General features: G+C 71.3%; 48 protein-coding genes and 6 pseudogenes (2 of these 54 running past the window's edge). 25 read left to right on the forward strand and 29 right to left on the reverse strand.

Annotated features, from left to right (window positions below):
• From WJ438_RS19790 to WJ438_RS19800, 3 genes are all read right to left on the reverse strand, one after another.
• Positions 1–701 carry the 5' portion of an AI-2E family transporter gene (locus WJ438_RS19790; protein WP_406726435.1) on the reverse strand. 379 nt of this gene lie to the left of the window's left edge, so the window shows 701 of its 1,080 coding nt (coding positions 1–701); it begins with the start codon at positions 699–701; its stop codon lies off the left edge, out of view.
• A 168-nt stretch (positions 702–869) separates the two neighbouring features.
• Positions 870–1,850, reverse strand: a complete 981-nt coding sequence (locus tag WJ438_RS19795) for a pirin family protein (RefSeq protein ID WP_406726436.1) — start codon at positions 1,848–1,850, stop codon at positions 870–872.
• A gap of 167 nt (positions 1,851–2,017) precedes the next feature.
• Complete coding sequence (locus WJ438_RS19800; RefSeq protein ID WP_406726437.1) at positions 2,018–2,482, reverse strand: SseB family protein; 465 nt, start codon at positions 2,480–2,482, stop codon at positions 2,018–2,020.
• A gap of 265 nt (positions 2,483–2,747) precedes the next feature.
• Here WJ438_RS19800 and WJ438_RS19805 point away from each other — a divergent pair, with 265 nt between their 5' ends.
• The 5 genes from WJ438_RS19805 (at position 2,748) to WJ438_RS19825 (ending at position 7,663) form a co-directional block, all read left to right on the forward strand.
• Positions 2,748–4,574: an acyl-CoA dehydrogenase gene (locus tag WJ438_RS19805; RefSeq protein WP_406726438.1), complete on the forward strand. Its 1,827-nt coding sequence runs from the start codon at positions 2,748–2,750 to the stop codon at positions 4,572–4,574.
• 440 nt (positions 4,575–5,014) lie between these two features.
• A complete protein-coding gene (locus tag WJ438_RS19810) occupies positions 5,015–6,313 on the forward strand; it encodes a M18 family aminopeptidase (protein WP_406729744.1) in 1,299 nt (432 codons plus the stop codon).
• A gap of 125 nt (positions 6,314–6,438) precedes the next feature.
• Positions 6,439–6,687 carry a DUF6458 family protein gene (locus WJ438_RS19815; protein WP_406726439.1) on the forward strand — a complete coding sequence of 83 codons (249 nt, stop codon included), beginning with the start codon at positions 6,439–6,441 and terminating at the stop codon, positions 6,685–6,687.
• Between the two features lie 77 nt (positions 6,688–6,764).
• Positions 6,765–7,256 carry an LURP-one-related/scramblase family protein gene (locus WJ438_RS19820; RefSeq protein ID WP_406726440.1) on the forward strand — a complete coding sequence of 164 codons (492 nt, stop codon included), beginning with the start codon at positions 6,765–6,767 and terminating at the stop codon, positions 7,254–7,256.
• Between the two features lie 26 nt (positions 7,257–7,282).
• On the forward strand, positions 7,283–7,663 hold the full coding sequence (locus WJ438_RS19825) for a VOC family protein (protein WP_406726441.1): 381 nt from the start codon (positions 7,283–7,285) through the stop codon (positions 7,661–7,663).
• Positions 7,664–7,713: 50 nt separating this feature from the next.
• Here the strand turns inward: WJ438_RS19825 and WJ438_RS19830 are convergent, their stop codons facing one another.
• The gene (locus WJ438_RS19830) at positions 7,714–8,532 is read right to left on the reverse strand and encodes a carbon-nitrogen family hydrolase (protein ID WP_406726442.1); all 819 of its coding nucleotides are present in this window, start codon (positions 8,530–8,532) and stop codon (positions 7,714–7,716) included.
• Between the two features lie 218 nt (positions 8,533–8,750).
• Here WJ438_RS19830 and WJ438_RS19835 point away from each other — a divergent pair, with 218 nt between their 5' ends.
• A complete protein-coding gene (locus WJ438_RS19835; protein WP_406726443.1) occupies positions 8,751–9,575 on the forward strand; it encodes a maleylpyruvate isomerase family mycothiol-dependent enzyme in 825 nt (274 codons plus the stop codon).
• A gap of 83 nt (positions 9,576–9,658) precedes the next feature.
• Here WJ438_RS19835 and WJ438_RS19840 read toward each other — a convergent pair whose 3' ends face one another.
• Both WJ438_RS19840 and WJ438_RS19845 read right to left on the reverse strand, forming a co-directional pair.
• Complete coding sequence (locus tag WJ438_RS19840) at positions 9,659–10,975, reverse strand: nitrate/nitrite transporter (protein WP_406726444.1); 1,317 nt, start codon at positions 10,973–10,975, stop codon at positions 9,659–9,661.
• Positions 10,972–11,625 carry a GntR family transcriptional regulator gene (locus tag WJ438_RS19845; RefSeq protein WP_406726445.1) on the reverse strand — a complete coding sequence of 218 codons (654 nt, stop codon included), beginning with the start codon at positions 11,623–11,625 and terminating at the stop codon, positions 10,972–10,974. The genes WJ438_RS19840 and WJ438_RS19845 overlap by 4 nt, the downstream gene beginning before the upstream one ends.
• Before the next feature lie 183 nt (positions 11,626–11,808).
• Here WJ438_RS19845 and WJ438_RS19850 point away from each other — a divergent pair, with 183 nt between their 5' ends.
• Positions 11,809–12,708 (forward strand): D-alanyl-D-alanine carboxypeptidase family protein, encoded by a 900-nt coding sequence (locus WJ438_RS19850; protein ID WP_406726446.1) that lies wholly within the window; start codon positions 11,809–11,811, stop codon positions 12,706–12,708.
• A 193-nt stretch (positions 12,709–12,901) separates the two neighbouring features.
• Positions 12,902–13,898: pseudogene (locus WJ438_RS19855) on the forward strand (Bro-N domain-containing protein).
• 79 nt (positions 13,899–13,977) lie between these two features.
• Here WJ438_RS19855 and WJ438_RS19860 read toward each other — a convergent pair.
• The 4 genes from WJ438_RS19860 to WJ438_RS19875 form a co-directional block, all read right to left on the reverse strand.
• On the reverse strand, positions 13,978–15,435 hold the full coding sequence (locus WJ438_RS19860; RefSeq protein ID WP_406726447.1) for a dihydrolipoamide acetyltransferase family protein: 1,458 nt from the start codon (positions 15,433–15,435) through the stop codon (positions 13,978–13,980).
• 16 nt (positions 15,436–15,451) lie between these two features.
• The gene (locus WJ438_RS19865; RefSeq protein WP_406726448.1) at positions 15,452–16,444 is read right to left on the reverse strand and encodes an alpha-ketoacid dehydrogenase subunit beta; all 993 of its coding nucleotides are present in this window, start codon (positions 16,442–16,444) and stop codon (positions 15,452–15,454) included.
• Between the two features lies 1 nt (position 16,445).
• On the reverse strand, positions 16,446–17,720 hold the full coding sequence (gene pdhA, locus WJ438_RS19870; protein ID WP_406726449.1) for a pyruvate dehydrogenase (acetyl-transferring) E1 component subunit alpha: 1,275 nt from the start codon (positions 17,718–17,720) through the stop codon (positions 16,446–16,448).
• A 691-nt stretch (positions 17,721–18,411) separates the two neighbouring features.
• Complete coding sequence (locus WJ438_RS19875) at positions 18,412–20,016, reverse strand: protein kinase domain-containing protein (RefSeq protein WP_406726450.1); 1,605 nt, start codon at positions 20,014–20,016, stop codon at positions 18,412–18,414.
• A gap of 358 nt (positions 20,017–20,374) precedes the next feature.
• Between WJ438_RS19875 and WJ438_RS19880 the strand changes: the two are divergent.
• Positions 20,375–22,048 (forward strand): annotated as a pseudogene (locus tag WJ438_RS19880) (protein kinase domain-containing protein).
• Between the two features lie 87 nt (positions 22,049–22,135).
• On the opposite strand, the gene WJ438_RS19885 reads toward WJ438_RS19880, so the two are convergent.
• A complete protein-coding gene (locus WJ438_RS19885) occupies positions 22,136–22,678 on the reverse strand; it encodes a bacterial proteasome activator family protein (RefSeq protein ID WP_406726451.1) in 543 nt (180 codons plus the stop codon).
• Positions 22,679–23,272: 594 nt separating this feature from the next.
• Here WJ438_RS19885 and WJ438_RS19890 point away from each other — a divergent pair.
• Positions 23,273–23,740, forward strand: a complete 468-nt coding sequence (locus tag WJ438_RS19890) for a hypothetical protein (protein WP_406726452.1) — start codon at positions 23,273–23,275, stop codon at positions 23,738–23,740.
• Positions 23,741–23,776: 36 nt separating this feature from the next.
• Here WJ438_RS19890 and WJ438_RS19895 read toward each other — a convergent pair.
• Positions 23,777–24,756, reverse strand: a pseudogene (locus WJ438_RS19895) (NAD(P)H-quinone oxidoreductase).
• Between the two features lie 183 nt (positions 24,757–24,939).
• On the opposite strand from WJ438_RS19895, the gene WJ438_RS19900 reads away from it, so the two are divergent.
• Positions 24,940–26,028: an ATP-binding cassette domain-containing protein gene (locus tag WJ438_RS19900; RefSeq protein ID WP_406726453.1), complete on the forward strand. Its 1,089-nt coding sequence runs from the start codon at positions 24,940–24,942 to the stop codon at positions 26,026–26,028.
• Positions 26,025–26,873, forward strand: coding sequence for an ABC transporter permease (locus WJ438_RS19905; protein WP_406726454.1), 849 nt, complete (start codon positions 26,025–26,027; stop codon positions 26,871–26,873). The genes WJ438_RS19900 and WJ438_RS19905 overlap by 4 nt, the downstream gene beginning before the upstream one ends.
• Before the next feature lie 70 nt (positions 26,874–26,943).
• Here WJ438_RS19905 and WJ438_RS19910 read toward each other — a convergent pair whose 3' ends face one another.
• From WJ438_RS19910 to pdhA (WJ438_RS19935), 6 genes are all read right to left on the reverse strand, one after another.
• Positions 26,944–28,041, reverse strand: coding sequence for a potassium channel family protein (locus WJ438_RS19910; RefSeq protein WP_406726455.1), 1,098 nt, complete (start codon positions 28,039–28,041; stop codon positions 26,944–26,946).
• Positions 28,038–29,501, reverse strand: coding sequence for a molybdopterin molybdotransferase MoeA (locus tag WJ438_RS19915; protein WP_406726456.1), 1,464 nt, complete (start codon positions 29,499–29,501; stop codon positions 28,038–28,040). Before WJ438_RS19915 ends, WJ438_RS19910 begins: the two co-directional genes overlap by 4 nt.
• On the reverse strand, positions 29,498–30,475 hold the full coding sequence (locus WJ438_RS19920) for an NTP transferase domain-containing protein (protein ID WP_406726457.1): 978 nt from the start codon (positions 30,473–30,475) through the stop codon (positions 29,498–29,500). The genes WJ438_RS19915 and WJ438_RS19920 overlap by 4 nt, the downstream gene beginning before the upstream one ends.
• Positions 30,476–30,558: 83 nt before the next feature.
• Positions 30,559–32,049 carry a dihydrolipoamide acetyltransferase family protein gene (locus WJ438_RS19925; protein ID WP_406726458.1) on the reverse strand — a complete coding sequence of 497 codons (1,491 nt, stop codon included), beginning with the start codon at positions 32,047–32,049 and terminating at the stop codon, positions 30,559–30,561.
• A complete protein-coding gene (locus WJ438_RS19930; protein WP_406726459.1) occupies positions 32,049–33,053 on the reverse strand; it encodes an alpha-ketoacid dehydrogenase subunit beta in 1,005 nt (334 codons plus the stop codon). The genes WJ438_RS19925 and WJ438_RS19930 overlap by 1 nt, the downstream gene beginning before the upstream one ends.
• Positions 33,050–34,198 carry a pyruvate dehydrogenase (acetyl-transferring) E1 component subunit alpha gene (gene pdhA / locus WJ438_RS19935; RefSeq protein WP_406726460.1) on the reverse strand — a complete coding sequence of 383 codons (1,149 nt, stop codon included), beginning with the start codon at positions 34,196–34,198 and terminating at the stop codon, positions 33,050–33,052. Before pdhA (WJ438_RS19935) ends, WJ438_RS19930 begins: the two co-directional genes overlap by 4 nt.
• 233 nt (positions 34,199–34,431) lie before the next feature.
• Between pdhA (WJ438_RS19935) and WJ438_RS19940 the strand changes: the two are divergent.
• A pseudogene (locus WJ438_RS19940) lies at positions 34,432–34,916 on the forward strand (Lrp/AsnC family transcriptional regulator).
• Between the two features lie 28 nt (positions 34,917–34,944).
• Here the strand turns inward: WJ438_RS19940 and WJ438_RS19945 are convergent.
• Both WJ438_RS19945 and WJ438_RS19950 read right to left on the reverse strand, forming a co-directional pair.
• Complete coding sequence (locus WJ438_RS19945; RefSeq protein WP_406726461.1) at positions 34,945–35,535, reverse strand: TetR/AcrR family transcriptional regulator; 591 nt, start codon at positions 35,533–35,535, stop codon at positions 34,945–34,947.
• Positions 35,532–37,046 (reverse strand): 3-hydroxyacyl-CoA dehydrogenase, encoded by a 1,515-nt coding sequence (locus WJ438_RS19950; RefSeq protein ID WP_406726462.1) that lies wholly within the window; start codon positions 37,044–37,046, stop codon positions 35,532–35,534. Before WJ438_RS19950 ends, WJ438_RS19945 begins: the two co-directional genes overlap by 4 nt.
• A gap of 155 nt (positions 37,047–37,201) precedes the next feature.
• Between WJ438_RS19950 and paaN the strand changes: the two genes are divergently transcribed.
• Positions 37,202–38,932: a phenylacetic acid degradation protein PaaN gene (paaN, locus tag WJ438_RS19955; RefSeq protein WP_406726463.1), complete on the forward strand. Its 1,731-nt coding sequence runs from the start codon at positions 37,202–37,204 to the stop codon at positions 38,930–38,932.
• Positions 38,933–38,968: 36 nt separating this feature from the next.
• Here the strand turns inward: paaN and WJ438_RS19960 are convergent, their stop codons facing one another.
• From WJ438_RS19960 to WJ438_RS19970, 3 genes and pseudogenes are all read right to left on the reverse strand, one after another.
• Positions 38,969–39,769 (reverse strand): TrmH family RNA methyltransferase, encoded by an 801-nt coding sequence (locus tag WJ438_RS19960; RefSeq protein WP_406729745.1) that lies wholly within the window; start codon positions 39,767–39,769, stop codon positions 38,969–38,971.
• Positions 39,770–39,886: 117 nt separating this feature from the next.
• A pseudogene (locus WJ438_RS19965) lies at positions 39,887–41,044 on the reverse strand (HTTM domain-containing protein); the annotation flags it as partial.
• Positions 41,041–41,817: a DUF5819 family protein gene (locus WJ438_RS19970; protein WP_406726464.1), complete on the reverse strand. Its 777-nt coding sequence runs from the start codon at positions 41,815–41,817 to the stop codon at positions 41,041–41,043. The pseudogene WJ438_RS19965 and the gene WJ438_RS19970, both read right to left, overlap by 4 nt.
• A gap of 355 nt (positions 41,818–42,172) precedes the next feature.
• Here WJ438_RS19970 and paaA point away from each other — a divergent pair, with 355 nt between their 5' ends.
• From paaA to WJ438_RS19995, 5 genes and pseudogenes are all read left to right on the forward strand, one after another.
• The gene (paaA, locus tag WJ438_RS19975) at positions 42,173–43,210 is read left to right on the forward strand and encodes a 1,2-phenylacetyl-CoA epoxidase subunit PaaA (protein WP_406726465.1); all 1,038 of its coding nucleotides are present in this window, start codon (positions 42,173–42,175) and stop codon (positions 43,208–43,210) included.
• On the forward strand, positions 43,207–43,494 hold the full coding sequence (gene paaB, locus WJ438_RS19980; protein ID WP_406726466.1) for a 1,2-phenylacetyl-CoA epoxidase subunit PaaB: 288 nt from the start codon (positions 43,207–43,209) through the stop codon (positions 43,492–43,494). The genes paaA and paaB overlap by 4 nt, the downstream gene beginning before the upstream one ends.
• 50 nt (positions 43,495–43,544) lie before the next feature.
• Positions 43,545–44,246 carry a 1,2-phenylacetyl-CoA epoxidase subunit PaaC gene (gene paaC, locus WJ438_RS19985; RefSeq protein ID WP_406729746.1) on the forward strand — a complete coding sequence of 234 codons (702 nt, stop codon included), beginning with the start codon at positions 43,545–43,547 and terminating at the stop codon, positions 44,244–44,246.
• A complete protein-coding gene (gene paaD, locus WJ438_RS19990; RefSeq protein WP_406726467.1) occupies positions 44,240–44,815 on the forward strand; it encodes a 1,2-phenylacetyl-CoA epoxidase subunit PaaD in 576 nt (191 codons plus the stop codon). The genes paaC and paaD overlap by 7 nt, the downstream gene beginning before the upstream one ends.
• Positions 44,815–45,872: pseudogene (locus WJ438_RS19995) on the forward strand (2Fe-2S iron-sulfur cluster-binding protein). The gene paaD and the pseudogene WJ438_RS19995 overlap by 1 nt, the downstream one beginning before the upstream one ends.
• A 39-nt stretch (positions 45,873–45,911) precedes the next feature.
• Here the strand turns inward: WJ438_RS19995 and WJ438_RS20000 are convergent.
• The 4 genes from WJ438_RS20000 to WJ438_RS20015 all read right to left on the reverse strand — a co-directional run bounded on the left by WJ438_RS20000 (position 45,912) and on the right by WJ438_RS20015 (position 49,757).
• The gene (locus WJ438_RS20000) at positions 45,912–46,241 is read right to left on the reverse strand and encodes a rhodanese-like domain-containing protein (RefSeq protein ID WP_406729747.1); all 330 of its coding nucleotides are present in this window, start codon (positions 46,239–46,241) and stop codon (positions 45,912–45,914) included.
• Positions 46,242–46,335: 94 nt separating this feature from the next.
• A complete protein-coding gene (locus tag WJ438_RS20005; protein WP_406726468.1) occupies positions 46,336–47,181 on the reverse strand; it encodes a hypothetical protein in 846 nt (281 codons plus the stop codon).
• A gap of 189 nt (positions 47,182–47,370) precedes the next feature.
• Complete coding sequence (locus WJ438_RS20010; RefSeq protein ID WP_406726469.1) at positions 47,371–48,897, reverse strand: DUF2252 domain-containing protein; 1,527 nt, start codon at positions 48,895–48,897, stop codon at positions 47,371–47,373.
• Positions 48,898–49,073: 176 nt separating this feature from the next.
• The gene (locus WJ438_RS20015) at positions 49,074–49,757 is read right to left on the reverse strand and encodes a ScbR family autoregulator-binding transcription factor (RefSeq protein ID WP_406726470.1); all 684 of its coding nucleotides are present in this window, start codon (positions 49,755–49,757) and stop codon (positions 49,074–49,076) included.
• A 189-nt stretch (positions 49,758–49,946) separates the two neighbouring features.
• Between WJ438_RS20015 and WJ438_RS20020 the strand changes: the two genes are divergently transcribed.
• From WJ438_RS20020 to WJ438_RS20040, 5 genes are all read left to right on the forward strand, one after another.
• On the forward strand, positions 49,947–50,972 hold the full coding sequence (locus tag WJ438_RS20020) for a ScbA/BarX family gamma-butyrolactone biosynthesis protein (protein ID WP_406726471.1): 1,026 nt from the start codon (positions 49,947–49,949) through the stop codon (positions 50,970–50,972).
• A gap of 11 nt (positions 50,973–50,983) precedes the next feature.
• Positions 50,984–51,901, forward strand: coding sequence for an NAD-dependent epimerase/dehydratase family protein (locus tag WJ438_RS20025; RefSeq protein ID WP_406726472.1), 918 nt, complete (start codon positions 50,984–50,986; stop codon positions 51,899–51,901).
• A gap of 111 nt (positions 51,902–52,012) precedes the next feature.
• Positions 52,013–52,162: a hypothetical protein gene (locus tag WJ438_RS20030; protein WP_406726473.1), complete on the forward strand. Its 150-nt coding sequence runs from the start codon at positions 52,013–52,015 to the stop codon at positions 52,160–52,162.
• 1,231 nt (positions 52,163–53,393) lie between these two features.
• The gene (locus WJ438_RS20035) at positions 53,394–54,155 is read left to right on the forward strand and encodes an FAD-dependent oxidoreductase (protein WP_406726474.1); all 762 of its coding nucleotides are present in this window, start codon (positions 53,394–53,396) and stop codon (positions 54,153–54,155) included.
• Complete coding sequence (locus tag WJ438_RS20040; protein WP_406726475.1) at positions 54,071–54,922, forward strand: FAD-dependent monooxygenase; 852 nt, start codon at positions 54,071–54,073, stop codon at positions 54,920–54,922. Before WJ438_RS20035 ends, WJ438_RS20040 begins: the two co-directional genes overlap by 85 nt.
• 150 nt (positions 54,923–55,072) lie before the next feature.
• Here the strand turns inward: WJ438_RS20040 and WJ438_RS20045 are convergent, their stop codons facing one another.
• Positions 55,073–55,639 (reverse strand): rhodanese-like domain-containing protein, encoded by a 567-nt coding sequence (locus tag WJ438_RS20045; protein WP_406726476.1) that lies wholly within the window; start codon positions 55,637–55,639, stop codon positions 55,073–55,075.
• A gap of 86 nt (positions 55,640–55,725) precedes the next feature.
• Between WJ438_RS20045 and WJ438_RS20050 the strand changes: the two genes are divergently transcribed.
• Positions 55,726–56,004, forward strand: coding sequence for a metal-sensitive transcriptional regulator (locus WJ438_RS20050; RefSeq protein WP_406726477.1), 279 nt, complete (start codon positions 55,726–55,728; stop codon positions 56,002–56,004).
• Between the two features lie 8 nt (positions 56,005–56,012).
• On the opposite strand, the gene WJ438_RS20055 is transcribed toward WJ438_RS20050, so the two are convergent.
• A protein-coding gene (locus WJ438_RS20055) for a sulfite exporter TauE/SafE family protein (protein WP_406726478.1) crosses the window boundary here: on the reverse strand, positions 56,013–56,460 show its 3' portion. Its footprint extends 302 nt past the window's final position; the window shows 448 of its 750 coding nt (coding positions 303–750); its start codon lies off the right edge, out of view — the gene reads right to left on this strand; it ends in the stop codon at positions 56,013–56,015.

The following is a 56,460-nucleotide window of genomic DNA, read 5'->3' on the forward strand; positions in this document are numbered from 1 at the left end:
ACCTTGAGGACGAGCAGCCCGACGGTGATGCAGAGGGCGTCGATGAGCGCGATGAAGGTGGTCCCGCGCATGAACCCCTCGACCGCTTGGAAGGCCCGGCGGGCCACGGCCACCACCACGTCCCCGGAGCCGCGCGACACCAGTCCGCGCAGGGTGTCGGCGGCGCGTTCGGAATCACGCAGGAAGAAGAACACGAGCAGCAGCGCGAGCACCGCCATGGCGAGCGCCTGGCTCACCACGCCGACCCCGCTGAGGACACCCGACGCGGCCGTACCGCCGAACTTGGACAGCAGTTCGCGTGCGTTCGCCACGATGTCGTCCAGCGAGGTGCCGGCCGCCCCGAAGTGCCGGGTGAGATCCCGCGCCACGCTCCTGAGCGAGGCGATGATCTGGTCTCCGGAGTCGATCAGCGCGGCCACGACGATGTACACCGCGCCGCCGACCACGGCGACGACCGCGACACACGTGAGCCCCGCCGACAGGGACCGCTGCACCCCGGCCCGCACCAGCCGCCGGTGCAGGGGCAGCAACAGCGCCGTACCGAGGAGGGCGAGCAGTACGGGGATCACGGCCGCCCGGAACTGCACGCACAGCAGGATCCCGACGTAGCCGACCCCGGAGACGAGCAGGACGACGGCGCACCAGGCAGCGAGACGCCGGACGGATTCGGGCAGCAACGGAGACGGAGAGGAGTCCTGCATATCCCCAGACGATCACGCCCGGCACCCCCTGTCCAACTCCGCCGCCCCGCCCATGCCGCTCCGCGACCGGCGAGTGGCCCCGCCCGGGAACGGTGAACGGCCCACCCGGGAAACGGCGAGTGGCCCCGCCCGGGATCGGACGGGGCCACCACACGCGCGCTCGGCCGGTCAGGACTCCCGCGGTCCCGATCCCGCCATGCCGTGCACCGCCGGGATCGTGCCCAGACGGCCCTTCTGGAAGTCGTCGAAGGCCTGCTGGAGCTCCTCGCGGGTGTTCATGACGAACGGCCCGTAGTGCGCCATCGGCTCCCGGATCGGCTGTCCGCCGAGCAGGACGACCTCCAGGTCCGGCGTGTTCGAGTCCTGCTTCTCGTCCGCGCGGACGGTCAGCGTGCCACCGGCGCCGAAGACGGCCGTCTGCCCCACGTGCACCGGACGGCGCTCGGTGCCGACCGCGCCGCGCCCGGCCATGACGTAGGCCAGTCCGTTGAAGTCCTCGCGCCACGGCAGGGTCAGCTCCGCGCCCGGCGCCAGGGTGGCGTGGATCATCGTGATCGGCGTGTGCGTGATGCCGGGGCCCTCGTGGCCGTCCAGCTCACCGGCGATGACCCGCAGCAGCGCGCCGCCGTCGGGGGAGGTGAGCAGCTGGACGCTGCCGCCGCGGATGTCCTGGTAGCGCGGGGCCATCATCTTGTCCTTGGCCGGGAGGTTCACCCACAGCTGCAGACCGTGGAACAGCCCGCCGGACATGACCAGGGACTCCGGCGGCGCCTCGATGTGCAGCAGGCCGCCACCGGCCGTCATCCACTGGGTGTCACCGTTGGTGATGGAGCCGCCGCCACCGTTGGAGTCCTGGTGGTCGAAGGTGCCGTCGATGATGTAGGTGACGGTCTCGAAGCCGCGGTGGGGGTGCCACGGGGTGCCCTTGGGCTCACCCGGCGCGTAGTCCACCTCACCCATCTGGTCCATCATGATGAACGGGTCGAGATGGCGGTAGTTGATCCCGGCGAACGCCCGGCGCACCGGGAAGCCCTCACCCTCGAAACCGCTCGGCGCGGTCGTCACGGTGAGCACGGGCCGGGCCACGGCGTCGGCGGGCGCGGCCACACGGGGCAGCGTCAGCGGGTTCTCGACGGTCACTGCAGGCATGTCGGTACCTCCTCTTGTACGACCATCTTAGTTGAACGTTGAACTTCCTGCCACCCCCAACGAGGAAAGCCCGGGGGGCATTCCCTCCGGGCTGCAGAGATCCCGGGATGAGCGGGGATCAACCGCCCGGCATGCGACGCCGGCGGCGACGGCCACGACCGCGGCGGTCAGCCGTACATGCGCCGCATCGCGAACTCGACCATCTGTTCCACGGCCTTCGCGTCGAACACCATCCGGTGCTCACCCTCCATGTCGAGCACGAAGCCGTAGCCGGTCGGCAGCAGGTCGATCACCTCGGCGCCGGTGATCACGAAGTACTTGGACTCCTTGCCCGCGTACCGCCGCAGCTCCTTCAGCGAGGTGAACATCGGGATCACCGGCTGCTGGGTGTTGTGCAGGGCGAGGAAGCCGGGGTTGTCACCGCGCGGGCAGTACACCTTGGACGTCGCGAAGACCTGCTGGAAGTCCTCGGCGGTCACCTGGCCCGTGGTGAACGCGCGCACCGCGTCCGCGAGCGAGGGCGGGGACGGCTCCGGGTACAGCGGCGGCTGCTGCCCGTAGCCGCCCGGCATCTGCTGCTGCGGCGGGACGTACCCCTGCTGTGCCCCTACGTTCTGGTCGTAGCCGTACATGCGCGCAAGCGTACCGAGCGCGCCGGGGCCCCGGGCCGGTACGGGCAGGCACGGGCCACCCCGAGGGCGCCCCGGTGTCCCGCGGTGCCGGTGCGGGCCGCCCGCCGTCGACCGCCGCGGAGGGCGTAACGCGTCACAGATGGCCGGATCGGGCTTGCTTCTTATTACCGGCGGGTAGCATAGTCGTAGCTACTTGCTGGTATGCAAACCCGTGCGAGGAACGAAGTGCCTCGCCGATCTCTCTACGGAGCCGGGAGCCGTCACCATGGGGCACTACAAGTCCAATCTCCGCGACATCGAGTTCAACCTCTTCGAAGTGCTCGGACGCGACAAGCTGTACGGCACCGGACCGTTCGAGGAGATGGACGTCGAGACCGCCAAGAGCGTCCTCGAGGAGCTGACCCGCCTCTCGGAGACCGAACTGGCCGAGTCCTTCGCCGACGCCGACCGCAACCCGCCGGTCTTCGACCCGGAGACCAACACCGCGCCGGTCCCCGCGTCGTTCAAGAAGAGCTACCAGGCCTTCATGGACTCCGAGTACTGGCGCCTGGGCCTGCCCGAGGCCATCGGCGGCACGACGGCTCCCCCCTCGCTGATCTGGTCGTACGCCGAGCTGATCCTCGGCGCCAACCCGGCCGTGTGGATGTACTCGTCCGGCCCCGCCTTCGCCGGGATCCTGTACGACGAGGGCAACGACACGCAGAAGAAGATCGCCCGGATCGCCGTCGAGAAGCAGTGGGGCTCCACCATGGTCCTCACCGAGCCGGACGCCGGCTCGGACGTGGGCGCCGGCCGCACCAAGGCCGTGCAGCAGGAGGACGGCTCCTGGCACATCGAGGGCGTGAAGCGCTTCATCACCTCCGGTGAGCACGACATGTCGGAGAACATCCTCCACTACGTGCTCGCGCGTCCCGAGGGCGCGGGACCCGGCACCAAGGGCCTGTCACTCTTCCTCGTCCCGAAGTACCTCTTCGACGCCGAGACCGGCGAGCTGGGCGAGCGCAACGGCGTCTACGCCACGAACGTCGAGCACAAGATGGGTCTGAAGGCGTCCAACACCTGCGAGATGACGTTCGGCGACCGGCACCCCGCCAAGGGCTGGCTGATCGGCGACCGGCACGACGGCATCCGCCAGATGTTCCGCATCATCGAGTTCGCCCGCATGATGGTCGGCACGAAGGCGATCTCCACCCTCTCCACCGGCTACCTCAACGCGCTGGAGTACGCCAAGGAGCGCGTCCAGGGCCCGGACCTCGCCCACTTCATGGACAAGACCGCGCCCAAGGTCACCATCACCCACCACCCCGACGTGCGCCGCTCGCTGATCACGCAGAAGGCGTACGCGGAGGGCATGCGCGCACTCGTCCTCTACACCGCCTCGGTGCAGGACACCATCGCGGTCAAGGAGGCGGCGGGCGAGGACGTGTCGGCGGAGCACGCGCTCAACGACCTCCTCCTGCCCATCGTCAAGGGCTACGGCTCCGAGAAGGGCTACGAGCAGCTCGCCCAGTCGCTGCAGACCTTCGGCGGCTCCGGCTTCCTGCAGGAGTACCCGATCGAGCAGTACATCCGCGACTCCAAGATCGACACCCTGTACGAGGGCACCACGGCGATCCAGGGCCAGGACTTCTTCTTCCGGAAGATCGTCCGCAACCAGGGCGCGGCCCTGAACTCGCTCGCCGAGGACATCAAGCAGTTCCTCGCCCTCGGCACCGGAGGCGAGCAGCTGGCGGGCGCCCGCGAGCACCTGGCCAAGGCCGCCGTCGAGCTGGAGGCCATCGTCGGCCTGATGCTCACGGACCTCGCGGCCACCGAGAAGGACGTCAAGAACATCTACAAGGTGGGCCTGAACACCACCCGCCTGCTGATGGCCTCCGGTGACGTGATCGTCGGCTACCTGCTGCTCAAGGGTGCCGCGGTCGCCGCCGACAAGCTCCAGACGGCCTCCGCCAAGGACGTCGCCTTCTACACCGGCAAGATCGCCGCGGCGAAGTTCTTCGCGGCCGAGGTCCTGCCCGGTGTCACGCTGGCCCGCAAGGTTGCCGAGGGCGTCGAGCTGGACCTGATGGAACTGGACGAGGCCGCCTTCTAGGATCTTCCGGCACAAACAGCGCGGGATCCATCCGATCCACTTCAAGCCCGCACGAGGGCCCGCTTCCGCACAGGGGAAGCGGGCCCTCGCCTCGTTAAGGTGAACCCTTGGCTTCCTCCCCCTCGTGAACGAGGGGGTTCCTACGGCTCGCGCCGTGGGATTTCCTGCTTCACCGCCGACCGCCCGCCCGGAGAACTCCGTTGAGGCCTTACACCAGCTCCACAGACAGACACCGCCGGCCCGGCGGCCGGAAGCGGCACTTAAACGCCCGCTTCACATACCTCGCGGTAACTTCCATCAGCTAGCGTAACCACCCAAAGTCAACAAACCTGCGGGTCAGAGCACCGGGATCCGCCACGGTGACAAATCCCCCCTGCCCTGCTCCGCAGGAGTCCGCTTCCCCTCCGCCCCGAAGGGCGGAGTATCCACGGAGGAACATGATGAGCGCCCCCTCCCCCTTCGACCGCGGCCACACCGACGACCTCATGTCCTTCCTCGCCGCCTCCCCCACGCCGTACCACGCGGTGGCGAACGCCGCCGAAAGGCTGGAGAAGGCAGGCTTCCGGCAGGTCGCGGAGACGGACGCCTGGGACGCGACGAGCGGCGGCAAGTACGTGCTGCGCGGCGGCGCCATCGTCGCCTGGTACGTCCCCGAGGGCGCGGCCCCGCACACACCGTTCCGGATCGTCGGCGCCCACACCGACTCACCCAACCTGCGGGTGAAGCCGCGGCCCGACACCGGGGCGCAAGGCTGGCGCCAGGTGGCCGTGGAGATCTACGGCGGTCCGCTGCTCAACTCCTGGCTCGACCGCGACCTCGGCCTGGCCGGCCGGCTGTCCCTGCGGGACGGCTCCACCCGGCTGGTGAACGTCGACCGGCCGCTGCTGCGCGTCCCGCAGCTCGCCATCCACCTGGACCGCTCGGTCAACACCGACGGCCTCAAGCTCGACAAGCAGCGCCACATGCAACCCGTCTGGGGCCTGGGCGACGACGTGCGCGACGGCGACCTCATCGCCTTCCTGGAGGACACCGCCGGCGTCCCGTCCGGCGAGGTCACCGGCTGGGACCTGATGGTGCACTCCGTGGAGCCGCCCGCCTACCTGGGCCGCGACCGGGAGCTGGTGGCCGGCCCGCGCATGGACAACCTGCTGTCGGTGCACGCCGGTACGGCCGCGCTGGCGGCGGTGGCCGGGCACGGCGCGAACCTGCCGTACCTCCCCGTCCTCGCCGCCTTCGACCACGAGGAGAACGGCTCCCAGTCCGACACCGGCGCGGACGGGCCGCTGCTCGGCAGCGTGCTGGAGCGCTCGGTGTTCACCCGCGGCGGCTCGTACGAGGACCGGGCGCGCGCCTTCGCCGGCACCGTCTGCCTCTCCTCGGACACCGGTCACGCCGTCCACCCCAACTACGCGGAGCGGCACGACCCGACGCACCACCCGCGCGTCGACGGCGGCCCTCTCCTCAAGGTGAACGTCAACAACCGCTACGCCACGGACGGTTCGGGGCGCTCGGTGTTCGCCGCCGCCTGCGAGAAGGCGGGTGTGCCCTTCCAGTCGTTCGTCTCCCACAACGCCATGCCGTGCGGCACCACCATCGGTCCGATCACCGCGGCCCGGCACGGCATCCGGACCGTCGACATCGGGGTGGCCATCCTGTCGATGCACAGCGCACGCGAACTGTGCGGCGCCCAGGACCCGTTCCTGCTGGCGAACGCGCTGACGGCGTTCCTGGAGGGGTAGGGCCGTTTCCGTCGCCGCGACCCGGGGACGCCGCTGAGGGTTGGTCAGTCCGCCGGTGCTGCATGAGTGAGGGCCTGCCGGGTACCCGGATGCAACCGGAAGGACCGGGCAGGAAGGCGGCACTCATGGGCCTCGGAGGCTGCATCATCCTCATCGCGGTGGGAGCGATTCTCACGTTCGCGACCGACTGGGACATGCGGGGGGTCAACCTGAACCTGGTCGGCGTCATCTTCATGGTCGTCGGACTGATCGGTGTGGCGACCTTCAGCAGCATCGCCCGGCGTCGGCGGGTCGTCGTACCACCCGCCACGCCGGTCGTCGACGACACCCGGCCGCACGGCCGCGACGGCTACAGCGACGGGTACGGAGTCTGACGGGACGTCGACGGCCGGATCCGACAATCGGCCTAGCGGCGGCGTCGGGACACGGGAGAGAGGGCACCCCTGGTGTCATGAGATTCCTCGTACGCGACCGGATCCTCGGGATCGGTGACGACTACTGGATCGAGGACGACCGGGGCAACAAGGTCTTCCTCGTCGACGGCAAGGCCATGCGGCTGCGGGACACCTTCGAGCTGAAGGACGTCCAGGGCCGCGTCCTCATCGACATCCGCAAGAAGATGTTCGCCCTGCGGGACACCATGGTGATCGAGCGGGACGGTGAGGCGCTGGCGGCGGTCCGGCGCAAGCGGCTGTCCCTGCTGCGCAACCACTACCGGGTCGCCCTGGCCGACGGCTCCGAACTGGACGTCAGCGGCAAGGTCCTCGACCGTGAGTTCGCCGTCGAGTACGACGGCGAACTGCTCGCCGTGGTCTCGCGGCGTTGGCTGCACGTCCGGGAGACGTACGGCGTCGACGTCGTACGCGAGGACGCGGACCCGGCCCTGCTGATCACGGTGGCGGTGTGCGTGATCCACCTGGCGGAGAAGGAGCGCGAGGAGTAGTACTCCGCGCCCGTAGGCTGGGCGATGTGATCGCCGAACTGCAGTGCGTGGTGCTGGACTGTCCCCGCCCGGCGGCTCTCGCCGGGTTCTACCGGGAGTTGCTCGGGGGCGAGGTGAACCGGCTCGACCGGCGGTGGGCGCTCGGTGACGACTGGGCGACCCTGCACACGCCCGCCGGGCTGGTCCTGGCCTTTCAGCGGGTGCCGGACCACCGGCATCCGACCTGGCCGGATCCGTCCGTGCCGCAGCAGTTCCACCTGGACTTCGGGGTGCCGGACCTGGACCGCGCGGAAGAACAGGTGACGGCGCTCGGTGCGACCGTCCTGGACGCGGGCTCCGACGGTCGCGGCTGGCGCGTGTACGCCGACCCTGCCGGGCATCCGTTCTGCCTGGTCCGGCACGGGTAGCGGCGGCCGAGGCGGGCCGCACCGGCTGCGTCGGTCAGGAGCGCGGCCGGTCAGCCACCTGGGCGGGCCAGGCCGAGCACCCGGTCCTTCAGGGCCGGGAACTGTTCGCGGATCTTCGCGACCTTCGCCGGGTCGAAGTCGACCGTGAGGATCTCCTCGTCGGGACCGGCCTCCGCCAAGACCTCTCCCCACGGATCGACCACGATCGAGTGACCCGACTGCGGAACCCCGGCGTGCGTCCCGGCCGTCGCACACGCGAGGACGAACGCCTGGTTCTCCACGGCCCGCGCCTGGGCCAGCAGCGTCCAGTGGGACCGGCGGCGGTCCGGCCAGCCCGCCGGGACGACGAGCGTCTCGGCGCCGGCGTCGACGAGACCGCGGAAGAGCTCGGGGAAACGGAGGTCGTAGCAGGTCGCCACACCGAGCGTGGTGTGCGGCAGCGGCACCGTCACCAGTGCGTCGCCCGCCCCCATCAGCACGGCCTCGCCCTTGTCGAAGCCGAAGCGGTGGATCTTGCGGTAGACGGCGGCCAGCTCACCGGAGGGGGAGAAGATGAGCGAGGTGTTGTAGAGCGGCCCGTCACCCGCGTCGGAGCCGCGGTCCGGGGCGCCCCGCTCCGGGACGGAGCCCGCGTGCAGCCAGACGCCCGCGTCGCGCGCGGCCTCGGCCATCGCCTCGTGGGTCGGCCCGTCGAGGGGTTCCGCCTCACGCCCGAAGTCCTCGTGGGCGAACGCGCCCGTCGTCCACAACTCCGGCAGGACGACGAGATCGGCTCCGGCCTGACCCCGTACCAGACCGGCGACCCGACGCCGACGCGATTCGACCGATTCGCCCTCGTTCACGGCGACTTGAAGCAAAGAAGCGCGCACAATACCACCGTCCTGGCATTCGACTTGTCGGCACGGCCTACGATCGTCACACGAAAGCACTGCCGGGGTGCCTCACGACAGCGTAACTTGGGGCCCTCCCGGTTCGAGCGAAGCCGAGAACCTGGGGGAGTCCCGAGACGTCCGCCGAGTGCAGCCACCGCCCACCGGCACCGCCGCCGCCACCTGCCCGTGTACCGACCGCCGAGGGGTCCCGTTCCGTGAGCCTGCATCCCACCCTCCAGCCCTACGCCGACGCCTGGAGCCACTCCGTCGAGGCGATATCCGAGCTGGTGCAGCCGCTCGTGGAGGCCGACTGGAACCGGCGGACGCCGTGCCCGGGGTGGTCGGTCCGTGACGTGGTCTCCCATGTCATCGGACTGGACTCCGAGATGCTGGGCGACCCCCGCCCCATCCACACGCTGCCGCGCGACCTGTTCCACGTCACCAACGACCAGCAGCGCTACACGGAGATGCAGGTCGACGTGCGCCGCCACCACACGGCGCCGGAGATGACCTCCGAGCTGGAGTACATGATCATCCGGCGCAACCGCCAGCTGCGGAACGAGTCGCGCGAACCGGCCGCGAAGGTGCGCGGCCCGCTCGGCACGGAACTCACGCTGGAGGAGTCCATGCGCCGGCACGCGTTCGACGTGTGGGCGCACGAGCAGGACCTGCGCGCGGCCCTCGGCCGCCCCGGCAACCTCGATTCCCCCGGCGCGCACGTCGCCCGCGACGTGCTGCTCGCCGAGCTGCCCCGGGTGGTGGCCGAGCTGGCACAGGCGCCGCGCAGTTCGGCCGTGGTCATCGACGTCCACGGGCCCGTGGAGTTCCTGCGCACCGTCCGCGTCGACATCCAGGGCCGCGGCACGCTGGAGACCGCCCCGGCGCTCGGTCCCGCCGTCACCCTCGCCCTCGACTGGGAGACGTACGTCCGCATGGCCTGCGGCCGGGTGACGCCGGACGCGGTGTCGGACCGGGTGAAGACGGAGGGCGACCCGGACCTGGCGGCGGCGATCCTGCGGCACTTCGTGGTGACGCCGTAGGGAGGCCGGACGGGCATAGTGCGCGGGGCCCGGGGACGCCGTTCCCCGGGGCCCCGTCGCCCTGTCCGCCGCCGCACACGGCCTTACACCGGCACGTGCACGCTCTCGACCCGGCCGGCGACGAGCCGTTCCCGTTCCCTGCGCGCCGCCTGCCCGCGCAGCCGCAGGATCTGGGTGATCCCGAAGGCCTGGAGGACGAAGACGGCGGAGAAGGCGACGGCGTAGTCGTCGCCGGTGGCGTCCAGCAGGACGCCGATGGCGAACAGGGTGGTCATGGACGCGATGAAACCGCCCATGTTGGTGATCCCGGACGCCGTGCCCTGCCGCTCCGGAGGATTCACCGGGCGGGAGAAGTCGAAGCCGATCATCGAGGCCGGGCCGCAGGCGCCCAGCCCCGTGCACAACACCACCAGCAGCCACATCGGCGCCGTCTCGGCCGGGTGGACCAGCGCGGCCGCCCACAGCAGGGCCGTCATCCCCACGGTCCCCAGGACCAGCGGAAGCCGCGCGCCGTAATGCCGGGCGACGATCTGGCCGTAGACGACCCCAAAGACCATGTGGGACAGCACCACGAGGGTGAGCAGCTCACCGGCGGTGGCCCGGGACAGGCCCTGCGCCTCGACGAGGAACGGCATGCCCCACAGCAGCAGGAACACCATCGCCGGGAACTGCGTGGTGAAGTGCACCCACATCCCGAGCCGGGTCCCCGGTTCACGCCAGGAGGCGGCGATCTGCCGGCGTACGTAGGCGGCGCCCTGGTGCGGTACGGGTTCCGGCGCGTGGCCCTCGGGGTGGTCCCGGAGGAACAGCAGGAGCAGGACGAGCACCACGACACCGGCGAGCGCGCTGCCCGCGAAGGCCGCCGTCCAGCCGACGTCGTTGAGCAGCCGGGCCAGGACCAGGGTGGAGACCAGGTTGCCCGCCATGCCGACCAGCCCGGCGAGCTGCCCGATCAGCGGACCTCGCCGGGCCGGGAACCACCGGGTGCCCAGCCGCAGCACGCTGATGAACGTCATGGCGTCCCCGCAGCCGAGCAGGGCACGGGAGGCGAGCGCCATCCCGTATGTCGGGGAGAGCGCGAACCCGAGTTGCCCGACCGTGAACAGCACGGCACCGATGCCGAGCACCTTCTTGGTGCCGAGCCGGTCGACCAGCAGGCCGACGGGTATCTGCATGCCCGCGTAGACCAGCAACTGGAGGATGGAGAAGGTGGACAGGGCGGAGGCGTTGACACCGAAGCGGTCGGCGGCGTCGAGGCCGGCCACTCCCAGGGACGTACGGAAGGTGACGGCGACGAAGTAGACCGAGACGCCGACCCCCCACATGGCGAGGGCACGCCGCCCGCCGGGGGGATCGCCGGGCAGGACACGCGTACCGCCGGGGCGGCGGACGCCGGTCATCGCACTTCTCCCCGGGCCAGGTGGGAGAACCAGTCGACATGCCGGCTGACCACACCGGCGGCCGCCTCCGGGTCCCCCGAGCGCAGCGCATCGAGGATCTCCTGGTGCTCGGCGAGGGTCTTGGCGACGCGGTCGGGATGCGACTGCATGACGGCGACGCCCATGCGCAGTTGGCGGTCGCGGAGCTGGTCGTAGAGGCGGGAGAGGATCTCGTTGCCGCCGCTGCGGACGATCTCCGCGTGGAAGCAGCGGTCGGTCACGGACGCGGCGGCGAAGTCACCGGCGGCGGCCTGTTCCCGCTGCCGGGCGAGCAGTTCCTCCAGGCGCTCGATGAGCCCGGGGGGCGCGGGCACGGCCTTGCGCACCGCGTGTTCCTCGACGAGCAGCCGGGTCTCGACGACGTCGGCGATCTCCTGCGCGGAGACGGGCAGGACGAGGGCGCCCTTCTTCGGGTAGAGCCGGATCAGCCCCTCGGCCTCCAGTCGCAGCAGCGCCTCACGCACCGGCGTGCGCGAGACTCCGATGGCCTCGGCCAGCTCGCCCTCGGTCAGGAGCGTGCCGCCCTCATAACGGCGGTCGAGGACGCCCTGCTTGACATGGGTGTAGACGCGATCGGCGGCAGGGGGTTGCTTCACAGGGACCGGACTCATGCCGACAGGATAGATACAACACGTACCCATGGAAGCGCCCGTCCACGATGCGGACCGTGAAGTCACCCACCCCTCACGCACAACCATCCGCGCCAGGTATGCGTCAGTAACATGCGGCCCCTGTCGGCCGTGTCTCAACTCGGCCGCATCACCAGGGCATTCAACGCAATCGGGGTACTTTACTTGAATACCACTATTCAGGGCATCCGTCTCCGCAGAGCCGTCGGCGTCGCCGTCACCACCGGCGCCGTGCTGGCCTCCGGAGCCCTCCACGCGGTACCCGCCCAGGCGGCCACCGCGCCCACGATCGCCGCCAAGGGCGGCTACGTGATGAACAACGGGACCGGCAAGTCCCTCTACACCAAGGCCGCCGACACCCGCCGCTCGACCGGTTCCACGACGAAGATCATGACCGCGAAGGTCGTGCTCGCGCAGAAGAACCTGAACCTCGACGCCAAGGTCACGATCCAAATGGCCTACAGCGACTACATCGTGGCGAACAACGCGTCGTCCGCACGGCTGATCGTCGGTGACAAGGTCACCGTGCGCCAGCTGTTGTACGGGCTGATGCTGCCGTCCGGCTGCGACGCCGCGTACGCCCTGGCGGACAAGTTCGGTACCGGCTCGACGCGGGCCGCGCGCGTGAAGTCCTTCATCGGCAAGATGAACGCCGACGCGAAGAACCTGGGCCTGAAGAACACCCACTTCGACTCGTTCGACGGCATCGGCAAGGGCAAGAACTACTCCACGCCGCGTGATCTGACGAAGATCGCCGGCAGCGCGATGAAGAACGCCAACTTCCGCGCGATCGTCAAGACGAAGAAGTACACGGCGAAGACCGTCACGAAGACGGGCAGCACCCGCACGATGGCGCCGTGGACCAACACCAACGGTCTGCTCGGCAGTTACAGCGGCACGATCGGCGTGAAGACCGGCTCGGGTGCGGTGGCCAAGTACTGCCTGGTCTTCGCCGCGACGCGAAACGGCAAGACCGTCATCGGCACGGTCCTCGCCTCGACCGGCTCCGCCCAGCGCGAGACGGACGCCAAGAAGCTCCTGACCTACGGCTTCGGCAAGGCCTGACACGTAGGAACACGAAAGGGGCCCACAGTTTCATATGGGCCCCTTCCCCATGCCTCACGCTGCCGTCCGCCATACACACTCCCGTCGGCCGGAAAAGCGGTTCGATCATCTTCGCTCGCGGTCGTGAACATCCTCGAACTGGCTGGCATATTCACTTCGCCCCGCTCTGCGTTCCGCAGCGGAGGTGGTTCACATGAACGAACCGAGCAAACGGCAGAACTCTGCCGAGCGGCACGAGGCGATCGACGTCAGCGACTTCGTCTACGCGGCGACCGGAGAACGGGTCCGGAGGCTGACCGTGCCGGACGGAAGCACCGGTCCCCGGCGGCGGACGTCTGCAAGCGGTTGGGCCGCACCACGCCCCGAAAGGCGCTCCTCGACCATGTCCCGGAGGAGCATCGAGACAATCTCGAGACAGTGACCGGAAGGCACTGTCTCAGCGTTCCCGCAGGGAGGAGCTGGCGACGAGACCTGCAACTCATCGATCTCCGAGGTCTGATCCTGCTCTTCAACGCCTGCACCAAACCGGCCTGCGCATCCTTCAAGCAGTGGGTGGCCGAGGTGATCGAGACCGTGCAGTGGGAGGGTCACTGCACCTTGACGGAGGCCGAGGTGCAGCCTGCCGAACCCGGTGCCCCCTCGCCTACGCCATGCCGGAACAGGTTGCCGAGGCCATCGTCCGGCTGGAAGCGCACAACCTTCAGCTGGATGAGGAGCCGGCCAACGGGCAGCGTGAATCGATCGCGTCGCAAAAGGAGATGGTGATCATGCAGAGGGAGATGCCGGCCACACAGCAGGGCACGCCAGCCGTACAACAGGCGACCCTCGCCGTGCAACAGGCCGTGGTCCGGGCGATGGAACGCATTGCGGACCGGTTCGACACCCTCGTCCTCGAACGTCGGACGCCCCATGGCCACCTCACTGCACCGCCCACCACCGAGTCAGTGCTGGCCCACTGGCGGCAGCGGCTGTCCATGACCGAGGACGTGTGGGCTGTGGCCGTGGTGATCGCCCCGGTGCTCGTCGAAAAGGGTGAGCTGCGCGAGCCGCTGGAGTCGATCGCCGCCCGTACGGGAATTTCCGTGCGCCGTGTCAACGAATGCCTCCGGCTGCCGCGCAAGCACGCGTGCATTCGCTCGCGGGGCGGGGCTGAGAACGGCGCTCCGGTGTACGTGCTCCATCAGGTCTGAGCCCGGGCACAGCAGGAGGGACGTCGCAACTCGAATTTGCGGCGCCCCTCCTGTAATGAACCTAATCGGTTCGTGGCCGTCACGCCCAACTGATCAACCGCTTCGGCTGTTCCAGGATCGCCGCCACGTCGGCGAGGAACTTGGAGCCCAGTTCGCCGTCGATCAGGCGGTGGTCGAAGCTCAGGGCCAGGGTGGTGACCTGACGGGGCTTCACCTTGCCCTTGTGGACCCAGGGCTGAAGCTTGATCGTGCCGACGGCGAGGATCGCCGACTCGCCGGGGTTGAGGATCGGCGTGCCCGTGTCGACGCCGAAGACGCCGACGTTGGTGATCGTCACCGTGCCGTTCTGCATCGCGGACGGGGAGGTCCTGCCCTCCCTGGCCGTGGACACCAGCTCGCCCAGGGACTCGGCGAGTTGAGGCAGCGTCTTGGCGTGGGCGTCCTTGATGTTCGGGACGATCAGGCCGCGCGGGGTGGCCGCCGCGATGCCCAGGTTGACGTAGTGCTTGACCACGATCTCCTGGGCCGCCTCGTCCCACGAGGCGTTGATGTCGGGATTGCGCCTGACCGCGACCAGCAGGGCCTTGGCGATCAGCAGGAGGGGGTTCACCCGCAGGCCGGTGAACTCCTCGTCCTGCTTGAGCTCCTCGATCAGCTTCATCGTGCGCGTCACGTCGACCGTCACGAACTCCGTGACATGCGGCGCCGTGAACGCCGAGCCGACCATCGCCGCCGCCGTCGCCTTGCGGACGCCCTTGACCGGGATGCGGGTCTCGCGCGCCGAGTCGTACGGCATGGGGGCCGGGGCCGGGACGGCCGGGGTGGCAGTCGGGGCCTCGGGTGCCGGGGCCTCGGGCGCGGCCACCGCCGCGTGGACGTCCTCGCGGGTGATGATGCCGTCCGGGCCGGTCGGGGTGACCGTCGCCAGGTCGACGCCGAGGTCCTTCGCCAGCTTGCGCACCGGCGGCTTGGCCAGCGGGCGCTGTCGTCCGCCGACGACCGGCTGTTCGGCGGGGGACGCCGGGGCCGGGGCGGGTACCGGGGCCGGGGGGTGGCCGTTCAGCTCCGCCGGCACCGGCGTGACCGCCGCCTGCTGGGCGGGGACCTCGGGCGCGGCCTTGCGGGGGCGGCGGCGCGTGGCGGACGTCGCCACGCCGTAGCCGACCAGCACGGGCTGGCGACCCGAGCCCGCCGCCGGTTCCGCTTCCGGTTCCGCCGGCTGCTCGGCCGGTGCGGCAGCGGGCTCGGCGGCCGGTGCCTCCGGGGCCGGTGCCGCACCGCCCGAGACGTCCACCGCGATGATGGACGTGCCCACGTCCACCGTGGTGCCCTCGGGGAAGTGCAGCTCGTGGACCACGCCGTTGTAGGGGATGGGGAGTTCGACGGCCGCCTTCGCCGTCTCGACCTCGCACACCACCTGGCCGTCGGTGACCGTGTCACCGGGCTGGACGTACCACTTGAGGATCTCGGCCTCGGTCAGCCCTTCGCCCACGTCGGGCATCTTGAACTCGCGTACGGGCGTTTGTGTCGTCGTCATGACCTCTCCCCCTCTCTCAGTACGCCAGCGAACGGTCGACGGCGTCCAGCACCCGGTCCAGGTCCGGGAGGTAGGACTCCTCCAGGCGGGCCGGCGGGTACGGGGCGTGATAGCCGCCCACCCGCAGGACCGGGGCCTCCAGGTGGTAGAAGCAGCGTTCCGTGATCCGCGCGGCGATCTCCGCGCCCGAACCGAAGAACACCGGTGCCTCGTGGACGACGACCAGCCGGCGGGTCTTCTCCACCGACGCCTGGATCGAGTCGAAGTCGAGCGGGGAGACCGAGCGCAGGTCCAGCACCTCCAGGGAGCGGCCCTCCTCGGCGGCGGCATCCGCGACCTCCCGGCAGAGCTTCACCATCGGCCCGTAGGCCGCCAGCGTCAGGTCCGTGCCCTCACGGACCACGCGCGCGGTGTGCAGCGGTCCGGGGATCGCCTCCGTGTTGACCTCGGCCTTGTCCCAGTAGCGCCGCTTGGGCTCGAAGAAGATCACCGGGTCGTCGCTCTGGATGGCCTGCTGCATCATCCAGTACGCGTCCGACGCGTGGGACGGGGAGACGATCTTCAGGCCGGCCACGTGCGCGAACAGCGACTCCGGGGACTCGGAGTGGTGCTCCACGGCGCCGATGCCGCCGCCGTAGGGGATGCGCACGACGACCGGGAGCTTCACCTTGCCCAGCGAACGGGCGTGCATCTTCGCCAGCTGCGTGACGAGCTGGTCGTACGCCGGGAAGACGAAACCGTCGAACTGGATCTCGACCACCGGGCGGTAGCCGCGCAGGGCGAGGCCGATCGCCGTGCCGACGATGCCCGACTCGGCGAGCGGGGTGTCGATGACGCGGCTCTCGCCGAAGTCCTTCTGCAGCCCGTCCGTCACCCGGAACACGCCGCCGAGTTTGCCGACGTCCTCACCCATGACGAGGACCTTGGGGTCCGTGTCCAGGGCACGGCGCAGCGACTCGTTGATCGCCTTGGCCAGAGCCATGTTTTTGAATGCCACGGTCTCCGCCATGTCACTTACCCCCGTCCGCGTCGGCGAACGACGCCTGGTAGGCGGCGAACTGCGCCCGCTCCTCGTCGACGAGCGCGTGTCCGTCCGCGTACACGTTCTCGAAGATGGCGAAGTGGTCCGGGTCCGGCATGGCGCGGACCACTTCGCGCACTCGTTTGCCCAACGTCTCGCTCTCGGTCTCCAGTTCCGCGAAGAATCCCTCGTCCGCGTGGTTTGCGGACTCCAGGTAGCGGCGAAGGCGCAGGATCGGGTCCTTGGCCTCCCAGGCGGCCCGCTCGTCGTCGTGGCGGTAGCGGGTGGGGTCGTCGGAGGTGGTGTGGGCGCCCATGCGGTAGGTGAACGCCTCGATCAGCGTCGGCCCCTCACCGCCGCGGGCCCGCTCCAGGGCCCACCGGGTGACGGCGAGGCTCGCCAGCACGTCGTTGCCGTCCACCCGCACGCCCGGGAAGCCGAAGCCCTGCGCGCGCTGGTACAGCGGGACGCGGGACTGCCTCTCGGTCGGCTCGGAGATCGCCCACTGGTTGTTCTGGCAGAAGAACACCACCGGGGCGTTGTAGACCGCGGAGAAGGTGAACGCCTCGGCCACATCGCCCTGGCTGGAGGCGCCGTCGCCGAAGTAGGCGACCACCGCGCTGTCCGCGCCGTCCTTGGCCACGCCCATCGCGTAGCCCGTGGCGTGCAGCGTCTGGGAGCCGATGACGATCGTGTACAGGTGGAAGTTGTTGCCGTTCGGGTCCCAGCCGCCGTTGTTGACGCCACGGAACATGCCGAGCAGGTTGATCGGGTCCACCCCGCGGCACCAGGCGACGCCGTGCTCGCGATAGGTGGGGAAGACGTAGTCGTCGTCGCGCAGCGCCCGGCCGGAGCCGATCTGCGCCGCCTCCTGGCCCAGCAACGAGGCCCACAGGCCCAGCTCGCCCTGGCGCTGCAGTGCGGTCGCCTCGGCGTCGAAGCGGCGGGTGAGCACCATGTCTCGGTACAGGCCGCGGAGGTCCTCGGCGGTGATGCCCTCGACGTACTGGTCGAACTCGGCGTTCTTGACGCGCTCACCCTCGGGCGTCAGCAGTTGCACGAGGCCGGGCTCGGCGCTCTTCACCACACCGCCGGCCTTCTTGGTGGTGGCCTTCTTGGCCGTGGCGGCCTTCTTGGTGGTGGCCTTCTTGGCCGTGGCGGCCTTCTTGGCAGTGGTGCTGGTGGTGCGCTTGGTGCCGGTGGCGCCGGCGTTGCTTCCGGCGCTGCGTCGCGGTGCGTGCGCGGCAGTGCTCTCCACGGTCACGTGTGCTCCTCCGTCGATCCGACCCCCGGGGTTGCCGGTAGGTCTGGGGTCCCCCTCCAGCTCGTCAAGAGCTGGGGAGGCTCACCTCTTCTCGACCACGGGCACGGGGTGGGTGCCGCTCAGCCGGGAACAGGCGTGACAGGTGCCCCGGCGAGCGACCTGCAACAAGCACGTTACCCAGTGCGCCACATTTCTGTGAAACCCCCCCTGACCTGGGATTTTGCTTGGATTTCCAAGTAAATCGGAAAGACTGGGGAAGGCACGCTGGTCACAGCCTTGCAGGAGGCCGGAGCAACGGCACGTTATCCCGAGGACCCCGGACTCGGGAAGGGCTGAGTCTCGCGCCCCGCGCCAGAACAAACGCATAGTGCGACGGCATATGACTGAGAGCGACAATGCCCAGCTCACGGGGTGCACGATGTCCGGGCATCTGACGGGGGGCGCGCTTACGTGTACCACCCCTGCACTCCACGCGCCCCCACTGGGCGCAGCGGCACGCCGACCGGCGTCCGCCGCGCGGCGGGCGCGGCGGGCTTGAGGGGAGCGGTGGGGTGGGTGCACGCCGGTATTCACCCGTCCGGCCTGCTCGACCGGGGGACGCGGCCACGGCGGTGCGCCGCGTGTGGTGGGGCCGCCTCAACGGCTCTCGGCGGCTCTCACGGGGTGAGGCGGGCACGAGGCCCGCCCTCGGTCAGCCGCCGGTGACGGGATCGGTGTCCCCGCCGCCCTCCGTACCGCCGTTGACCAATCCACCGTCCGCGCCGCCCGTCGCCGGGTCCGGCTCCGTCGGTGTCGTCGGTTCCTCTTCCGTCTCCGTCTCGGTCGGCGTCGTCGGGACGTCCGTCGGGTCGTCCGTCGGGTCGTCGGGCTGCGACTGGCCCTCCGACGGCGTCGGGGACGGGGTGTACGACGGGGTCCTCCAGTTGCCACCGCCGGACCCGTTGCCGGTGCCGGTGTCCGTGTTCGGCGCCTGCGGCTCCTCGGTGGGGTCGTCGCTCGGCGACTCGCTGGTCTTCTCCTCCTCCTCGCTGGACTGCGAGGAGCTCGGTGACTTGGTCGGCCTGTCACCGTCCTTGTCCGTGCCGCTGTTGCTCATCGCCAGTGCGACACCCGCCGCGATGGCGATCACCGCGAGCACCGCGAGAATCCACAGCTTGCCGCGGCCGCTGCCCTCGTTGCCGCCGCCCTCGAAACCGCCGTCGTCCCCACTGCCGTACCGGTTGGGCAGGATCGGCTGCGGGATGGCCGCGGTGCCGGAGGCGTCCGGGTGCGGCACCGCCGTCGTACCCGCGAAACCGGCAGCCGGGGTGTGCCGGCCGTCGTGCATGTCCACCAGGCCGGTGTTCCAGGTGCCGGTGTGCCCGCCCTGGTCGTACAGCATCTGCAGCCCGTACTGAACCAGCCCGCGCATCTCCTCGGCCGTCTGGAAACGGTCGTCCGGCTCCTTGGCGAGCGAGCGCATGACAAGCCCGTCCAGCTCCGGCGGACTGGCGTCCGAGACCTCCGACGGGGGCGTGGGGATGTCCTGCACGTGCTGGTAGACCACGGACAGCGGCGTCTCACCGGTGAACGGGGGCCGCAGCGCCAGGAGTTCGTACAGCATGCAGCCGGTCGCGTACAGGTCGGACCGGTGGTCGACGGCCTTGCCGAGCGCCTGCTCCGGCGAGAGGTACTGCGGGGTGCCCATGACCATGCCGGTCTGCGTCATCGTCGTGGACGCGCCGTGCAGCGCGCGGGCGATGCCGAAGTCCATCACCTTCACGGCACCGTTGTGCGTGATGATGACGTTGGCGGGCTTGATGTCGCGGTGCACGATGCCGTGCTGGTGCGAGTAGGCCAGCGCCTCCAGAACTCCGGAGACGATGATCAGCGCCTGTTCGGGGCCGGGCGCCTCGGCGTTGAGCAGGAGATCGCGGATCGTGCGGCCCTCGACGATCTCCATGACGATGTACGGCACGGCCTGGCCGCCCACCGTGTCCTCACCGGAGTCGTACACGGCGACGATCGCATGGTGGTTGAGACCGGCCACCGACTGCGCCTCGCGTGTGAACCGCGCTTTGGCGATCGGGTCCTCGGCCAGATCGGCACGCATCAGTTTGACCGCGACCGTACGACCGAGACGCACGTCCTCGGCGGCGAACACCTCGGCCATGCCGCCCCGGCCGAGTCGGTGCGTCAGCCGGTAACGGCCATCGCCGATGAGCCCGCCGTTACCCCAGTTGTCCGGCGCTTCCGACATTCCGCCGCCAGTCGCCTCGGGGTCGGACGGGCCCTGAGCGCGCTGCTGCTGTGCCATCAGTCCTCGCCGTCGTTTCTGCCCGCGGTGCGCGCGGTGTTGTCACGGTCTCCGTCGGCCACGCTACAGCCTCTACGGGGGCCTACGGTCCGAGACGGGTTGCCAGGACCAGCACGAGACGGACCGGCCATGAAACCCGTTCTCCGTATCGTCATGCAAATTCTGCGGACCAGGTGGCGGTTCGGCCACACCCTCCCTGTAACGCTTCCGCGACGCTTCTTTTCCGTACCGTCACGGAACGGGCCCCGTGCTTGACGTGTCAGTGACCTGCGGCAGACTTGGCCGGGAATAGCGCATTCGATCTACGAGGCATCGGTCGCCGACGGCAGCGCCGGAGAGGCTACGGGGGACGCGGAACATGAGCCAGGACGGCACACAGGGCCAGAGTGGGGGCGGGCGCTCGCCGGTGGCCGCTACCAACTGCGGGACCTGCTCGGTCAGGGCGGCATGGCCTCGGTCCACCTCGCGTACGACAGCGTGCTCGACCGCCAGGTCGCCATCAAGACCCTGCACACGGAACTCGGCCGGGAACAGGCCTTCCGCGAGCGCTTCCGCCGCGAGGCCCAGGCCGTGGCGAAGCTCACGCACACCAACATCGTCTCCGTCTTCGACACCGGAGAGGACACGCTGCCGATCAGCGGCTCCGCCGCGGGCGACGGCATGCTGACGCCGTACATCGTCATGGAGTACGTCGAGGGCCGCCCGCTCGGCTCCGTGCTCGACGAGGACATACGGCAGCAGGGCGCGATGCCCGTCGACAAGGCCCTGAAGATCACCGCCGACGTGCTGGCCGCCCTGGAGATCAGCCACGAAATGGGGCTGGTCCACCGGGACATCAAGCCCGGCAACGTGATGATGACCAAGCGCGGCGTGGTCAAGGTGATGGACTTCGGCATCGCCCGCGCCATGCAGTCCGGCGTGACGTCGATGACGCAGACCGGCATGGTCGTCGGCACCCCGCAGTACCTCTCGCCCGAGCAGGCGCTCGGCCGGGGCGTCGACGCGCGCTCCGACCTGTACTCGGTCGGCATCATGCTCTTCCAACTGGTCACCGGACGGCTCCCGTTCGACGCGGACTCGCCGCTGGCCATCGCGTACGCGCACGTGCAGGAGGAGCCGCCGCTCGCCTCCTCGGTCAACCGCGCGCTGCCCCCGGCCGTGGACGCGCTGATCACCCGCGCGCTGAAGAAGAACCCGAACGAACGGTTCCCCAACGCCGAGGCCATGCGCGGCGAGTGCCTGCGGGTGAGCCAGTCCTTCCAGGCGGCCCCGCCGAGCATCGTCCCCGGTACACCCGGGCAGAGCGGCTCGGGCGTCGGCTCCGCGGTGTTCCCGCCGGTCGACCAGTCGTCGGCGCCGGGGGCCCCGGGCAGCGTCCGGACGCCGTACCAGCCTGCCGCCCCCGAACCCGTACGGCACTCCGCACCCGGTCCCGTCCGCGCCGTCCCCGGCGTACGGCTATCCGCAGCAGGGCGGCTACCAGACGCCCAACCCGTCGCCGTACGCCCCGCAGCAGGGTCCGTCGACCCCGCCGCCGTACAACATCACGCCGCAGAACGGCAACCGGCCCGCCGGGGGCGGCGGCAAGAGCAACAAGCCGGTGGTCATCGGCTCGATCATCGTCTCCGTGCTCGCCGTCGGCGGCCTGGTCGCGGCGCTGACGTTGAACGGGGTCGGGACGGAAGACGACCCCAAGGGAGGCAGCACCGCGTCGGCGACGTCGCATCCGTCGGGGTACCGCGCCGGTGACGAGAACCGGAAGATCGAGAAGACCGAGTGCACCGAGCCTCGGGAGTCGAACAACGACCCTGAGGAGATCCAGCTCCCGAAATTCAAGTTCAAGCACATCAAGTCGGTCAAGGAGTGCTTCCAGGCAGCAGGCTGGCGGTACGAGGTCATCGACGTCGACGAGAACACCTATGGCGACGGCACGGTCATGAAGCAGTACCCCGACGCCGACACGGATGTCGAAGAGGACGACGTACCCAAGATCCAGCTCTACGTCTCCACGGGCAACCCGCCGTCCGCCTGACCGGGTACTACCGGGTACGGCTCAGGGGAAAGGGGCCCGGCTTCCGTGCCGGGCCCCCTGTGTGTTCACGCTGTCGCGCCGGGACGGCTACAGGTACGGACCGCCCGCGCGGCCGCCCATCGGGTGTTCCTCCTGGCCGCCGTCGCCCATGCCCGGCGGGAGGGCGCGGCGCATCTGCTCCAGCTGGGCGCGCGCGGCCATCTGCTGGGCGAAGAGCGTGGTCTGAATGCCGTGGAAGAGGCCCTCCAGCCAGCCCACCAGCTGGGCCTGCGCGATCCGCAGTTCGGCGTCGCTCGGGGTCGCCTCGTCCGTGAAGGGCAGGGAGAGCCGCTCCAGCTCCTCGACCAGCTGCGGCGCGAGCCCGTCCTCCAGCTCCTTCACCGAGCTGGCGTGGATCTCCTTGAGCCGCGCCCGGCTGGCCTCGTCCAGAGGAGCCGCCCGCACCTCCTCCAGCAGCTGCTTGATCATGCTGCCGATCCGCATGACCTTCGCGGGCTGCTCCACCTGCTCCGTCACCGGGACCTCGCGGGACTCCTCGTCCCCGGTACCGCCACCGAGCGCCTTGCCGTCCTGGCCGACGACCAGTACCTGCGGATTGTCCGGCGACCGTTCGTTCCTCGGCATCTCCATACGGCCATTCTCTCGCACGCCCGCCGCACGCTTTCGGGCCCCCCTGACGGGGGTATCCAGAATGCCGGGTGTACGGAGGAATGGGAGTCTGTGGGAGTCCATCCGGCCCATCTAGCCGACGGTGCGAACGAGCACCGGCCGGCGCGGGAGGTCACGGTCGTGACTCCATGGCTGCGTGTAGTGGGGACAACGGGGGCGAGGGTCGTCCTGCGAGCGGGCGTCGTGCTCGGGGTCGCGGCAGGGGCGGGGGTGGTGATGCCGTACGACCCTGTCCTGGCGCCTTTCGGTACAGCTGCGGCTTTCGGGGCCGAAGGGGCGGCCGCCGGACGTCAGGAGGCGACGGACGGGCCCACGAACGTGCCGTCCCCCGCACCCTTGCCCTCTCCTTTCCACTTGCCCCTTTCGTCTCTTCCATCTCTCCGGTCTCTTCCGCCTCTTCCGCCTCTCCCGTCTCTCCCGTCTCTCCCGTCTCTCTCGTCTCTCTCGTCCTTCTCGTTCCTCTCGTCCGCGACGTCGCCGTCGCTGTCGCCCTCCGCCGAGCCCTCCAGGGCCGGAAGCCGGCCGGGGGAAGGGCGGAAGCGGCCGGGCCGGGAGGTGCCCGAGACGACGGAGGGGAGCGAGGAGACGGAGAAGACCGGCGATCCCAGGAAGTCCGGGGAATCAGGGAAGGCGGATCCGCGCGGTGGACACGACGGCGGACAACGTGACAGCGGGAGCAAGGCCGACCGCCGCGAGGTGAACACGGTGCCGGAGTCCTCCGGCCTCGGTGACGGCGCGCGCACCGAGGAGCCGAAGGAGGCGGGCGTCGATGCTCTGCCCGAGGCACCGGACGCCGCAGACGGTATGCGCGTGCCCAAGGAACCGGGAGCCGACGCCACCCGTCGGGCGCCGGGGGCGCGGGAGGCCGTTCCGGTGCCCTCCGGGGCGTCGCGGAGTCCCGCGTCGGACACCGCCACCGGCACCGAGCCCATGGTGCGCATCCTGCCGCTGGGGAGTGGGCTGGTCCTCATGGGGCTCGGGCTGGGACTGGCGTTCGTGGGCCTGAGGCTCCGACGGAGCTGAAGCCCCCGGGCCCACGAACACAGTGGTCCGGCGGTCCTATGGCACGACCAGCAGCACCTTGCCGACGTGGCTGCTCTCCTCCACAACCCGGTGGGCGTCGGCTGCCTCCGGCATCGGGAGCTCGCGGTCGACGACGGGACGGACATGGCCGTCGGCGATCAGCGGCCACACGTGTTCCCGAACGGCCGCGACGATCGCCGCCTTCTCCTCCAGCGGCCGGGCGCGCAGCGACGTCGCGCTGATCGCGGCGCGCTTGCCGAGGAGGGCACGCAAGTTCAGCTCGCCCTTGGCTCCGCCCTGGAGACCGATGATCGCGAGCCGACCGTTGACGGCAAGGGCCTGGACGTTACGGTCCAGGTACTTGGCACCCATGATGTCGAGGATGACGTCCGCGCCCACGCCGTTGGTCGCCTCCTTCAACTCGGCGACGAAGTCCTGCTCGCGGTAGTTGATCAGGATGTCGGCACCCAGTTCGGCGCAGTGGTCCAGCTTCTCCTTGGTTCCGGCGGTGACGGCGACCTTGGCACCGACGGCCTTGGCGAGCTGGATGGCCATGGTGCCGATGCCGCTGGATCCGCCGTGCACGAGCAGGGTCTCGCCGGGGCGGAGGTGGGCCACCATGAAGACGTTCGACCAGACCGTGCAGACGACCTCCGGGAGCGCCGCCGCCTGCTTGACGTCGAGCCCCTCGGGGACGGGGAGCAGCTGCCCGATCGGGACGGCGACCTGCTGGGCGTAGCCGCCGCCGGCGAGCAGCGCGCAGACCTCGTCACCGACCGCCCACCCGGTCACACCGGTTCCGAGAGTGGTGATCCGTCCGGAACACTCCAGGCCGGGGTAGGGGGAGGCGCCGGGCGGGGGTCGTAGAAGCCCTGCCGCTGCATGATGTCGGCGCGGTTGACGGCACCGGCCACCACCTCGACAAGCACCTCACCCGGGCCGGCGACGGGATCAGGGACCTGCTCCCACACCAGCGCCTCGGGTCCACCGGGTTCGGGAATCGTGATCGCATACATGGGAGCGACGCTACTCCCTGGCCCACTTCGCCCGCGCCACCCGCCGGTCGGCTTGGATCGATGGGCGGAGGCGGCTCCGTCGTTGGACCGATTCGCCGGGAAACCCATGTGCGGAAGCGATGAGTTTGCGCGACGGTGAGGGTCTCTCCATGCGTAGCCCAAGCATGTGGAAGGACTCCGAGCATGAGCACGCAGACGTCCGGCCTGGCGATCGAGACCGCCGGCCTGGTCAAGACCTTCGGTGAGACCCGGGCCGTCGACGGGGTCGACCTCACCGTGCCGGCCGGCACGGTGTACGGAGTCCTCGGACCGAACGGCGCCGGCAAGACCACCACCGTGAAAATGCTCGCCACCCTCCTACGACCGGACGGGGGCGACGCGCATGTCTTCGGTCACGACGTCGTGCGCGAGGCAGACACGGTGCGCGGCCTGGTGAGCCTGACCGGGCAGTACGCGTCCGTGGACGAGGACCTCACCGGCGCGGAGAACCTGATCCTGCTGGCCCGGCTCCTCGGCCACCGCAAACCGGCCGCCCGCACCCGTGCCGCCCAGCTTCTGGAGGCCTTCGGCCTGACGGACGCGGCGGCCAGGCAGGTCAAGCACTACTCGGGCGGCATGCGGCGGCGTATCGACATCGCCGCGTCCATCCTCAACACCCCCGACCTGCTGTTCCTCGACGAACCGACGACCGGCCTGGACCCGCGCAGCCGCAACCAGGTGTGGGACATCGTGCGCGCGGTGGTCGCCCAGGGCACCACCGTGCTGCTGACCACGCAGTACCTGGACGAGGCCGACCAGTTGGCGTCCCGGATCGCCGTCATCGACCGCGGGAAGGTGATCGCCGAGGGCACCAAGGGCGAGCTGAAGGCGTCCGTCGGCGCCGGTTCCGTACATCTGCGGCTGCGCGATCCGGACCACCGGCCCCTCGCGGCGGACCTGCTGCGCCGTGCACTCGACGCACAGGTGCAGCTCGAACCCGACCCGGTGACGCTCACCGCCCGTCTGGGTGCGGCCGTGAACCACGACACCGCCGCCGAACAGGCCGCCCGCGCGCTGAGCGAACTGGCCGCGGCCGGCATCACCGTCGACAACTTCTCGCTCGGCCAGCCCAGCCTGGACGAGGTGTTCCTCGCCCTCACCGGTCACGACACACACGCACCCGGCTCGGGCTCCGGCTCGGGTTCCGGGTCCGGCTCCGGCTCGGGTTCGGGCTCCGGATCGGGCTCCGGGGGCGGCCACTCCCACAATCCGAAGGACGAGGTGGCGGCATGAGCACCGCGACGACGACCACGGAGAGCGCGGAACTCGCCCCGGTCCGCACCGACTCCCTCGCCGAGCTGCTGGTCGCCAAGGAGCGCCCGCCGCGGCCCAGCGCGTGGTCGGCCTCCCTGACCTTCGGCTGGCGCGCGATCCTCAAGATCAAGCACGTACCGGAGCAGCTGTTCGACGTCACCGCGTTCCCGATCATGATGGTGCTGATGTACACGTACCTCTTCGGCGGGGCGCTGGCCGGCTCGCCGAAGGAGTACATCCAGTTCCTGCTGCCGGGCATCCTGGTGATGTCGGTCGTGATGATCACGATGTACACCGGCGTCTCGGTCAACACGGACATCGAGAAGGGTGTGTTCGACCGGTTCCGCACCCTGCCGATCTGGCGTCCGTCGACGATGGTCGGCTATCTGCTCGGCGACGCCCTGCGCTACACCATCGCGTCGGTCGTGATGCTCACCGTGGGCGTGATCCTCGGCTACCGCCCGGACGGCGGAGTCGCCGGCGTGCTCGCCGGCATCGCACTGCTGGTGGCCTTCGCGTTCGCGTTCTCGTGGATCTGGACGATGTTCGGGCTGATGCTGCGCACCGAGAAGTCGGTCATGGGCGTCAGCATGATGGTGATCTTCCCACTCACCTTCCTGTCCAACGTCTTCGTCGACCCGCGCACCATGCCGGGCTGGCTCCAGGCGTTCGTCAACAACAGTCCCGTCACGCACCTGGCATCCGCGGTGCGCGGGCTGATGGCGGGTGACTGGCCTGGCGAGGTCGCCTGGTCACTGGGCTGGTCCGCCCTGTTCGTCCTGGTCTTCGGACCGATCACGATGCGGCTCTACAACCGCAAGTGACGCGAGGTCGGCGGGCTCCGGGGCGATGACCTCCGGGGCCCGGGTGTCCGCGTGCCGCATGTCCTGGCGGTCAGTCCCGAGGAAGCGGGCGCATGTCGGGCGCCACCTGCCTGGCCGACGTCTTCCGCACGATCGTGATCAGCCGGTCGGTCAACTCGAGCGTCCCGACGTTCTCGTCGTCGTAGCCGAGCACCCGGTGCCCGCGCAGGACGCTCACCACCAGATCGTCGACCTCCCGCGGCGTCCTGCCCACCTCGGCCTTTATGACCGGCCGTTCGACCATGTCGAGCCCCGTGCCCTGGTGGATGAGGTCCTCCATCACCATGCCGGCCGCGGGGCTGAGCAGCGACAGCCCGAGCAGCCGGCAGGCCGCGCTGGCGCTGGTGATGACCGCGTCGGCTCCGGACTGCTTCAGCAGCGGCGCGTTCTCCTCCTCGCGCACCGCGACCACGATCTTCGCGCCGCGGTTGAGCTGACGGGCCGTCAGCGTCACCAGTACGGCTGTGTCGTCGCGCTGCGTGGCGATGATGATCTGCTTCGCCCGGTACACCTCGGCCCGCTTCAGCACCTCGCTGCGCGTCGCGTCTCCTATGACGCCCGCGTATCCGTCGGCCGCGGCGGCTTCGATCGCCTTGTCGCTGGGGTCGACCACCACGACCTGCTCCTTGCGGAGCCCCGTCGCGCAGACGGTCCGGATCGCGGACCTGCCCTTCGTGCCGAATCCGACGACAACGGTGTGATCACGCAACGTGGACCTCCAGCGGTTCAGTCGCCATTCCTCCCGAGTGCGTTCGGTGAGGGCTTCGAGGGTGGTACCGACCAGGATGATCAGGAACATCACGCGCAACGGCGTGACGACGAAGATATTGGTCAGCCGGGCGCCGTCGCTGACCGGCGTGATGTCGCCGTATCCCGTGGTGGAGAGGGTGACGGTCGCGTAGTAGAAGGCATCGAGGAAGTCGAGGGTGCCGTCGGCGCTGTCGTTGTAGCCGTCGCGGTCGAGGTACACGATCAGCGCCGTCAGCACGAGGAGGAGCAAGGCCATGGACAGCCTTTTGGCGACCTGGCGGATCGGGTGCTCGACCACCTTCCTCGGCAATTTCACCCGATGTGTCACCAAGTGCTCGTCCGCCTGGCGAGCAATGGCGTCCTGACCCGGAAGTTTCACGTGAAACACCTCCCAATTCCCCCGGACGCCCAGGGAAGGTCGAGCAGTCCCGTCTCCTGACCGGGCCGCGTGCCGCCCGGCGGCACGACGGCGAGGGCGTCGGCCGCCGCGATGCCGCGCAGCATGGCGGGGCCGTTGTAGAACAGCGGCAGGGCGGTGTCCCCGCGCAGCATGACGGGGATGAGCCGAGTGTCGTGCGGATGCCCGTGGACCGCGTCCCGCAGCGGCATCGTGTACGGCTCGGGGGCCGGGCGTGCCGCGAGAGTACGCAGCAGGGGTTCGGCGAGCGTGAGCAGTCCGGAGACGGCGGCGAGGGGATTGCCGGGCAGGCCGACGAGGTGCTGGTTCTCCTTGGTGCGGGCCAGGAGCATGGGGTGGCCGGGGCGCACCTCGACCCCGTCCACGAGCAGTTCGGCCCCGATGCGGCTCAGCGTCGGGTGGACGTGGTCGACCGGGCCCGCGGCGGTGCCGCCGGTGGTGACGACGACATCGGCGTCGGACCTCGTGATCGCCTTGTGCAGCGGCTGCGCGTCGTCGCGGACCCGGCGGACCGCGGTGACCTCGGCGCCGAGTGCGCGCAGCCAGGGCGGCAGCATCGGACCGAGTGCGTCCCGGATCAGCCCGTCGTGCGGAAGACCCCCGGTGAGCAGCTCGTCGCCGAGGACGAGGACCTCGACGCGGGGCCGGGGGAACGTGCTGAGCGTGTCGTATCCGGCGGCCGCGGCGAGGCCCAGCACCGCCGGTGTCACCAGGGTGCCGGCGGACAGCAGTTGGTCGCCGCTGCGGCATTCCTGACCGCGGGGGCGGATGTCCTGACCGTGCGCCACCGTGGCGGCGGGCCCGGCCTGGGCCGCGCTCCCGCCCCGGGGCGCGAGGGCGTGCAGGCGGCCCTTGGCGTTGGTGCGGCCGTGTTCGCTGCGGAGGACTGCGGTGGTGTCCGGAGGGACACGGGCGCCGGTGGCGATACGGACGGCTTCGCCGTCGGCGAGCGGCGTGTGCGCGGCGTGTCCGGCGAGGACGCCTTCCTCCCGCACGATCCAGGGTCCCGGGCCGGAGACCGCCCAGCCGTCCATGGCCGAGGTGTCGAAGGAGGGCAGGTCGGTGAGAGCCGTGAGGGGGGCGGCCAGAGTGAGGCCGAGCGCGGCGTCGAGCGGCACGGAGGCCGGGGCGCGGTGGGCGGCGCGGCCGCCGGCGCCGGGGCGGACCCTGACGTTGCGGCCGGCGCGCTCGGCGAGGGCGCGGGCGTCGGGCCAGGGGACGCCGTGGCGGCGCGGGCGGTCCGTGGCGGGGGCGTGCCCGGGGTCACCGGAAGTGCGGCCGGGGGTGCGGCCGGAGGCGTCGTTCACGAGGGCGAGAGCCTCCTCGACATCGAAATCATCGTCGTCCTCGGCGTCCTCGGCACTCTCGGTGTCCTGAGTGTCCCCGGTGTGCTCGCCGGCTCGGGCGTCGGGCGCGGTCATCGGGCGTCCGGGCTCGTGCCGGGGGTGGCGTCGGGGATGTCCTCGTCGGCCCAGCGGGTGGCGAGGGCCGCGGCCTTGCGGGTGGCCTCGGCCACGGCCTCCCGGCCACCGCCCGCGCGGGCCGCCGCGTAACCGACGAGGAAGGTGGTCAGCGGCGCCGCCGGCCTGGCCACGCCGTGGGCGGCGTCACGGGCGAGGTCGAGGAGTACGCCGGTGTCAACGTCCAGATCGATGCCCAGCTCGTCCTTGACTGCGGTAATCCATTCATCCAACACGTGTCCATGCTCCCTGATGCGTGCTCTGGCGGCGGCGATGTCGTCCCAGGTGTCGCAGTCGAAGGACGCCACCGGGCCGAAGATTCGGGTGAGGTCGAGCGAGCCGGTCAGCCGACGCAGCGGCAGCCCGGCCAGCCGGCCGTGCCGCTCGCTGAGCGCGGCGAGTTCGCGGCGCAGGGCCGCCGTACGGTACGCGGCCACGAGCGGCTGGTCCCGGCCGTCGGCGTCGGTCAGCACGACCCCGTCGGCCGTGCTCGTACGGAGGGTGGTCAGCAGCTCGTCGACGGTGCGTCCGTCGAGGAACGGCAGGTCGGCGGAGAGCAGCACGACGTACTCCGCGGTGCTGAGCCGGATCCCGGCGTCGAGCGCGGCGAGCGGTCCGCCGCGCGGCGGTTCCTCACGCGCCCAGAGCACGGGCCGGGGGGTGGGGCGGGGGTCGGCCACGACCACGGTGGTGCGGGCGTCGGCGCAGGCCGCGAGCACCCGGTCGAGCAACGCTCGACCGCCCACCCGCACGCCGGGCTTGTCCGCGCCTCCGAGCCGCCGGGCACCGCCACCGGCGAGCACGAGGGCGTCGTACGCAACGGGCTCGAGCGGCGGCGCCGCGCCCGGCGCGGGGCCTCGGTCGCAGTTTCGGTCGCGGTCGCCAACGGCGTCGGGTCCGGCACCGGGAGCACCCGGGAGCTCGTACTCGGTCACCCTCCGAGTATGCGTGCCCCCGCGATCACGGGGAACGCGGGGGCACGGTGTCCGGGAACGGACACGGCAGGGAGAACCGGACCTCACAGCGTTCGCAGCAGTACCGCCGGTTGCTCCACGCAGTCCGCCACGTAACGCAGGAAGCCGCCCGCCGTACCACCGTCGCAGACCCGGTGGTCGAAAGTGAGCGAGAGCTGCACGACCTGTCGCACCGCCAACTCGCCCTCGTACACCCAGGGCTTGGGGACGATGCGGCCGACGCCGAGCATGGCGGCCTCGGGGTGGTTGATGATCGGGGTGGAGCCGTCGACGCCGAAGACGCCGTAATTGTTCAACGTGAAGGTGCCGCCCGTGAGTTCCGCGGGCGTCAGCGTCCCGGACCGGGCCGCCTCGGTCAGCCGGGCGAACTCCGCCGTGAGCGACTCCGCGTCCCGCGTATGCGCGTCCCGGACGACGGGGACGACGAGCCCCCGCTCGGTCTGCGCGGCGAAGCCGATGTGCACGGCCGCGTACTGGACGACCTCCCTGGCCGCCATGTCCACGGAGGAGTTGAGCTCGGGGAAGCGGGCCAGCGCGGCGGTGCAGATCCGGGCCAGCAGAGCGAGCACGGAGATCTTCGGACCGCCCGAGGCATTCATCGCGGCCCGTGCCCGCATCAGCTCGGTCGCGTCGGCGTCCACCCAGCAGGTCGCGTCCGGTATCTCGGTGCGGCTGCGGGAGAGCTTGTCGGCCACGGCACCGCGGATGCCCTTGAGGGGGACGCGGACAACATCCGGGACCGCGGTACCGGCGGTCGGCGTGGGTGCCTGCGCCACACGCGCGTGCGACTCGGTGGCGGCCGTCCGGTCCTTGCGGGCCTGCTGCGCGCCGGCGGCCCGGAGCGCGTACTCCACGTCCGCCCGCAGGATCAGCCCCTCGGGTCCGGAACCCGTCATCTCCCGCAGGTCCAGGCCGTTCTGCCGGGCCAGTCTGCGCACCAGCGGTGAGATCACGGGGACCGGACCGTCCATCGCCCCGGCGGCGGCCTGCCCGGCAGCGGCGGACCGACCGTTCCCGGCGGACGCGGTGCGCATCGTGGGCGTGACGGGCGTGGCCGACACCGGCCGCCCCGGCCGCACCCTGCGGCGCCGGGCCGGTGCCTCCGAGGTGCCGTAACCCACCAGGACGTTGCCGGAGGCCTCGGAACGGGAGGCAGGGGAGCCGTCACCACGGGAGCCGCCCGTTCCGGAACCCGCGCCATCCGCGCGCTCGCCACCGGTGTCCGTACCGGAGCCCTCGCTCGGGGCGGCGGCCGGGCGGTCCTCGCCCGGCGGCCGGTCGGCGTCCGGTCCGCCCACGGCCACCGTGAGCAGCGGGGCCCCCACCGGCAGTTCGGTGCCCTCCTCGCCGAAGCGGGCGGTGACCACACCCCCGTACGGGCAGGGCACGTCCACCATCGCCTTGGCCGTCTCGACCTCGACGACCGGCTGGTCGACGGTGACGACATCGCCCACCTCGACCAGCCAGCGCACGATCTCCGCCCCGGTGAGCCCCTCACCGAGGTCGGGGAGCTTGAACTCCAGCACCTGTGCCATCAGCTTTCGGCCTCCCACTGCAGACGCCCCACGGCGTCCAGGATCCGGTCCACGCCGGGCAGGTGGTGGCGCTCCAGCATCGGCGGCGGATACGGGAGGTCGAAGCCGGCCACACGCAGCACCGGTGCCTCCAGATGGTGGAAGCAGCGCTCCGTGACCCGGGCCGCGATCTCCCCGCCGGGACCGCCGAAGCCGCCCGACTCATGGACGACGACCGCGCGTCCCGTCCGCCGCACCGAGGCGCACACCGTCTCGTCGTCGAACGGCACCAGGGAGCGCAGATCGACGACTTCGAGGTCCCAGCCCTCGGCCCGGGCCGCCTCGGCCGCCTCCAGGCAGACGGGAACGGACGGTCCGTACGTGAGGAGCGTGGCGCTCCGGCCGGAGCGCCGCACCACCGCACGGCCCAAGGGTTCAACGGATGCCGGCCGCTCCGGGTTCCAGGAGTCCTTCGACCAGTACAGCCGCTTGGGCTCGAGCAGGACGACCGGGTCGTCGGAGGCGATGGCGGCGCGCAGCAGCCCGTAGGCGTCCGGAACGGTCGCGGGCGTGACGACATGGAGCCCCGGAGTCGCCATGTAGTACGCCTCGGAGGAGTCGCTGTGGTGCTCGACGCCGCCGATGCCACCGCCGTAGGGGATACGGATGGTGAGCGGCAGGGGCATCCTGCCGCGCGTGCGGTTGCGCATTCTGGCGACGTGCGACACCAGTTGCTCGAACGCCGGGTAGGCGAACGCGTCGAACTGCATCTCCACGACCGGCCGCAGGCCGTACATCGCCATGCCGACGGCTGTGCCGAGGATGCCCGCCTCGGCCAGCGGGGTGTCCGTGCAGCGGTCCTCGCCGAACTCCTCGGCGAGTCCGTCGGTGATGCGGAAGACACCGCCGAGGGTGCCGACGTCCTCGCCCATGACGTGCACGGACGGGTCCGCGGCCATGGCGTCGCGCAGCGCGCGTGTGAGTGCCTGCGCCATGGTGGCCGGCTTGGCGGCGACGGTGGTCATCGCTGCGTCCCTTCCGGCCCGGCCCCGGCCTCGGCCGCCAGCTCGGCCCGCAGTTGCTCCCGCTGCTCCAGCAGCTGGGGGGTGGGCTCGGCGTAGACGTGGGCGAACAGGTCCATGGGGTCGAGCGTGGGGTCCTGGTTCATCCGTTCCCGCAGGTCGGCGGCCATGGTTTCGGCTTCCTGGCGGATGGCGGCGACGCGGTCGTCGTCGAGGAGGCCGCGCCGGGTCAGCTCCTGCTCCAGGAGCGTGACGGGGTCGTGCTCCTTCCATGCCTCCACCTCGGCGTCGCCGCGGTAGCGGGTCGCGTCGTCGGCGTTGGTGTGGGCCTCCACGCGGTAGGTGATCGCCTCGACCAGGGTCGGGCCGCCGCCCGCACGCGCGTGGCGTACGGCGTCGGCCAGGACCTCGTGGACGGCGGCGGCGTCGTTGCCGTCGACCAGCCGGCCGGGCATGCCGTAGCCGACGGCCTTGTGGGCCAGCGACGGGGCCGCGGTCTGCTTGGCGAGCGGAACGGAGATCGCGAAGCCGTTGTTCTGGACGAGAAAGACGACCGGGGCCCGCCACACGGCGGCGAAGTTCAGCGCCTCGTGGAAGTCGCCCTCGCTGGTGCCGCCGTCGCCGACCATGGCCAGCGCGACCACGTCGTCGCCCTTGAGGCGGGCGGCGTGCGCGAGTCCGACGGCGTGGGGCAGTTGGGTGGCGAGCGGAGTGCTCAGCGGCGCGACCCGGTGCTCGTAGGGGTCGTAACCGGTGTGCCAGTCACCGCGCAGCAGGGTGAGCGCCTGCACGGGGTCCACTCCGCGTGCGACGACGGCGAGGGTGTCGCGGTAGCTCGGGAAGAGCCAGTCCTGCTCCTGCAGGACCAGCGCGGCGGCGACCTCGCAGGCCTCCTGGCCGGTGCTGGAGGGGTAGACCGCGAGCCGGCCCTGCTTGGTGAGGGCGGTGGCCTGCGCGTTGTAGCGGCGGCCCCTCACCAGTTCCGCGTACAGCCGACGCAGCAGCTCCGGGTCGGCCTTGTCGGCCTCCTCGGTGCCGAACACCCGGTACGGCTGCGCGTCGGGCAGCAGCGGCGCGGGGTCGGTACGGGGCTGCCAGGCGGGCGGCGGGGTCGGCCGATACGCGCCCCGCTGCTCCATGACCGTCATGACGGCACCTCCTCGTGGGAGCGGCTAGGTCCGGTCGTCGCGAGGCAGACGGGAGTCCGACGACAGGGCCTAGGAGGCGCGGCGTCTGTGACGCGCCTCACCAACCGATTGTTCGGTCGCCGGCACATTTTGGCTACGGGTGGCACCAGGCTGTGGACAAACGGTTCCCCACAACTTGAGATGGGCGCAGTACGTCCATGGCGGAGAGGCAGGGGCGCGTGTCGTCTGAACAAATGGCCGAAGGACCGGGGGCAGCGGGCCGTTGCCGCCCGCGCGTCCCCTCGACGCCATCGACCAGGACATCCTGCGCATGCTCCAGGCGGACGGCCGCGCCTCGGTCCGGTCGGTCGCCGAGCGGGTCCACGTCTCACGAGCGAACGCCTACGCCCGGATCAACCGGCTCGTGGAGGACGGCGTCATCCGCGGCTTCGGGGCCCGCGTCGACCACGAACGCGCCGGCCACGGCACTTCCGCGTACATCACCCTGAAGATCGTCCAGAACACCTGGCGCACGGTCCGCGAGCAGCTCAGACAGCTCCCCGGCGCCTCACACATCGCCCTGGTGGGCGGCGACTTCGACGTGCTGCTCCTGGTGCACACGCCGGACAACCGGACGTTGCGCGAGCTGGTACTGACCCGGCTCCAGGCGATCCCCGAGGTCCTCAGCACGCGCACACTGCTGGTGTTCGAGGAGGAGGACCTGGAACCGCAGGGCTGAAGGCGGGACCCGGACGGCGCCGGCCCGGTCAGGCCGCCCTGCGCAGTCCGGAGAAGGCCAGCTGAACCACCGCGTCGGCCACTTCGCGCTCGCTGGTGCCGCGTCCGTCGGGCCGGTACCACTCGACGAGCGAGTTGATCATCCCGAAGACCAGCCGGGTCACCAGGCGCACCTCTATGTCGCCGCGCACGTCCCCCTCCGCCGCCGCGGCCTTCAGCAGTACCGCCACCCGGTGGTCGAACTCGCGCCGCCGCTCCAGGGCCCACCGCTCGGTGTCCGTGTTGCCGCGCACCCGCAGCAGCAGCGTCACGTACGGCAGCTCCGCGATCAGGACCTCGACCATGCGCCGTACGACGTACTCCAGCCGCTCGGCGGCACGCCCCACGCGCGCGTGCTCCTCGTCGAGGATGCCGAAGAGCCCGTCCAGCGCCCGGCTCACCGCCCGCCGCAGCAGCTCCTCCTTGCCCGCCACGTGGTGGTATATCGACGACTTGGAGATGCCCGCCGCCTTGGAGAGGTGCTCCATCGAGGTGCCGTCGTAGCCGCGCTCGTTGAACACCTGCACGGCGACGGACAGCAGGGTCTCCGGGGTGTACGTGTCGCGCCTGGCGGTGGTCATGGGGTGCTCTCCCGCTTGTCCGAGGTGTAGGCGTGGCGGTACAGCGCGAGTGACGGCGCGTAGCGGCCGGACGGGTCGCACTCGTGCAGGTTGTCCAGCACGGAGCAGGCCCAGGTGCCACCGAGCCGCCGACTCCACTCCAGCGGTCCCAGCGGATAGTTGACGCCCAGGCGCATCGCGGTGTCGATGTCCTCCTCGGTGGCCACGCCCTTGGCGACGGCCTCGTGCGCCAGGTCGATGAGGCGCGCCACCGTGCGCGCGACGATCATGCCGGGGACGTCGCCGATGACGCTGACCTTCTTGCCGAGCGCCTGGAACAGGCCGGTGGCCTCGGCGACGGTCCGCGGGGAGGTGTCCTGGGAGTGGGACAGGGCGATCCGGCCGGCCTCGCGGTAGTCGAGGGCGAGGTCGAAATAGACGACGTCGCTGAACTCCACCGACGTCTGACCGTCCGCGAGGACCAGCTGACCACCGCCGGGCAGCACCAGGCGGGTGCCGTTGTCCTCGCCCTCCTCGCGCACCTGGACGCCCGCCTCGCGGATCAGCGCGAGCAGGTCCGCGGCCGGGCCCAGATCTCCCTCGGCGACCACGTACGCGGGCGGCGGTGCCTGCTCCGCGGTGTGCGGCTCGGGCCGCTCGGCGCCGTCGCGGTAGTCGTACCAGCCCCGGCCGCTCTTGCGGCCGAGACGGCCGGACTCGACCAGCCGGCGCTGGGCCAGGGAGGGCGTGAAGCGCACGTCCTGGAAGAAGGACTGCCACACCGAGTGGGTGACGGACTCGTTGACGTCCTGCCCGATGAGGTCGGTCAGTTCGAAGGCGCCCATGCGGAAGCCGCCGGACTCGCGCAGCACCGCGTCGATCGTGGCCGGGTCGGCGCCCTGGGACTCGTACACCGTGAAGGCCTCGGCGTAGAAGGGCCGGGCGATCCGGTTGACGAGGAAGCCGGGGGTGTCGGCGCAGGCGACCGGCGTCTTGCCCCAGGCGCGGGCGGTCTCGTACGCGCGCGTGGCGTGCGCGACCTCGGTGGCGAAGCCGGAGACGACCTCGACGAGCGGCAGCAGCGGGGCCGGGTTGAAGAAGTGCAGGCCCACGAAGCGCCCGGGGACTCCCAGGGCGCCGCCGATGGCGGTGACCGACAGGGACGAGGTGTTGGTGGCGAGCAGGCAGTCGTCGCCGACGACGTCCTCCAGCGCACGGAACAGCTCCTGCTTGACGTCGAGACGCTCCACGACGGCCTCGACGACCAGGGCACAGTCCGCGAGTCCCGCGAGGTCGTCGACGGGCCGCAGGCGGGCGCGGGCCGCGTCCCGGTCGGCAGCGGTGAGCCGGTCCTTCGCCACGAGCCGGTCGAGCCGGGCCACGATCCCGTCGGCCGCTTCCCGGGCCCGGCCGGGGACGGCGTCGTACAGCCGTACGGGATGACCCGCGACCAGTGCGACCTGGGCGATGCCCTGGCCCATGGTGCCGGTGCCGACGACGGCCACGGGGCTGCTGAGGTCGAGTGCTGTCATGTGCGCGATCCTCCCGCACGAGCCGGTCCACAGATGCGGCGGACCCTCTTGTCCCGACCGATCGTTCGGTTACTCTAACCCTGACCGCCCGCGTTCCGACATCCCCCGCCCACGCTTGGGCCCGGCCCACGAACTCGACGAGGAGTTGGTCCCCGATGGCCGCCGAACTCACCGCGCAGCAGCTGATCGCCCAGCACCGGCCCACCCTGGACCAGGCACTGGAAGCGATCCGCACGCGCGCGTACTGGTCCCCGCACCCCGAGCACCCCAAGGCCTACGGGGAGCACGGCAGCCTGAACCTGGCGGCGGGCAAGGCCGCCTTCGACGCCCTGCTCGGCACCCGCCTCGACCTCGGCCAGCCCGGCACGGACGACTGGGTGGGCGGCGAGACCTCCCCGTACGGCGTCGAGCTGGGCGTGAGCTACCCGCACGCGGACCTCGACGTGCTGCTGCCCGCCATGCGGGCCGGGATGCGGGCCTGGCGGGACGCGGGCGCCGAGGTCCGCGCGGTGGTCTGCCTCGAAATCCTCAAGCGGATCAGCGACCGGACGCTCGAGTTCGCCCACGCGGTCATGCACACCTCCGGCCAGGCGTTCATGATGGCGTTCCAAGCCGGCGGCCCGCACGCGCAGGACCGCGGCATGGAGGCGGTGGCGTACGCCTACGCCGAGCAGGTGCGCACCCCCGACACCGCGGAGTGGACCAAGCCGCAGGGCAAGCGCGACCCGCTGACGCTGACCAAGCGGTTCACCCCGGTCCCGCGCGGCATCGGCCTGGTCGTCGGCTGCAACACCTTCCCGACGTGGAACGGCTATCCCGGCCTGTTCGCCTCCCTCGCCACCGGCAACGCGGTCCTGGTCAAGCCGCACCCGCGCGCGGTGCTGCCCCTCGCGCTCACCGTGCAGGTCGCGCGCCAGGTGCTGACCGAGGCCGGCTTCGACCCGAACCTGGTGGCCCTGGCCGCCGAACGTCCCCAGGCTCTCGGCTCCGCTCGAGCAGGGGAGACCCCCATCGGCGAGGGCATCGCCAAGACGCTCGCCACGCGCCCGGAGATCCGGATCATCGACTACACCGGCTCGACGGAGTTCGGCGACTGGCTGGAGGCCAACGCCCGCCAGGCACAGGTCTACACCGAGAAGGCCGGCGTCAACACGGTGATCGTGGAGTCGGCCGGCGACTACAGGGGCATGCTCGCCAACCTGGCGTTCTCCCTCTCGCTCTACAGCGGCCAGATGTGCACCACCCCGCAGAACCTGCTGATCCCGCGCGACGGCATCACCACCGACGAGGGCCCCAAGTCCTTCGACGAGGTCGTCGCCGATCTGGCGAAGGCGGTCGACGGCCTGCTCGGCGACGACGCGCGCGCCAGCGCGCTGCTCGGCGCGCTCGTCAACCCCGGCGTCAAGGCCCGCCTGGAGGCCGCCGCCGGTCTCGGCGAGGTCGCCCTCGCCTCCCGGGAGATCACCCATCCGGAGTTCCCGGACGCGGTGGTCCGCACCCCGGTGATCGTGAAGCTGGACGGCTCGAAGCCGGACGCCGAGGCCGCCTACATGAGCGAGTGCTTCGGACCCGTCTCCTTCGCCGTCGCAGTCGACTCCGCCTCGGACGCGGCGGAGCTCCTGCGGCGCACCGTCCGTGAGAAGGGCGCGATGACCGTCGGCGCGTACACGACCTCCCCCGAGGTCGAGGAGGCCGTGCGGGAGGTGTGCCTGGAGGAGGCGGCCCAGCTCTCCCTCAACCTCACCGGCGGGGTGTACGTCAACCAGACGGCCGCGTTCTCCGACTTCCACGGCTCCGGCGGCAACCCGGCGGCCAACGCGGCCCTCACCGACGCCGCGTTCGTGGCCAACCGCTTCCGGGTGGTCGAGGTGCGCCGGGAGGCGTGACGGGCCGGTGAGGCGGACGCAGGTGCGCGGACACCGCTAAGCGGGTGCGCCACCGGTGGCGCTCCAGTGGTAGAGCGTCATGGCCACACTGGTCGCGAGGTTGTAGCTGGAGACCTGGGGGCGCATCGGCAGCGCCACCAGGCGGTCGGCACGCGCGCGCAGTTCCGCCGAGAGCCCGCTGCGCTCCGAACCGAAGGCGAGCAGCGCGTCGTCCGGCAGTTTCAGCGCGCGGATGTCGTCACCCTCCGGGTCGAGCGCGAACACCGGGCCGGCGGGCAGCTCGTCGACGGACAGCCGCTCCACGGCGGTCGCGAAGTGCAGCCCGGCCCCACCCCGCACGACCGTGGGGTGCCAGGGGTCGAGGGTGCCGGTGGTGACGACACCGGTCGCCCCGAAACCGGCGGCCAGCCGGATCACGGCTCCCGCGTTGCCCAGGTTGCGCGGGAGGTCCAGGACCACCACGGGGGCGGTGCGTGGGATGTGCGCCAGCCTCTCGAGGTTGCCCGCGCGGGAGGGCCGTACGGCGAGGGCGGCGACGGCGGTGGGATGCGGGCGCGGAACGAGCGAGGCGTACGTCTCGTACGGCACCTCGGCCAGCAGCGCCGCCAGCGCGTCCCGGACGTCCGGGGCCAGCTCCTCCGCGAGGGCGAGCGCGGCGGCCCGGTCCGCGGTGACCGCCACCTCGACCTCCGCCCCGAAGCGCACGGCGTGCTTGAGGGCGTGGAAGCCGTCGAGCAGGACGGCGGCACCGCTCCGCCGGTGCCAGCGGATCACGGGACCGGTGTCCCCGTCGGGGTCGGGGGTGCCGGGGGCGGGGGTGGGGTCGGGGGCGGCCATGACGTGCAGCCTACGTGCGGGGGCCGGGGGCTTTTCCCGGCGCGGGGACGGCCGGCCACCCGCCCACCGGCGTTCCCGGGTCGGCGGACCGGGGCCCCGGGACAGGCGTACCGCCCGCGCGCGTACGGGGCCGCCGTCCCGGGCCCGCAACCACTCGTACGCGCGCGTGGAGCCGTTGCCCAGGCGCCGCAGGAAGGTCGTCGGCAGGAAGACGGCGTCGGCCGCGATCATCGCCAGGGAGAAGAAGGGCAGTCCCAGGACGACGGCGATCACGGCGTGCTCAGTGATCATGAGCACCAGGAGGACGTTCTTGACCCGCCGGTTGAACAGGGTGAACGGGAAGGCGACCTGCACGGCGACCGTCCCGTACGTCACCAGCATCACCAGGGTGCCGCTGGCGGTCAGCAGGCCGCCGAGGGCCGGCCAGGGGGAGAAGTACTCCAGGTGGAGCGGATAGTGGACCGCGGTGCCGTCCTGCCAGCGGGAGCCCTGGATCTTGTACCAGCCGGCCGTGGCGTAGATCAGACAGGCCTCGGCCATGATCACCAGCAGGGCCCCGTTGTGCACGAGGTTGGCGACGACGTCCAGCAGGATGCGCGGCTGCGGGGTCCTCGTGCGGCGCCCCACCAGCCACCACAGCGCCTGCACCCCCCAGACGGCCCACAACAGCGCCGGTATGAACCAGTCGCCGTCCATCCGGCCGGTCAGGGTCGCCACGAGCAGCAGGAAGCCCAGCGCACCCCACAGCGCGGGACCCACCCGGTCCCGCGGCCGCTCCCCACGCGCGCGTGCCCGATCCGCGCGCCGGGCCCGCCGCGCGTCCAGCGACCACACCTGGCCGCAACGTGTGAACACGAGGTAGATCGACATCAGGTGCAGGACGTTGTCGCCGCCGTCGCCCATGAAGACACTGCGGTTCTGCAGCGACAGCACGCCCACCATGAACAGCACCGACATGGTGCGGGTGCGCCAGCCCAGCAGCAGCAGCGCGCTCCACACCACCGCGAGCGCGTAGCCGGCCTCGAACCAGCCCTGGCCGTCCGACCACAGCAGCGCGGTGAAGGCACCGTTGGACCCGACCAGCTGATCGGCGAGATCCCAGTCCCACGGGCCGTCGGGACCATACAACTCCTGGCGGTGGGGGAACTCCCGGAGCAGGAACAGCAGCCAGGTCGCGCTGAAGCCGATCCGGATCACGGCGGTCTGGTGAGGACCGAGGGCGGCGTCGGCGACCCGCGCGACGGCGCCGGAGAGCATGAGGGAGAAGCGGTTCACCCGATGCCTCCCCGGGCCTCGTCCTCCGGCACCGGCCACCAGGGCAGGGTGCGGTAGACCGGCTTCGTGGAGACCTGCTCCTCGCTCCACCGGGGCGGTGGCACGTTGGCGGTGCGGGAGCGAACCTGGATCCGGTCGACGACGCCGCCCGGCCCGGCCGCGTCCGACCGTTCGAGCCGCATCACCATGATCCGGCGCAGATACGACTCGGCCAGCGCGCCCCGCATCCCCACCGGACGGTCGTCGTCGTGCGTGGCGACGAAGAAGTCCCAGGCGCGGCGCAGCTCGTTCTGCTGGGTGTGACTGGGCAGGGGGTTGCCGTCGATGGCCCGGCCGTCCTGGGCGGACAGGTCGTACCAGCCGGTGGTCCGCACTCCCCCGTCCGCCGTCAGAACCTCGGCGCGGACCTGGACGGAAACGTTCTGCTGCAGCGGATTGGGCGCGAACAGCTTCCAGTTCTGCTCGAACTCCGGGTAGATCCAGTCCTCGACCGCCGTGCCGTGCTCCTTGGAGACCGTGTTCGCGGGCGCGACGTGCAGGAACGTCATGCCGAGGTGCACGCAGACCACGACCGCGACGACCCCGAGGGTCACCGTGGCGGCGATCTGATGACGCGGGGAAAGGGCGGCCACGCCGGTGGGCGGCTCAGGCGACGGGTCGGGACCGGACGGGTCGGGGCGTGGGGCAGGGCCACCCGGCTCCTCCGGCCCGGCCGACCCTTCCGACCCGGCCCGCCGTTGCCGGACGTGCGAACCCTCGCCGTACACGTTCATCCCGCCCCGTTCCCACATTCCCGGTCCGTGTCCCGGTCCGTCGCCGCCGCCGTCCGGCCGGCGGCGGCGTACCGCCCGCACACCGCTTCGCGGCTTCACCGCGTCGCACGGGAACGGTACTCAGCACCGGTCGCCGGGGCACACTCCCGGAGGTCGGCACGTTCCGTGGTCGTGGCCACATGAAGGGCCTCACACGGTTGTCCACAGGATCCGGCGGCCGTCCCGCAGGTTCTCCACAGCTGTTGACACCTTGCGGCGGCCGTCTCACCATGGAATCGCACGAACCGAACGATCGGTCGGGAGCGTGTTCCGGGAAGAACCCAGGTCGAGAAGAACCCAGGTCGAGGGGGAGCTCATGGCGACAGCAGCCGCTCGCGGCACGGTCGGCGGCCGTACGCACGACGCACCGGACGGCGCCGGCGACAGCACCGGTGATCCGCTCGTCGACAGCGCGGGACACGAGCGTGCCTTCGCCGCGGCCGTCGCCGCCGACGAGAGGATCGAACCACGCGACTGGATGCCCGACGCCTACCGCGCCACGCTCGTCCGGCAGATCGCCCAGCACGCGCACTCCGAGATCATCGGCATGCAGCCGGAGGCCAACTGGATCACCCGCGCGCCGTCGCTGCGCCGCAAGGCGATCCTGATGGCCAAGGTGCAGGACGAGGCCGGACACGGCCTGTACCTCTACAGCGCCGCCGAGACCCTCGGCACCGGCCGCGAGGAACTGCTGGACAAGCTGCACTCCGGCCGCCAGAAATACTCCTCGATCTTCAACTACCCCACGCTGACCTGGGCCGACGTCGGTGCGATCGGCTGGCTGGTGGACGGCGCCGCGATCACCAACCAGGTGCCCCTGTGCCGCTGCTCGTACGGCCCGTACGCGCGCGCCATGGTGCGCATCTGCAAGGAGGAGTCCTTCCACCAGCGCCAGGGCTACGAGCTGCTGCTGGCCCTGAGCCGCGGCACCCCCGAGCAGCACGCGATGGCCCAGGACGCGGTGGACCGCTGGTGGTGGCCGTCCCTGATGATGTTCGGCCCGCCCGACGACGAGTCTCAGCACTCCGCGCAGTCGATGGCCTGGAAGATCAAGCGGCACTCCAACGACGAGCTGCGCCAGCGCTTCGTCGACATCTGCGTCCCCCAGGCCGAGTCGCTCGGCCTCACCCTCCCCGATCCGGACCTGCGGTGGAACGAGGAGCGGGGACACCACGACTTCGGCCCGATCGACTGGACCGAGTTCTGGGACGTCCTCAAGGGCAACGGCCCGTGCAACGAGGAGCGGCTGACCCGGCGCAGGCACGCCCATGAGGAGGGCGCCTGGGTCAGGGAGGCGGCAGCGGCCCACGCGGCCAAGCACGCGAACGGCGAGACAGGAGCGACCCGCACATGACCGACACCGACTGGCCCCTGTGGGAGGTCTTCGTGCGCTCTCGCCGGGGGCTCTCCCACACCCACGCCGGCAGCCTGCACGCCCCGGACGCGGAGCTCGCCCTGCGCAACGCCCGCGATCTGTACACCCGCCGCGGTGAGGGCGTCTCGATCTGGGTCGTGCCGTCGGCCGCGGTCACCGCGTCCTCGCCGGACGAGAAGGACCCGTTCTTCGAACCGGCCGCCGACAAGCCCTACCGGCACCCGACGTTCTACGAGATCCCCGAGGGGGTGCGGCACCTGTGACGACACCACCCCGTGCCCCCGCACAGGCGGCCGCCGAGGACACCGCCCACATGACGGCCGCGCTCGCCCTCGGCGACGACGCCCTGGTGCTCTCCCACCGCCTGGGTGAGTGGGCGGGCAACGCCCCGATGCTGGAGGAGGAGGTCGCCCTCGCCGACATCGCGCTGGACCTGCTGGGCCAGGCCCGGGTGCTGCTGTCGACGGCCGGCGACGAGGACGAGCTGGCGTTCCTCCGCGAGGAGCGCGCCTTCCGCAACCTCCAGTTGGTGGAACAGCCGAACGGCGACTTCGCCCACACCATCGTCCGCCAGCTGTACTTCTCCACCTACCAGCATCTCCTGCACACCGAACTCGCCGCCGGGGACGGCCCGTTCGCACCCCTGGCCGGCAAGGCCGTCAAGGAGGTCGCCTACCACCGCGACCACGCCGAGCAGTGGACCCTGCGGCTCGGCGACGGCACGGACACCAGCCGGGCCCGGATGCAGCGGGCCGTGGACGCCCTGTGGCGGTACTCCGGCGAGATGTTCCAGCCGGTCGAGGGCCTCGACGTCGACTGGCCGGCCCTGGAGACGGCCTGGCTGGAGGGGATCACACAGGTACTGCGCCGGGCCACCCTCACCGTGCCCGGGAAACCGCGCACCGGGGCGTGGGCGGCCGGTGCCGGCCGCCAGGGGCTGCACACCGAGTCCTTCGGCCGGATGCTCGCCGAGATGCAGCACCTGCACCGCAGCCACCCGGGGGCGACATGGTGACCACGGCGCCCACCACCCCGCTGGAGGCCGAACTCCTGGAACTGGCCGGTTCGGTGCCCGACCCCGAACTGCCCGTGCTGACCCTGCGCGAGCTGGGCGTGGTGCGCGCGGTGCGCGCGCGCGGAACGGACGCCGTCGAGGTCGACCTGACTCCCACGTACACGGGCTGCCCGGCCGTCGAGGCGATGTCGGCGGACATAGAGCGGGTCCTGCGCGGCCACGGCGTGCGTGAGGTCACCGTCCGCAGGGTGCTCGCCCCCGCCTGGTCGACCGACGACATCACCGACGAGGGTCGGCGCAAGCTGCGGGAGTTCGGCATCGCCCCACCGCGCGTACGGCCGCCGTCCGGCGCGGTCCCGGTGGGCCTCGGGCCGACCCGCACCCGCGACCCGCTGGCCGGCGAGGAGAGCGGCCTGCTCTCTTCGTCCGCCGCTCCGGAGCCGGTGCGTTGCCCGCGCTGCGGCTCCGCCGACACCGAACTGCTCAGCCGTTTCTCGTCCACGGCGTGCAAGGCGCTGCGCCGGTGCCTGGCCTGCCGCGAACCGTTCGACCACTTCAAGGAGTTGTGATGGCGCGCTTCCACCGGCTCCGCGTGGCCGCGGTCGAGCGGCTCACCGACGACTCCGTCGCCCTCACCCTCACCGTCCCCCGGAACTGCGCGAGAAGTACCGCTACGCCCCGGGCCAGCACCTCACCCTGCGGCGCAGGGCCGACGGCGAGGACATCCGGCGCACCTACTCCATCTGCTCCCCGGCCCCCGACGACCAGGGTCCCGACACGCTGCGGGTGGGGGTGCGGCTGGTCGACGGCGGAGCCTTCTCGACGTACGCCCTGAAGGAGATCGGCGCCGGGGACGAGCTGGAGGTGATGACCCCGGCGGGCCGGTTCACCCTCCGGCCCGCGCCCGGCCGGTACGCGGCGATCGTCGGCGGAAGCGGCATCACACCGGTGCTGTCCATCGTCTCGACCCTGCTGAGTCGTGAGCCCGAGGCACACTTCTGCCTGATCCGCAGTGACCGGACGGCCGCCTCGACGATGTTCCTGGAAGAGGTCGCCGACCTGAAGGACCGCTACACCGAGCGGCTCCAGCTGGTGACGGTGCTCTCGCGGGAGGAGCAGCAGGCGGGGCTGCCGTCCGGGCGGCTCGACCAGGAGCGGCTCACCGGACTGCTGCCGGCGCTGCTGCCCGTGGAGCAGGTGGACGGCTGGTTCCTGTGCGGCCCGTACGGGCTGGTGGAGGGGGCCGAGCGGGCCCTGCGCGGTCTGGGCGTGGCCCGCTCCCGCATCCACGAAGAGATCTTCCACGTGGACACCGGCACACCGGTCGCCCCCACGGCATCGGCCCCCACCCACAGCACGGTCACCGCCCTGCTGGACGGGCGCGGCGGCGCCTGGCCCGTCCAGGACGGCGAGTCCCTGCTGGAAGCGGTGCTGCGCAACCGCCCCGACGCCCCTTACGCCTGCAAGGGCGGGGTGTGCGGAACCTGCCGTGCCTTTCTCGTCTCGGGCGAGGTGCGGATGAACCGCAACTTCGCGCTGGAGTCGGAGGAGACCGAGGCGGGCTACGTACTGGCCTGCCAGTCACATCCGGTGACGGAGAGGGTGGAGCTGGACTTCGACCGCTGACGCCCGTCCCTGCTTCCGGAACCTGTTCCAGGGCCCGGACTACAGGACGTGTCCGGGCTGCCCGTCATCCGTGACGACGGAGCGTCCCGTCGACTCCCACACCTGCATGCCGCCTGCCACGTTCACGGCGTCGATGCCCTGCTGGACCAGATACATGGTGACCTGGGCGGAGCGCCCGCCGGAACGGCAGATCACATGGACCCGGCCGTCCTGCGGGACCGCCTCGGTCAGCTCGCCGTACCGGGCGACGAACTCGCTGATCGGGATGTGCAGCGCTCCTTCGGCATGGCCGGACTTCCACTCGTCGTCCTCGCGGACGTCCAACAGGAAGTCGCCGTCCTCGAGGTCCGTGACCCCGACCGTGGGCACCCCAGTCGCAAAACTCATGCTCCCGACGCTACCGGAAGCGGCCGAGCCGGACTTCCCACCCGCGGGGCGGCCGAGATTCCGGCCGCCCCGCGGCTCAGTCCTGCAGGGCCGCCAGCTCCGCCTCGCGTTCGGCCACCTGGGCACGCAGCTGCTCGGCTATCTCCTCCAGGAGCCGGTCCGGGTCGTCCGGGGCCAGCCGGAGCATCGAGCCGATGGCACCCTCCTCGAGTTCCTTCGCGACCAGCGTGAGCAGTTCCTTGCGCCGGGCGAGCCACTCCAGCCGGGCGTAGAGCTCGTCGACGGCGCTCGGGGCCTGCTCCTTCGGCTTCGGGCCCGCGGCCCATTCCTCGGTGAGCTCACGCAGCTCCGCCTCGCTGCCGCGGGCGTAGGCGGCGTTGACGCGGGTGATGAACTCCTCGCGGCGGCGGCGTTCCGACTCCTCCTGCGCCAGGTCCGGGTGCGCCTTGCGGGCGAGGTCGCGGTAGAGCTTGCGGGCCTCCTCGCTGGGCCGCACCCGCTCCGGGGGCCGGACCGGCTGGTCCGTGAGCATGGCCACGGCCTCCGGGAAGAGGCCCTCGCCGTCCATCCAGCCGTTCAGCAACTGTTCCACACCGGGGATCGGCAGCAACCGGGAGCGCGCGTCCTCGGCCAGCCGACGGTCCTCGGGATCACCGGTGCGGTCGGCCCTGGCCTCCAGGATCCGGGCGTCCAGTTCCTCGAGGCGCAGATACATGGGGCCGAGCCGCTGCTCGTGCAGCCGGGAGAAGTTCTCGACCTCGATGCGGAAGGTGTCCACCGCGATCTCGAACTCGATCAGCGCCCGCTCGGCGGCCCGCACGGCCTGCTCCAGCCGCGCCTCGGGCCGCTGCGCACCACCTTGGGCCGTCACCCGCTCCGCACCGGCGCCGCCACCACCCTGCTCACCCTCCGAGGTCGTCACCCGCACAGCGTAGGCCACCACCGCAGCCCCCCGGAGCCCACCCGGCACCCTCCCGGTACCGGCCCAGCCCGCCTGACCGCAGGCCCGGACCACCTACCGGCCCACCGACGAGACACCGGTCGACCCACCGACGAGGCATCGGAAACGGAACGCGGACATCCGGCTATGCCCCATGCCCGGGCGCGCTCCTCAGACCCCCGTCTCCGCCGCGATCCGGCCCGACCGTACCGCCGTCACCAGGTCCGCGTGGTCGGCCTCCGTGCGGTCGGCGTAGCGGAGGGCGAAGTCGGCCATCGCCTCGTCGAGCTCGTCGTTCTTGCCGCAGTACCCGGCGATCAGGCGAGGGTCGGCGCTGTGGGAGTGCGCGCGGGCCAGGAGGGCGCCGGTCATGCGGGCGTAGTCGTCGACCTGGTCGGCGGCCAGGGCCGTCGGGTCGACGCTGCCCTTGCGGTTGCGGAACTGCCGGACCTGGAACGGCCGCCCCTCGACGGTCGTCCAGCCCAGCAGGTTGTCGCTGACCACCTGCATCCTCTTCTGGCCCAGGACCACGCGGCAGCCCTCGTGGTTGGCGTCGGGGACGTCGAAGCCGGCCGTCAGCAGATGCGGGACCAGTGCCGAGGCACGGGCCTCCTTCACCTGGAGGACCAGGGGCTCGCCCCGGTGATCCAGGAGCAGCACGACGTACGAGCGGGTGCCCACGCTGCCCGTGCCGACGACGCGGAACGCCACGTCCTGCACCGCGTGCCGGGCCAGCAGCGGAAGCCGGTCCGGCTGGAGGGTGCCGACGTACTCCTCCAGGGAGGAGGCCACCGCGGCGGCCTCGGCGTCGTCGACGCGCCGCAGTACCGGCGGGGCGTCGACGAAACGCCGTCCGCCGTCCGCCGTCGCCTCGGTGGACTTGGCCGCGAAACGGCCGCTGGTGTTGGCGCGGGCCTTCGCGTAGACCCGCTCCAGCGTGCCCAGCAGATCGTGCGCGTCGGTGTGGGAGACCAGCTCCTCGTCGGCGATGGCATTCCAGGCGTCCAGCACCGGCAGCTTGGCCAGCAGCCGCATCGTGCGGCGGTAGGCGCCCACCACGTCATGGGCGGCCTTGCGGCAGGTGTCCTCGTCCGCGCCGACCTCCCGCCCCGCGAGCACCAGCGAGGTGGCGAGCCGTTTGACGTCCCACTCCCAGGGACCCCACACCGTCTCGTCGAAGTCGTTCAGGTCGATGACCAGTCCGCCGCGCGCGTCGCCGTACAGGCCGAAGTTGGCCGCGTGCGCGTCGCCGCATATCTGTGCGCGGATCCGCGTCATGGGGGTGCGGGCCAGGTCGTGGCCCATGAGGCCCGCCGCGCCGCGCAGGAAGGCGAACGGTGTCGCCGCCATCCTGCCCACCCGTATCGGCGTCAGCTCGGGCAGCCGGCCGCGACTGGACTCCTCGACCGCGCTCACCGCGTCGGGGCGGGAGGAGTCCAGGTGGAGGCCGGCGTGTGCGCCGCGGGGGACCAGCCGGCGCAGGGCCTTGCCGTCCTCCTTGACCGAGCCCTCGGGCGGCCATGCGGCGAAGCCCGGTACGCGCGGCAGCCGCCGCCCCTCACCGGCCGCCCGGCCGTCCGGCCACGCCTGCTCCAGCGTTCCTTCCGTCCCGGCCTCACCGGCAACGATCTCGGTCACAGCAACCGCCTCCCCCGTACGCCCACACGTACGTCCGTACACGCTCGACCGCGCGCGCATCGACAATCGAAACGAACGACCGTCGGCCCGGCGTCGACACAGGCATCGGCGCAGGCCATGACATCAACCGTGCCGACCGTACAACCAGGTGGACGAGACGCGTCAGGCCTTGTGGACAACTCCGGGGCTGTGGACAACGCCCTCACCCGCGCACGCCGGAGCACACTCGTACTCAGTCAGACCCCAGCAGTTCCCAACCCCGCCTCGGCGACCTCTCCCGTGACCGGTTCCAGTCGTCCCTCCGCGAGGGCCCGCTGGGCGCGGTCCGCCGAGATGTCCAGCCGGGCCAGCACCGCCGGGACCGCGATGCCCGGCAGCATGTGCTGGAACAGCACGACGACCCGGTGCTCCAGATCCTGCCGATGGCAGCGCAGCTGCGAGAGGAGCTGCACCCCCGAGTAACTCGCGACCAGCAGCTCCGCCGTCTCCGTCTCTTCGACGTGCGGCAGCAGCTCGCCCCCCGTCTTCGCCTCGGCCAGGGTCCGGGTGGTCTGGTCGATCCACATGCGAAACGCCGGGGTCCGGTCCAGACCCAACGCTCCCTGGTCCAGGGCCAGTCCGACACTGGCCCGCACCAGCGGGTCGGTGCGCAGCCGCAGGGCCAACACCAGACCGGAGTCGACGAGCTCCTGGAGTTTGCTGGCCTGGGGCGGCAGGGTGACCGCCAGTTGCTCCTCGAAGATGCCGAGCGCCAGCTCCTCCTTGGAGCCGAAGTGGAAGTACAGGGCGCCCTTGGTCACCCCGGCCCGGTCCAGGATCTCCCCGATGGTCGCGGAGGTGTAGCCGCGTTCGTCGAAGACGGCCGCGGCCGCGGCCAGAATGGTCCGCCGCGTGCGGATCGCGCGCTCCTGTCGCGCCATCGGGTGCCTCCTGATCTCCGTGGATCTCGCGGATCGCCGTGAAGTCGCCGCGCGGGCGCCATGCGTGATGCCGTGGGGGCGCGTGGACTCGTCTCCAACGGTATGGATCACCCTTTGAAAAAAACCGGCTCGTCCGTATCTTAGTGCGAAAGTCGACCGGAGCCAGGCCGTCTATCCGAGGGGTTCCTCATGCCTCAGTCAGGTCCCTCAAGTACACCCACGGAGGATCAGACCGGACAGGGAGGCGAGCCCGCAAACGTCGCTGGACAGGCTGCCGGTGCCCGCACCGGCCCCGGCGCCACCCGGGTCACCGCGCGACTCGCGCACCGCACCCGCGCGGTGGACGTCTTCCCCGCAAAATGGATTCGCCTCTCCGAGCTCGCCTTCCGCGTCACCGCGCACTGGCCCGCCGACCACTCCTTCTTCGGCCCGGCCGACGATCGCCACCAGGACCCGATGATCGTCGGCGAGACACTGCGTCAGACCACGCTGGCCCTCGCCCACGCCGAGTTCGGCGCCCCACTCGACACACACTTCGTCATGTGGGACCTGTCGGTCGCCGCGGACCCCTCCGGGCTGCTGCTCGCGGACGCCGCCGAGCCGGTCACCATCGACGTCGTCTGCTCCGAGGTGCGCCGCCGGGGGCGCGGCCTGAGCAGCATGCGGACGACCATGGAGTTCCGCCGCGCGGGACGGCTCGTCGCCCGGGGCACCGGCAGCACGGGCTGCACCTCACCGGCCGCCTACCGCCGCCTGCGGGCCCGGCAGTTGGACGTCATGGACAGCGCGATACCCCTGCTGCCCCCGTTCCCCCGAACTGGTCGGCCGCGACCGCGCGGAGGACGTCGTCCTCGCCCCCGCCGACCGCCCCGGCACCTGGCTCCTGCGGGTCGACACCGGCCACCCCGTGCTCTTCCCCGGCCCAACGACCACGTCCCCGGCATGGTCCTGTTCGAGGCGGCCCGCCAGGCCGCGACCGCGGCATCCGGCAGACGGTCCTTCCTGCCGGCCGACATGGCCGCCTCCTTCAGCCGCTACGCCGAACTGGACAGCCCCTGCCTGCTCGAAGCCGAAGTCCTGGACAAGGACGAAGCCGGGGCCGAGGACGGGGAGGTGACCGTACAGGTCTCCGGCCGGCAGAACGGCAAACCCGTCTTCACCGCCACCCTCACCTCAGCGCCCCACGGCCGCGCCCCGGTACGTTCACCGCTGTGACGCTGAAAACGGTGAACCTTCTGATCACGGGCGGCACCGGCTTCATCGGCAGCCGGGTCGCGGCGGCCGCACACCGTCGCCCGGACACCCACGTCCGTCTGCTGTCCCGCCGCGCCCTCCGCACACCCGCCGAGACCGAGACCGTACTCGGCGACCTCGCCGATCCCGCTTCCCTGCAAGGCAGTTGCACCGGCATCGACGTACTCGTCCACTGCGCCTCACGCGTGAGCGGCGACCCGGAATCGCTCGCGGCGGTCAACGACCGGGGCACGGAAGCCCTGATGGAGGAAGCGGTACGCAGCGGGGTGCGCCGCGTCCTCTGTGTGAGCACCGCCGCCGTCCACGGCCGGGGCCCCTTCCACGGCGTACGGCCGGGCGAGGCCCCTCTTGCCCCCGCCTCCGCCACCAGCCGCACCCGTGCCGCCGCCGAGCGGCACGTCCTCGACGCGGGCGGCCTGGTGCTGCGGCCCCACCTGGTGTACGGCGAGGGCGACCGCTGGATGGTGCCCGGACTGGTCGGGCTCCTGCGGGAGTTGTCGGCGACCGTGACGGGCTGCGAGGCACAGCAGTCGATGATCGACGTGGACACGCTGGGCCGGGCGGCCGTCGCCGCGGCGCTCTCGCCGACCCACGGGCCCGGTGTCCACTACGTCAACCACCCGGCCCCTGTCCCCGCGTCGGAGCTGCTCGCGGCCGTGTGCGCGCACGTGGAACAGCCCGGTGAGGGCGCGTCGGTGGACGTCACGACCGCCTACACACGAGCCGCCGGATCCCCTCGCACGCTGCATCACCTCGGCATGCTCACCGTCGACCACTGGTTCGCGGACGACGCCTTCTGGGAGAACCTGGACTGCACACCCGGCGAGGGCTTCTTCCACACCTTCCCGCACACGGTGCCCTGGTACCGGTCATTCCTCACCACCGACTGACCAACCACCCCTGTGACCAAACCGACCCGACGGTTTGCAGGCCCTGAAGGGGCGCGGAGAACGGGGCCGACTCCGACTGAGCTTCCCCTGCTGCGCGGCCCCTCAGGTGAAGTGATCCGGCATTCGGCACCGGACGGCGTGGTGATCATCAGCCAGACGTGCGACGTCGTACAGCCGGACGAGACGTACCTCCGGGTCGCTCCCGTCGTCGGACTGCCAGGGCGCCCGGTGAAGCAGGCGGTGAAGGGAGCCATGCCCTGATACGTCGCCGTGCCCGAGGCCGGATCCGACACCTTCGCCGACCTTGTCCACATCGCCACGGTATCGAAAGCCCACGTGGCGCTCCTCGTATCGCGCCTTTCCTGCTCCTGTCGGGTGACGACCGGAGGTGAGAACCGGACGTGAGAAAAGGGGACGGTGTGGGCTGCCGTCACTCACACCAGTGGCCTGCGACGCCACCGGCAGTGCGCGCACTGCGGTTGTCGAAGGATGTGCCGCACGGGAGCAGTGAAGAGCGGTCCGGCACGTGGGAGCGACCGGCGCCGGCAGACGCGGGACCCGTACCGCCTCCGGTGGAGGACGAGTCGCCGGCAGGCCGGATCAGCGCCGTGGCCGAGCAGCGGGGAACGAGTCGACGGCTCTGCTACGGCAGTCCCACGGCCGGAAACTCGGCACGCTGTCCACGGCGGGGATCCGGTCCGGAGCCGGTTGCCCAACGGATCGCCAAGCCCGCCGGGGCCGACGCGCCGGCTCCGCACGCGAGGACGCCGGCCCGGTACGCCGGCGACCCGCTTCCGCACCTCCCGCGCCATCCCTGGGTGGACGGAGGCGCGCTGGACCGGTGGAGCAAAGGGGCGTGGTGCCACGGGCCCGCCGGTGCCCGCGGTGTCTGCGTGCGGACGGACGGCGGCCCCTGCGCGGGAAGCCGCCCTGGTCCTTCGCGGCCCTGCAGCACGGCGCCTTCCCGGTCCGGGAGTGCCGGGCAGGCCGGTCGACCGTCCACTCCGTGGACCACATCGCCGGCCTCCGGATTCTCGGTCACCGCCACGCGCCGCGGCGGATGGACGGCATGGCGGGGGCGTACGGCCCGGCTCTGCGGCCGAACCCGTACATCGGTGCACCGGTACGGCTCCAAGTGATCACTCCGAGTGGCTGCGCGCACATCGGACCGCGCCGCTCGGCAGGCCGCGTCCGTTCGCACTCCCGAGCTCGGTCCGTTCAGCGATCGGGGCGGTGGCGGACGGTCGTGCCGAGGGCGATGACGGAGGCCAGCAGGGACAAGCCAACCAGTACGCCGAACTCGGCGCGGTCGTCGGCGTCACGCTGACCACCCGGCGGTCGATGTCGCGGTACGTCGGGGCGCTGCGCCGACCGCGTCACCCCGTGCGGAGAGAGGCTCGCCCCGCTCGTCGGCACGGGCCCGACGTAGTACGCGCCGAACGATCTCGCGTGCGTCTCCTCTCCACGTACCGTGGTCCACTACCGTGGATTCATGACGGCACCGCTGGACGTGCTGGTGGTGGGAGCGGGCCCGACCGGTCTCGCCCTCGCCGCGCAACTGCGCGCGTACGGTGCCCGGTTCAGGATCGTCGACCGGTCCCTCGACCGGGTGCGGGAGTCACGGGCGCTTGCCCTCCAGCCCCGCAGCCTGGAGGCGCTGGCGGGCTTCGGGGTGACGGACGAGCTGGTGGCCCGGGGCAACCCGGCGATGCGGCTGCGGCTCCACCTGCCCCGCCGCGTGGTGGCGCTGCGGTTGTTCGACATCGGACTGACCGACACGGCGTACCCGTTCCTGCTGTTCCTCTCACAGGCCGAGACGGAGCGCGTCCTCTCCGAACACCTGACCGCGCGGGACGTGACGATCGAGCGCGGCACCGAACTGGTCCGGCTGGAGGCGACGGACTCGCCCGTCGTCTGCCGGCTGCGCCACGACGACGGCTCGCAGGAGGCCGTGGAGGCGCGCTACGTCGTGGGTTGCGACGGCGCCCACAGCACCGTGCGCAGCCAGACCGGCATCGGATTCGAGGGATACGCCTACCCGCAGACGTTCCTGCTCGCCGACCTGGAGGTCGACGGGCTGGAGCCGGACTCCGTGCACTCGTACATGAGCGGGGCGGGGATGGTGTTCTTCTTCCCGCTCGGCTCGCCTGGCGCTGGCGTATGCTCGCGATGCGACCGCCCGACGCCCCGGACGCCGGGGTGGACCTGCCGTTGTTGCAGGAGATCGCCGACCGCTACACCGGCGAGCGGCTGACACTGCGGGACCCGGTCTGGATGACCGACTTCCGCCTCCACCACCGCGGCGCCGCCCGCTACCGCTCCGGCCCCTGCTTCCTCGCGGGGGACGCGGCCCACATCCACAGCCCGGCCGGCGCGCAGGGCATGAACACCGGCATCCAGGACGCGCTCAACCTCGGCTGGAAGCTCGCCCTCGTCTGCCGGGGCGCGGCGCCCGAGGAACTGCCGGCAACGTACGAGGCCGAGCGGGCGCCCGTCGGCCGCAACGTGCTGCGCCTCACCGACCGCGCCTTCACCGTCGCCACCAGCGGCAACCCCGTCCTCCGCATCGGCCGTACCCACATCGCCCCGCGCCTGGCGCCGCTGGCGCTACGCCCGACCGGGATCCGCGCGCGGCTCTTCCGAACCGTCTCCGAACTGGGCATCCACTATCGGCGCAGCCCCGCCTCCACGGCCGGCTCGCGACCGCCCAGGGGCGGACCGAGAGCCGGGGACCGGCTGCCCGACCTGCCTCGTGGACTGCAGGCGCGCACGGCGGCACCGGGCTGGCACCTGCTGCTGTCCGGGCCACCGTCCCTCTGGCCGGACGAACGGCTCTCCCCGGCCCTCGAGGGGCGGGACGGCCTGGTCTGCGTCCACCGGCTCGGCGGACAGAGCCCGTGGCCGGACGTCACGCAGGGACTCGTTCGCCCCGACGGCTACCTGGGCTACGTCGCACGGGGCGCCGACACGGACGGCCTGCGGACCTACCTGGACCGCTGGCTGCCGACCGGCCGCCGTTGATTCCGCCCGCCGCAATGCGGCCGGTGGCCTCTCCGCCCGCAGGCCCTGTGCCTGAGTACCGGCTGTGCGTCCGGCGCGGACGGCTACGGACACGGCCTCCCGGCACAGCGGAACAACGGTGGGCGCTGCGGGCCCCTCCGGTGGGTGTGGTCACCGGCCGAGGGCTTGCAGGGTGGCGTCCAGGTCGGTGGTGCGGGGCTGGTTGTGGGGGAGTTTGGCCAGGAGGGCGGCCATGCCGCAGGTGTTGGTGACGGCGGAGAAGACCAGGCCGCCTCCGATGGCGGCGGACAGCCAGCGGGCGGACCGGTAGCGGGTACCGAGTGCGAGACCGGTCACGACGAGGGAGCCGGCGGCGAGGCGGACCTGGCGTTCCATGGGCCAGGCGGACTTGACGGTTTCCTCGCGGTCGACGCGGTGGCCCTGGGTGGTCCAGGCGGTGGTTCCGCCGGTGAGGGTGGCGGCGGGGATGTCGGCGTCGGCGAGCTGTGCGCAGGCGGTGGCGGAGCGGCTGCCGGAGGCGCACACCATCAGCAGTCCGCCGCGGGCGGCTACCGTCTTGAGGGCGGGAAGGGCGGTGTGCAGGTGGTCGAGGGGGATGTTGTGAGCGCCGGGCAAGTGGCCGGCGGCGTATTCGCCGGGGGTGCGCACGTCGATGACCGTGTAGTCGCTCAAGCGCTCAGCGACCTGGGCGGGGTCGATGGCGGCGGGGGTGCTCATGTGCGTGGGGCTGCCTTTCGTTCCTTTGTCCGGGGGAGTACCGAATGGACTAGAATACCCCAAGGGGTATCTATGGAGGAGGATGCGTGGAGCTGGAGATGGCGGCCGACGAGCTGAAGAGCGTGCTCAACCGGCTGCGACGGGCGCAGGGGCAGATCGCGGGGATCATCAGAATGATCGAGGAGGGGCGGGACTGCGAGGATGTGATCACGCAGCTCGCGGCGGTCTCCAGGGCGCTGGACCGGGCCGGTTTCGCGATCATCGCAACGGGGTTGCAGCACTGCATGACCGAGGGCGGACAGGTGGACGGTGACCGGGACCAGATGCGCGCCCGCCTGGAGAAGCTGTTCCTGTCGCTGGCCTGAGCACCGTCTCACGTCACGGCGTCGGCGAGCATGAAGGCGGCCACGGCCAGCAGGACCACCGCGAAGATGCGCTGCAGGCGGGGGCCCGAGACCTTCGCGGCGAGGCGCTTGCCGTCCCAGGCGCCCAGGACGGCGGTGGCGACGAAGGGTCCGATCACCGCCCAGTCGAGGGAGACGGCGGCGCCCGAGCGGGTGGCGAGCGAGGCCAGGGAGTTGGCCGTGATGACCAGCAGGCTGGTGCCGACGGCGGCTTGCATCTCGAAGGCCAGGACGGTGACCAGGGCGGGGACGGCGAGGAAGCCGCCGCCCACGCCCAGCAGTCCGGTCAGCGCGCCCAGCCCCGCCCCGGCCCCGGCTGCCCTGCCCGGCCGTACCGTGCTGCTTCCGGCACCGGCCGGGTCGGCGGGCCGGAGCATCTTGAGTGCGGCGAGGGCGGCGACGCCGGCGAAGGCGAGG

Source organism: Streptomyces sp. GD-15H, from assembly GCF_045291515.1.
GTDB lineage: Bacteria > Actinomycetota > Actinomycetes > Streptomycetales > Streptomycetaceae > Streptomyces.

Excerpts from the sequence above, each read along its gene's own strand:
- WJ438_RS19960 (WP_406729745.1), bottom strand. The coding sequence starts at position 39,769 with ATGGCCGCCCCCGACCCCACCCCCGCCCCCGGCACCCCCGACCCCGAC.
- paaC (WP_406729746.1), top strand. The coding sequence starts at position 43,545 with ATGACGGCCGCGCTCGCCCTCGGCGACGACGCCCTGGTGCTCTCCCAC.
- paaB (WP_406726466.1), top strand. The coding sequence starts at position 43,207 with ATGACCGACACCGACTGGCCCCTGTGGGAGGTCTTCGTGCGCTCTCGC.
- WJ438_RS19810 (WP_406729744.1), top strand. The coding sequence starts at position 5,015 with ATGAGCGCCCCCTCCCCCTTCGACCGCGGCCACACCGACGACCTCATG.
- WJ438_RS19860 (WP_406726447.1), bottom strand. The coding sequence starts at position 15,435 with ATGACGACGACACAAACGCCCGTACGCGAGTTCAAGATGCCCGACGTG.
- WJ438_RS19970 (WP_406726464.1), bottom strand. The coding sequence starts at position 41,817 with ATGAACGTGTACGGCGAGGGTTCGCACGTCCGGCAACGGCGGGCCGGG.
- WJ438_RS19905 (WP_406726454.1), top strand. The coding sequence starts at position 26,025 with ATGAGCACCGCGACGACGACCACGGAGAGCGCGGAACTCGCCCCGGTC.
- paaA (WP_406726465.1), top strand. The coding sequence starts at position 42,173 with ATGGCGACAGCAGCCGCTCGCGGCACGGTCGGCGGCCGTACGCACGAC.
- WJ438_RS20035 (WP_406726474.1), top strand. The coding sequence starts at position 53,394 with ATGACGGCACCGCTGGACGTGCTGGTGGTGGGAGCGGGCCCGACCGGT.
- WJ438_RS19795 (WP_406726436.1), bottom strand. The coding sequence starts at position 1,850 with ATGCCTGCAGTGACCGTCGAGAACCCGCTGACGCTGCCCCGTGTGGCC.
- WJ438_RS19800 (WP_406726437.1), bottom strand. The coding sequence starts at position 2,482 with ATGTACGGCTACGACCAGAACGTAGGGGCACAGCAGGGGTACGTCCCG.
- WJ438_RS20015 (WP_406726470.1), bottom strand. The coding sequence starts at position 49,757 with ATGGCGCGACAGGAGCGCGCGATCCGCACGCGGCGGACCATTCTGGCC.
- WJ438_RS19930 (WP_406726459.1), bottom strand. The coding sequence starts at position 33,053 with ATGACCACCGTCGCCGCCAAGCCGGCCACCATGGCGCAGGCACTCACA.
- WJ438_RS19875 (WP_406726450.1), bottom strand. The coding sequence starts at position 20,016 with ATGGCACAGCAGCAGCGCGCTCAGGGCCCGTCCGACCCCGAGGCGACT.
- paaN (WP_406726463.1), top strand. The coding sequence starts at position 37,202 with ATGGCCGCCGAACTCACCGCGCAGCAGCTGATCGCCCAGCACCGGCCC.
- WJ438_RS19805 (WP_406726438.1), top strand. The coding sequence starts at position 2,748 with ATGGGGCACTACAAGTCCAATCTCCGCGACATCGAGTTCAACCTCTTC.
- WJ438_RS19915 (WP_406726456.1), bottom strand. The coding sequence starts at position 29,501 with ATGACCGCGCCCGACGCCCGAGCCGGCGAGCACACCGGGGACACTCAG.
- pdhA (WP_406726460.1), bottom strand. The coding sequence starts at position 34,198 with ATGACGGTCATGGAGCAGCGGGGCGCGTATCGGCCGACCCCGCCGCCC.
- WJ438_RS19925 (WP_406726458.1), bottom strand. The coding sequence starts at position 32,049 with ATGGCACAGGTGCTGGAGTTCAAGCTCCCCGACCTCGGTGAGGGGCTC.
- WJ438_RS19865 (WP_406726448.1), bottom strand. The coding sequence starts at position 16,444 with ATGGCGGAGACCGTGGCATTCAAAAACATGGCTCTGGCCAAGGCGATC.
- WJ438_RS19815 (WP_406726439.1), top strand. The coding sequence starts at position 6,439 with ATGGGCCTCGGAGGCTGCATCATCCTCATCGCGGTGGGAGCGATTCTC.
- WJ438_RS20045 (WP_406726476.1), bottom strand. The coding sequence starts at position 55,639 with ATGAGCACCCCCGCCGCCATCGACCCCGCCCAGGTCGCTGAGCGCTTG.
- WJ438_RS19840 (WP_406726444.1), bottom strand. The coding sequence starts at position 10,975 with ATGACCGGCGTCCGCCGCCCCGGCGGTACGCGTGTCCTGCCCGGCGAT.
- WJ438_RS19845 (WP_406726445.1), bottom strand. The coding sequence starts at position 11,625 with ATGAGTCCGGTCCCTGTGAAGCAACCCCCTGCCGCCGATCGCGTCTAC.
- WJ438_RS19945 (WP_406726461.1), bottom strand. The coding sequence starts at position 35,535 with ATGACCACCGCCAGGCGCGACACGTACACCCCGGAGACCCTGCTGTCC.
- WJ438_RS19900 (WP_406726453.1), top strand. The coding sequence starts at position 24,940 with ATGAGCACGCAGACGTCCGGCCTGGCGATCGAGACCGCCGGCCTGGTC.
- paaD (WP_406726467.1), top strand. The coding sequence starts at position 44,240 with ATGGTGACCACGGCGCCCACCACCCCGCTGGAGGCCGAACTCCTGGAA.
- WJ438_RS19950 (WP_406726462.1), bottom strand. The coding sequence starts at position 37,046 with ATGACAGCACTCGACCTCAGCAGCCCCGTGGCCGTCGTCGGCACCGGC.
- WJ438_RS20040 (WP_406726475.1), top strand. The coding sequence starts at position 54,071 with ATGCGACCGCCCGACGCCCCGGACGCCGGGGTGGACCTGCCGTTGTTG.
- WJ438_RS19885 (WP_406726451.1), bottom strand. The coding sequence starts at position 22,678 with ATGGAGATGCCGAGGAACGAACGGTCGCCGGACAATCCGCAGGTACTG.
- WJ438_RS20020 (WP_406726471.1), top strand. The coding sequence starts at position 49,947 with ATGCCTCAGTCAGGTCCCTCAAGTACACCCACGGAGGATCAGACCGGA.
- WJ438_RS19820 (WP_406726440.1), top strand. The coding sequence starts at position 6,765 with ATGAGATTCCTCGTACGCGACCGGATCCTCGGGATCGGTGACGACTAC.
- WJ438_RS20010 (WP_406726469.1), bottom strand. The coding sequence starts at position 48,897 with ATGCGCGCGCGGTCGAGCGTGTACGGACGTACGTGTGGGCGTACGGGG.